The 54,596-nt window shown below is 65.3% G+C and carries 58 protein-coding genes (1 of these 58 running past the window's edge); 25 read left to right on the top strand and 33 right to left on the bottom strand.

Annotated elements, in window-relative coordinates:
* On the top strand, positions 1–77 hold the 3' end of the coding sequence (clpA, locus tag P0R31_RS28455) for an ATP-dependent Clp protease ATP-binding subunit ClpA (RefSeq protein ID WP_036015184.1). 2,332 nt of this gene lie to the left of the window's left edge; the window shows 77 of its 2,409 coding nt (coding positions 2,333–2,409); its start codon lies beyond the left edge, outside the window; it ends in the stop codon at positions 75–77.
* Positions 78–155: 78 nt separating this feature from the next.
* Here the strand turns inward: clpA and P0R31_RS28450 are convergent, their stop codons facing one another.
* The 3 genes from P0R31_RS28450 to P0R31_RS28440 form a co-directional block, all read right to left on the bottom strand.
* Positions 156–1,577: an MFS transporter gene (locus P0R31_RS28450; protein WP_275517712.1), complete on the bottom strand. Its 1,422-nt coding sequence runs from the start codon at positions 1,575–1,577 to the stop codon at positions 156–158.
* Between the two features lie 132 nt (positions 1,578–1,709).
* Positions 1,710–2,735: an aldo/keto reductase gene (locus P0R31_RS28445; RefSeq protein ID WP_275517711.1), complete on the bottom strand. Its 1,026-nt coding sequence runs from the start codon at positions 2,733–2,735 to the stop codon at positions 1,710–1,712.
* A gap of 121 nt (positions 2,736–2,856) precedes the next feature.
* Positions 2,857–3,762 carry a LysR substrate-binding domain-containing protein gene (locus P0R31_RS28440; RefSeq protein ID WP_275517710.1) on the bottom strand — a complete coding sequence of 302 codons (906 nt, stop codon included), beginning with the start codon at positions 3,760–3,762 and terminating at the stop codon, positions 2,857–2,859.
* Between the two features lie 228 nt (positions 3,763–3,990).
* Between P0R31_RS28440 and P0R31_RS28435 the strand changes: the two genes are divergently transcribed.
* Both P0R31_RS28435 and P0R31_RS28430 read left to right on the top strand, forming a co-directional pair.
* Entirely contained in the window at positions 3,991–5,313 is a 1,323-nt protein-coding gene (locus P0R31_RS28435) for an aspartate aminotransferase family protein (protein WP_275517709.1), read from the top strand.
* 20 nt (positions 5,314–5,333) lie between these two features.
* Positions 5,334–6,236: an amino acid ABC transporter substrate-binding protein gene (locus tag P0R31_RS28430; protein ID WP_275517708.1), complete on the top strand. Its 903-nt coding sequence runs from the start codon at positions 5,334–5,336 to the stop codon at positions 6,234–6,236.
* Positions 6,237–6,241: 5 nt separating this feature from the next.
* On the opposite strand, the gene P0R31_RS28425 is transcribed toward P0R31_RS28430, so the two are convergent.
* Positions 6,242–7,198: a helix-turn-helix domain-containing protein gene (locus tag P0R31_RS28425; protein ID WP_275517706.1), complete on the bottom strand. Its 957-nt coding sequence runs from the start codon at positions 7,196–7,198 to the stop codon at positions 6,242–6,244.
* Between the two features lie 190 nt (positions 7,199–7,388).
* Between P0R31_RS28425 and P0R31_RS28420 the strand changes: the two genes are divergently transcribed.
* Both P0R31_RS28420 and P0R31_RS28415 read left to right on the top strand, forming a co-directional pair.
* Entirely contained in the window at positions 7,389–8,405 is a 1,017-nt protein-coding gene (locus P0R31_RS28420; protein ID WP_275517705.1) for a carbon-nitrogen hydrolase family protein, read from the top strand.
* Between the two features lie 27 nt (positions 8,406–8,432).
* Complete coding sequence (locus P0R31_RS28415; RefSeq protein WP_275517704.1) at positions 8,433–9,473, top strand: phenylacetaldoxime dehydratase family protein; 1,041 nt, start codon at positions 8,433–8,435, stop codon at positions 9,471–9,473.
* Here the strand turns inward: P0R31_RS28415 and P0R31_RS28410 are convergent.
* Entirely contained in the window at positions 9,470–10,108 is a 639-nt protein-coding gene (locus P0R31_RS28410; RefSeq protein ID WP_275510160.1) for an HAD family hydrolase, read from the bottom strand. The two genes, P0R31_RS28415 and P0R31_RS28410, sit on opposite strands and share 4 nt — an antisense overlap.
* 87 nt (positions 10,109–10,195) lie before the next feature.
* On the opposite strand from P0R31_RS28410, the gene P0R31_RS28405 reads away from it, so the two are divergent.
* From P0R31_RS28405 to tsaA, 4 genes are all read left to right on the top strand, one after another.
* On the top strand, positions 10,196–11,149 hold the full coding sequence (locus P0R31_RS28405) for a lytic transglycosylase domain-containing protein (RefSeq protein ID WP_275517703.1): 954 nt from the start codon (positions 10,196–10,198) through the stop codon (positions 11,147–11,149).
* Positions 11,150–11,398: 249 nt separating this feature from the next.
* Positions 11,399–12,139 (top strand): AzlC family ABC transporter permease, encoded by a 741-nt coding sequence (locus P0R31_RS28400; protein WP_275517702.1) that lies wholly within the window; start codon positions 11,399–11,401, stop codon positions 12,137–12,139.
* Positions 12,136–12,486 (top strand): AzlD domain-containing protein, encoded by a 351-nt coding sequence (locus tag P0R31_RS28395; RefSeq protein ID WP_275517700.1) that lies wholly within the window; start codon positions 12,136–12,138, stop codon positions 12,484–12,486. Before P0R31_RS28400 ends, P0R31_RS28395 begins: the two co-directional genes overlap by 4 nt.
* 32 nt (positions 12,487–12,518) lie before the next feature.
* On the top strand, positions 12,519–13,010 hold the full coding sequence (gene tsaA / locus P0R31_RS28390) for a tRNA (N6-threonylcarbamoyladenosine(37)-N6)-methyltransferase TrmO (protein WP_275517698.1): 492 nt from the start codon (positions 12,519–12,521) through the stop codon (positions 13,008–13,010).
* Between the two features lie 120 nt (positions 13,011–13,130).
* Here the strand turns inward: tsaA and P0R31_RS28385 are convergent, their stop codons facing one another.
* The 4 genes from P0R31_RS28385 to P0R31_RS28370 form a co-directional block, all read right to left on the bottom strand.
* Positions 13,131–13,556: an HIT family protein gene (locus P0R31_RS28385; protein ID WP_275517696.1), complete on the bottom strand. Its 426-nt coding sequence runs from the start codon at positions 13,554–13,556 to the stop codon at positions 13,131–13,133.
* Between the two features lie 53 nt (positions 13,557–13,609).
* Positions 13,610–14,851: a GNAT family N-acetyltransferase gene (locus tag P0R31_RS28380; RefSeq protein WP_275517695.1), complete on the bottom strand. Its 1,242-nt coding sequence runs from the start codon at positions 14,849–14,851 to the stop codon at positions 13,610–13,612.
* Between the two features lie 164 nt (positions 14,852–15,015).
* Positions 15,016–15,762 (bottom strand): glycerophosphodiester phosphodiesterase, encoded by a 747-nt coding sequence (locus P0R31_RS28375; protein ID WP_275517693.1) that lies wholly within the window; start codon positions 15,760–15,762, stop codon positions 15,016–15,018.
* 6 nt (positions 15,763–15,768) lie between these two features.
* Positions 15,769–16,236: a RidA family protein gene (locus P0R31_RS28370; protein WP_036015166.1), complete on the bottom strand. Its 468-nt coding sequence runs from the start codon at positions 16,234–16,236 to the stop codon at positions 15,769–15,771.
* Positions 16,237–16,465: 229 nt separating this feature from the next.
* Here P0R31_RS28370 and P0R31_RS28365 point away from each other — a divergent pair, with 229 nt between their 5' ends.
* A complete protein-coding gene (locus tag P0R31_RS28365; protein WP_275517691.1) occupies positions 16,466–17,311 on the top strand; it encodes a cell envelope integrity EipB family protein in 846 nt (281 codons plus the stop codon).
* A 221-nt stretch (positions 17,312–17,532) separates the two neighbouring features.
* On the top strand, positions 17,533–17,934 hold the full coding sequence (locus P0R31_RS28360) for a RidA family protein (protein ID WP_018646938.1): 402 nt from the start codon (positions 17,533–17,535) through the stop codon (positions 17,932–17,934).
* Between the two features lie 38 nt (positions 17,935–17,972).
* Here P0R31_RS28360 and P0R31_RS28355 read toward each other — a convergent pair whose 3' ends face one another.
* Genes P0R31_RS28355 through P0R31_RS28345 form a run of 3 tightly spaced genes read right to left on the bottom strand, consistent with a single transcriptional unit; the run spans position 17,973 to position 19,971 of the window.
* A complete protein-coding gene (locus P0R31_RS28355) occupies positions 17,973–18,374 on the bottom strand; it encodes an ACT domain-containing protein (RefSeq protein WP_275517690.1) in 402 nt (133 codons plus the stop codon).
* On the bottom strand, positions 18,374–19,663 hold the full coding sequence (locus P0R31_RS28350) for a DNA polymerase IV (protein ID WP_275517687.1): 1,290 nt from the start codon (positions 19,661–19,663) through the stop codon (positions 18,374–18,376). Before P0R31_RS28350 ends, P0R31_RS28355 begins: the two co-directional genes overlap by 1 nt.
* On the bottom strand, positions 19,660–19,971 hold the full coding sequence (locus P0R31_RS28345; protein WP_172783374.1) for a DUF3572 domain-containing protein: 312 nt from the start codon (positions 19,969–19,971) through the stop codon (positions 19,660–19,662). Before P0R31_RS28345 ends, P0R31_RS28350 begins: the two co-directional genes overlap by 4 nt.
* Positions 19,972–20,213: 242 nt before the next feature.
* On the opposite strand from P0R31_RS28345, the gene P0R31_RS28340 reads away from it, so the two are divergent.
* A complete protein-coding gene (locus P0R31_RS28340; protein ID WP_008566616.1) occupies positions 20,214–20,579 on the top strand; it encodes a response regulator in 366 nt (121 codons plus the stop codon).
* Between the two features lie 14 nt (positions 20,580–20,593).
* Positions 20,594–21,967 carry a PleD family two-component system response regulator gene (locus P0R31_RS28335; protein WP_275517684.1) on the top strand — a complete coding sequence of 458 codons (1,374 nt, stop codon included), beginning with the start codon at positions 20,594–20,596 and terminating at the stop codon, positions 21,965–21,967.
* A gap of 295 nt (positions 21,968–22,262) precedes the next feature.
* Here P0R31_RS28335 and P0R31_RS28330 read toward each other — a convergent pair whose 3' ends face one another.
* Positions 22,263–22,859: a TetR/AcrR family transcriptional regulator gene (locus tag P0R31_RS28330; protein WP_343299342.1), complete on the bottom strand. Its 597-nt coding sequence runs from the start codon at positions 22,857–22,859 to the stop codon at positions 22,263–22,265.
* Positions 22,860–22,989: 130 nt separating this feature from the next.
* Here P0R31_RS28330 and P0R31_RS28325 point away from each other — a divergent pair, with 130 nt between their 5' ends.
* Positions 22,990–24,228, top strand: coding sequence for an MFS transporter (locus P0R31_RS28325; protein ID WP_275517681.1), 1,239 nt, complete (start codon positions 22,990–22,992; stop codon positions 24,226–24,228).
* A gap of 27 nt (positions 24,229–24,255) precedes the next feature.
* Here the strand turns inward: P0R31_RS28325 and P0R31_RS28320 are convergent, their stop codons facing one another.
* From P0R31_RS28320 to topA, 8 genes are all read right to left on the bottom strand, one after another.
* Positions 24,256–24,609: a DUF3551 domain-containing protein gene (locus tag P0R31_RS28320; protein WP_275517680.1), complete on the bottom strand. Its 354-nt coding sequence runs from the start codon at positions 24,607–24,609 to the stop codon at positions 24,256–24,258.
* On the bottom strand, positions 24,516–24,719 hold the full coding sequence (locus tag P0R31_RS28315; protein WP_275517788.1) for a DUF3551 domain-containing protein: 204 nt from the start codon (positions 24,717–24,719) through the stop codon (positions 24,516–24,518). The genes P0R31_RS28320 and P0R31_RS28315 overlap by 94 nt, the downstream gene beginning before the upstream one ends.
* 305 nt (positions 24,720–25,024) lie before the next feature.
* Positions 25,025–25,192 carry a 50S ribosomal protein L33 gene (gene rpmG, locus P0R31_RS28310; protein WP_007603295.1) on the bottom strand — a complete coding sequence of 56 codons (168 nt, stop codon included), beginning with the start codon at positions 25,190–25,192 and terminating at the stop codon, positions 25,025–25,027.
* A gap of 125 nt (positions 25,193–25,317) precedes the next feature.
* On the bottom strand, positions 25,318–26,643 hold the full coding sequence (locus P0R31_RS28305) for an LLM class flavin-dependent oxidoreductase (protein WP_275517678.1): 1,326 nt from the start codon (positions 26,641–26,643) through the stop codon (positions 25,318–25,320).
* A gap of 273 nt (positions 26,644–26,916) precedes the next feature.
* On the bottom strand, positions 26,917–27,669 hold the full coding sequence (locus tag P0R31_RS28300; protein ID WP_275517677.1) for an NUDIX hydrolase: 753 nt from the start codon (positions 27,667–27,669) through the stop codon (positions 26,917–26,919).
* Positions 27,670–27,698: 29 nt separating this feature from the next.
* Positions 27,699–28,139, bottom strand: a complete 441-nt coding sequence (locus P0R31_RS28295; RefSeq protein ID WP_275517676.1) for a DUF983 domain-containing protein — start codon at positions 28,137–28,139, stop codon at positions 27,699–27,701.
* Positions 28,133–30,481, bottom strand: a complete 2,349-nt coding sequence (rnr, locus tag P0R31_RS28290; protein ID WP_275517675.1) for a ribonuclease R — start codon at positions 30,479–30,481, stop codon at positions 28,133–28,135. Before rnr ends, P0R31_RS28295 begins: the two co-directional genes overlap by 7 nt.
* Positions 30,482–30,501: 20 nt before the next feature.
* Positions 30,502–33,246: a type I DNA topoisomerase gene (topA, locus tag P0R31_RS28285; RefSeq protein ID WP_275517673.1), complete on the bottom strand. Its 2,745-nt coding sequence runs from the start codon at positions 33,244–33,246 to the stop codon at positions 30,502–30,504.
* 324 nt (positions 33,247–33,570) lie between these two features.
* Between topA and P0R31_RS28280 the strand changes: the two genes are divergently transcribed.
* Positions 33,571–33,714, top strand: a complete 144-nt coding sequence (locus P0R31_RS28280) for a hypothetical protein (protein ID WP_225150133.1) — start codon at positions 33,571–33,573, stop codon at positions 33,712–33,714.
* Positions 33,715–33,871: 157 nt separating this feature from the next.
* Here the strand turns inward: P0R31_RS28280 and P0R31_RS28275 are convergent, their stop codons facing one another.
* Positions 33,872–34,339, bottom strand: a complete 468-nt coding sequence (locus tag P0R31_RS28275; RefSeq protein WP_225170975.1) for a winged helix-turn-helix transcriptional regulator — start codon at positions 34,337–34,339, stop codon at positions 33,872–33,874.
* A gap of 122 nt (positions 34,340–34,461) precedes the next feature.
* Here P0R31_RS28275 and P0R31_RS28270 point away from each other — a divergent pair, with 122 nt between their 5' ends.
* Positions 34,462–35,235, top strand: coding sequence for an SDR family oxidoreductase (locus P0R31_RS28270; protein ID WP_275517671.1), 774 nt, complete (start codon positions 34,462–34,464; stop codon positions 35,233–35,235).
* 67 nt (positions 35,236–35,302) lie between these two features.
* On the opposite strand, the gene P0R31_RS28265 is transcribed toward P0R31_RS28270, so the two are convergent.
* Positions 35,303–35,911: an FMN-dependent NADH-azoreductase gene (locus tag P0R31_RS28265; RefSeq protein ID WP_275517669.1), complete on the bottom strand. Its 609-nt coding sequence runs from the start codon at positions 35,909–35,911 to the stop codon at positions 35,303–35,305.
* 83 nt (positions 35,912–35,994) lie between these two features.
* On the opposite strand from P0R31_RS28265, the gene P0R31_RS28260 reads away from it, so the two are divergent.
* Entirely contained in the window at positions 35,995–36,435 is a 441-nt protein-coding gene (locus P0R31_RS28260) for a winged helix-turn-helix transcriptional regulator (RefSeq protein WP_275517668.1), read from the top strand.
* 138 nt (positions 36,436–36,573) lie between these two features.
* Here the strand turns inward: P0R31_RS28260 and dprA are convergent, their stop codons facing one another.
* Together dprA and P0R31_RS28250 are read right to left on the bottom strand one after the other, a co-directional pair.
* Positions 36,574–37,716 (bottom strand): DNA-processing protein DprA, encoded by a 1,143-nt coding sequence (gene dprA / locus P0R31_RS28255; protein WP_275517666.1) that lies wholly within the window; start codon positions 37,714–37,716, stop codon positions 36,574–36,576.
* A gap of 79 nt (positions 37,717–37,795) precedes the next feature.
* Positions 37,796–38,497 carry a hypothetical protein gene (locus tag P0R31_RS28250; RefSeq protein ID WP_275517665.1) on the bottom strand — a complete coding sequence of 234 codons (702 nt, stop codon included), beginning with the start codon at positions 38,495–38,497 and terminating at the stop codon, positions 37,796–37,798.
* Between the two features lie 289 nt (positions 38,498–38,786).
* On the opposite strand from P0R31_RS28250, the gene P0R31_RS28245 reads away from it, so the two are divergent.
* Both P0R31_RS28245 and P0R31_RS28240 read left to right on the top strand, forming a co-directional pair.
* The gene (locus tag P0R31_RS28245; protein WP_128265312.1) at positions 38,787–39,068 is read left to right on the top strand and encodes a DUF6959 family protein; all 282 of its coding nucleotides are present in this window, start codon (positions 38,787–38,789) and stop codon (positions 39,066–39,068) included.
* 8 nt (positions 39,069–39,076) lie between these two features.
* Positions 39,077–40,321, top strand: a complete 1,245-nt coding sequence (locus P0R31_RS28240) for an amidase (RefSeq protein ID WP_275517664.1) — start codon at positions 39,077–39,079, stop codon at positions 40,319–40,321.
* On the opposite strand, the gene P0R31_RS28235 is transcribed toward P0R31_RS28240, so the two are convergent.
* The 4 genes from P0R31_RS28235 to P0R31_RS28220 all read right to left on the bottom strand — a co-directional run bounded on the left by P0R31_RS28235 (position 40,313) and on the right by P0R31_RS28220 (position 44,721).
* Entirely contained in the window at positions 40,313–41,512 is a 1,200-nt protein-coding gene (locus P0R31_RS28235; protein ID WP_275517663.1) for a patatin-like phospholipase family protein, read from the bottom strand. The two genes, P0R31_RS28240 and P0R31_RS28235, sit on opposite strands and share 9 nt — an antisense overlap.
* A 309-nt stretch (positions 41,513–41,821) precedes the next feature.
* Complete coding sequence (plsY, locus tag P0R31_RS28230) at positions 41,822–42,418, bottom strand: glycerol-3-phosphate 1-O-acyltransferase PlsY (RefSeq protein WP_036015094.1); 597 nt, start codon at positions 42,416–42,418, stop codon at positions 41,822–41,824.
* Positions 42,419–42,466: 48 nt separating this feature from the next.
* Positions 42,467–43,768 (bottom strand): dihydroorotase, encoded by a 1,302-nt coding sequence (locus P0R31_RS28225; protein ID WP_275517787.1) that lies wholly within the window; start codon positions 43,766–43,768, stop codon positions 42,467–42,469.
* Between the two features lie 5 nt (positions 43,769–43,773).
* Positions 43,774–44,721: an aspartate carbamoyltransferase catalytic subunit gene (locus P0R31_RS28220; RefSeq protein WP_197952821.1), complete on the bottom strand. Its 948-nt coding sequence runs from the start codon at positions 44,719–44,721 to the stop codon at positions 43,774–43,776.
* A gap of 228 nt (positions 44,722–44,949) precedes the next feature.
* On the opposite strand from P0R31_RS28220, the gene P0R31_RS28215 reads away from it, so the two are divergent.
* Genes P0R31_RS28215 through P0R31_RS28200 form a run of 4 tightly spaced genes read left to right on the top strand, consistent with a single transcriptional unit; the run spans position 44,950 to position 49,500 of the window.
* Positions 44,950–46,287, top strand: a complete 1,338-nt coding sequence (locus P0R31_RS28215) for an NADase-type glycan-binding domain-containing protein (RefSeq protein ID WP_275517661.1) — start codon at positions 44,950–44,952, stop codon at positions 46,285–46,287.
* A gap of 41 nt (positions 46,288–46,328) precedes the next feature.
* Positions 46,329–47,048, top strand: a complete 720-nt coding sequence (locus P0R31_RS28210) for a M15 family metallopeptidase (RefSeq protein ID WP_430516872.1) — start codon at positions 46,329–46,331, stop codon at positions 47,046–47,048.
* A gap of 20 nt (positions 47,049–47,068) precedes the next feature.
* On the top strand, positions 47,069–48,712 hold the full coding sequence (locus P0R31_RS28205; RefSeq protein ID WP_275517659.1) for an acyl-CoA dehydrogenase family protein: 1,644 nt from the start codon (positions 47,069–47,071) through the stop codon (positions 48,710–48,712).
* Between the two features lie 23 nt (positions 48,713–48,735).
* A complete protein-coding gene (locus P0R31_RS28200; RefSeq protein ID WP_275517786.1) occupies positions 48,736–49,500 on the top strand; it encodes a CPBP family intramembrane glutamic endopeptidase in 765 nt (254 codons plus the stop codon).
* Between the two features lie 128 nt (positions 49,501–49,628).
* Here P0R31_RS28200 and P0R31_RS28195 read toward each other — a convergent pair whose 3' ends face one another.
* The gene (locus tag P0R31_RS28195) at positions 49,629–50,552 is read right to left on the bottom strand and encodes an AEC family transporter (protein WP_275517657.1); all 924 of its coding nucleotides are present in this window, start codon (positions 50,550–50,552) and stop codon (positions 49,629–49,631) included.
* A gap of 4 nt (positions 50,553–50,556) precedes the next feature.
* Entirely contained in the window at positions 50,557–51,042 is a 486-nt protein-coding gene (gene ruvX / locus P0R31_RS28190) for a Holliday junction resolvase RuvX (RefSeq protein ID WP_025036743.1), read from the bottom strand.
* Positions 51,043–51,088: 46 nt separating this feature from the next.
* On the opposite strand from ruvX, the gene P0R31_RS28185 reads away from it, so the two are divergent.
* Positions 51,089–51,304 carry a hypothetical protein gene (locus P0R31_RS28185; protein WP_225113861.1) on the top strand — a complete coding sequence of 72 codons (216 nt, stop codon included), beginning with the start codon at positions 51,089–51,091 and terminating at the stop codon, positions 51,302–51,304.
* A gap of 58 nt (positions 51,305–51,362) precedes the next feature.
* Here the strand turns inward: P0R31_RS28185 and P0R31_RS28180 are convergent, their stop codons facing one another.
* Together P0R31_RS28180 and P0R31_RS28175 are read right to left on the bottom strand one after the other, a co-directional pair.
* Positions 51,363–52,298, bottom strand: coding sequence for a cyclase family protein (locus tag P0R31_RS28180; protein WP_275517654.1), 936 nt, complete (start codon positions 52,296–52,298; stop codon positions 51,363–51,365).
* A gap of 146 nt (positions 52,299–52,444) precedes the next feature.
* Positions 52,445–53,380, bottom strand: coding sequence for a LysR family transcriptional regulator (locus tag P0R31_RS28175; RefSeq protein WP_275517652.1), 936 nt, complete (start codon positions 53,378–53,380; stop codon positions 52,445–52,447).
* Between the two features lie 43 nt (positions 53,381–53,423).
* Between P0R31_RS28175 and P0R31_RS28170 the strand changes: the two genes are divergently transcribed.
* Positions 53,424–54,506: an NAD(P)H-dependent flavin oxidoreductase gene (locus tag P0R31_RS28170; protein WP_343299344.1), complete on the top strand. Its 1,083-nt coding sequence runs from the start codon at positions 53,424–53,426 to the stop codon at positions 54,504–54,506.
* Positions 54,507–54,596 lie beyond the last annotated feature (90 nt).

Below are 54,596 nucleotides of genomic sequence, written 5' to 3'. Positions count from 1 at the left end.
CGCCCGGCAAGTCCAAGCCGGGTGGCCCCGGCGGCTCGAAGGGGCCGACCTCCAAGGGGCCGCTGGTCAAGGTTTGATCGGCACGTGATGAAATCGAAAGGGCCGGCTGCGAAGCCGGCCTTTTTGTTGTGCGCTATCCGTACAGTGAATCGGCTTCAGTCCCCGCGCAGGCGCTGATCGTCCTGCACGCGGACGTGCTCGGCACCGCGCGCGCCGGCTGGGGAAAGCCGCAGCATGCTCAGCATCGCGCCGCAGAGCGCAAATCCAACGCCGACAAGGAGCGCCAGCCTGGTCCCCTCAACGGGATACCGTCCGAGCAGCAGTGCTACCAGCGCGGCGCCGGTGGTCTGGCCGAGCAGGCGCGCCGTCCCAAGCATGCCGCTGGCGCCGCCGGCGCGCTCGCGCGGGGCGGCTGCGATCATAGTGCGGTTATTGGGGGTCTGGAACAGACCGAAGCCGGCGCCGGCGAGCGCCATCCGCCAGATCACGTCGAGCGGCGTCGGCGTCGCCGGCAGGAAGGCCAGCGCGGCAAGGCCGCAGGCGAATAGCGTGAGCCCAATACCGCCGAGCAGGCCGGCCGGATAACGCTCGACCAGCCGGCCGGCGAGGGGGGCCGCAAACGCCAATGCGATCGGCCATGGCGTGATCAACAGGCCCATATGCACGGCCGAATAGCCGAAGCGGCTCTGGAGATAGAAGGGGATCGCGACGAAGGCCAGCATCTGCCCGCAGAACGATGCGATCGAGGTCGCAATCGACAGCGCGAACACGGGGATGCGCAGCAGGTCGATCGGCAAGAGCGGCGAGGTCATGTGAGTCTCGCGATAGATCAGCAGCGCACCCGCGGCGATCGCGATGGCGAATTGCACGAGACAGGTGATCGCGGCCTGGCCATGACCGACGCTGTCGACCGCCGCGATGCCGACGCCGAACGTGATCGCCGACAGCCCCGCACTCTGCCAGTCGAAGGAGCGGCTCGCGGGCTTGGTGTGCGGCAGGCTGCGCAGGCCCAGCACCAGCGTCACCACGCCGAGCGGCACGTTGATCGCGAACAACCAGGGCCAGCTTCCCACCGCGAGGATGCCGGCGGCGAGCGTCGGGCCGATCGCGGCCGAAAAGGCGACGACGAGCGCGTTGAGCCCGATGCCGCGGCCGAGCAGGTTGCGCGGATAGGTGAAACGCACCAGCGCCGCGTTGACGCTCATGATGCCGGCCGCGCCAAAACCCTGGAGGATGCGCGCGATCGTCAGCATCGGCAGCGTGTGGGCCAGCGCACAGAAGGCCGAGGCCAGCGTGAACAGCGCCAACCCGACCAGATAGACGCGGCGATAGCCGACGATCTCGCCGAGCGAAGCCAGCGGCAGCAGCGAGATCGTGATCGCGAGCTGGTAGCCGCTGACGATCCAGATCGACAAGGCCGGGGTCGCATCGAGATCGGCCGCGATCGTCGGCAGCGCCACATTGACGATGGTGCTGTCGACCACCGCCATGACGATGCCGAGGGCGATCGTCAGCACCGCCTGGTTGCGTTGCGGCTGCGGCAGGCCGTCGGCATGCTCGATGGTGGCTGTCGACATCGTGAGCGGCGCATCGTGGGCGAATCGGACTCGGCCACATGCCGAGTATTGCGCCAACAGGGCAGGGCGGCGATAGTTCCGGAACCACGTTGCCAGCGCGCCGGCTACCCAAGCGCGCTTGATGCAGCTGTCCTACACCGCCGGTGGATTGCGGTCGCTGAAGGTCACGCGCTGGTGCCAGTAGGGATAGGGCAGCGTCACCGTGCTCGCGGCATCGAGCTTTGCGACCTGGTCCTTGGTCAAGGACCAGCCGACCGCGCCGAGATTTTCGCGCAGCTGGGTCTCGTTGCGTGCGCCGATGATCAGCGTCGAGACCGTCGGACGCTGCAGCAGCCAGTTCAGCGCGATCTGCGAGACGCTCTTGCCGGTCTCCTTCGCGATCTCGTCGATCGCATCGACGACACGGTAGACATGCTCGTCCGAGACGGGCGGGCCGAATTCGGCCGTCTTGGGCAGGCGGCTGACGTCCGGTTTCGGCTGACCGCGGCGGATCTTTCCGGTGAGGCGCCCCCAGCCGAGCGGCGACCAGACCACGGCGCCCAGCCCCTGGTCGAGGCCGAGCGGCATCAACTCCCATTCGTAGTCGCGCCCGACCAGTGAATAGTAGGTCTGGTTGGCGACGTAACGCGGGAAACCGTGCTTGTCGGCGACGTCGAGCGACTTCATCAGGTGCCAGCCCGAGAAATTCGAGACGCCGACATAGCGGATCTTGCCGGCCCGCACGAGCACGTCGAGAGTCGAGAGCACCTCTTCGGGCGGCGTGAAGGCGTCGAAGCCGTGGAGCTGGAACAGGTCGATATAATCGGTGCCGAGCCGGCCCAATGAACCGTCGATAGCTTTGAGCAGGTGCTGCCGCGACGAGCCAATGTCGTTGGGGCCGTCACCGAAGCGGAAGGTCGCCTTGGTCGAGATCAGGACCTTGTCGCGGCGACCCTTGATGGCTTCCCCGAGCACACGTTCGGATTCGCCGAGCGAATAGACATTCGCGGTGTCGAACATCGACACGCCCGCCTCGAGGCAGATGTCCAGAAGGCGCCGCGCCTCGGTCGCGTCCGTCGTGCCCCACGCCGCAAGACGGCCGACGCCGCCGAAGGTGCCGGTCCCCAGACTCAAGGCCGGCACCATGAGGCCTGACCGGCCCAAGCGTCGGTATTCCATCGATGTGCTCCCTGGCTGGCCGCTGATGATCGTGGCGGCCTTGGTGGTGAGTTTAGCGCAGGCGGGTGCCTTGTCCTATCACGCGCTCACATGGCGGCTCTGCTTTGCTAGTCCGCATTTGCTAGGCCACGCTCGTGGTCTGCAAGTTTGCAGCCGAGATCTTCGCGCGCAGCCAAGCCTCGAACGCACTGACATGGCTACGTCCTTTCGCCTCAGCCGAGCGCACCAGATAGTAGGAGACCGTCTCCACTTCGAATTTGGGTTGGCGGAACGGTACGACGAGCGTGCCCTTGTCCAGCTCCTCGGCGGCGAGGATCTCGCTCTCCAGCACGACGCCAAGACCCTCGACGGCTGCATCGATAGCCATGGTGGAGCGGTCGAACCACAATTCGTGACGCGCCTTGATGCTCGCGCCTGTGACCTTGCGCAGATAATCGGTCCAAGTCAGTGCGTTCGAGGAATGGATCAGCGTGGCACGGGCGAGATCGCCGGGCTCGCGCAGGTCGAGCTGCTCGATCAGCCGCGGGCTGCAGAGCGGGCGCAGGCGCTCGGCCAGGAGCGGCTCTATCTGCCTGTCGTTCACGACCGGTGGGCGCCCATAGGCGATCGCGAGGTCGAAGCGGATGGTTTCGAGATCGTGCAGATCGGCGATGGTAGACAGCCTGATACCGATCTCCGGATGCTGGCCGATGAAATTGCCGATCCGCGGTTGTAGCCATTTGGCGGCAAAGCTCGGTCCGCTGGCGATGAACAAATGATCGCGCTGCGATTGCGGCGCCACCAGCCGCGTCGCACCCATGATCGTGCCGAACGCGCGCTCGATCTCGCCGGCATAGAGGCGGCCGGCATTGGTGAGCACAGCACGGCCGGCGTGCCGCGAGAACACGCGCACGCCGAGAAAATCCTCGAGGTTCTGTATGTGATGGCTGACCGCGGAAGGCGTGACCCCGAGCTCATCGGCAGCGCGGCTGAAGCTGCCGTGGCGGGAAGCGGCTTCGAACGCCGACAGCGCCTTCAGCGGCGGCATGCGCGGTCGCCCCGTTGAGCTTGCTTCATCGGCTGCTGAGTTTTTTGAACTGGCGCCCATCATGTCTGCCCGGTTACGAATTTCTCCATTGCACGGGCAAGTTTCGTACCGCGAACGCCCCGACGCAACAGCTTCGTGCCCACAATCTGACCCGAGACCGGTGAGCGGGCTCCGCATCGCCGCGCCGTGCTCCGCGCGCGGCAGATACCGCTTGCTTAAGGAGACGCAATGACTTCAGCGCTGAAACAAGCTGCCGACGAATTTCTGGTGCGGTACGGCGGAGACGTGTTCCCGAACCTTTTCACGACCGCGAAAGGTACTATCGTCACCGACAGCGACGGGCGCGACTATCTCGATTTCACCTCGGGGCAGATGTGCGCGACGATCGGCCACAACCACTCTGCCATTGTCGCGGCGGTGGAGCGCGCCGGGAAGAAGGCGTTCCATCTCTTCAGCGGGATGATCCCCGAAGTGGTGGCCGAGCTCGCCCAGGTGCTGGCGACGGACTGGCTGCCCGGCGATCTCAAGCGCTCGATCTTCATCAACACCGGCTCGGAGGCGACCGAAGTCGCGCTCCGGATGGCCAAGATGTACACCGGCGGCTATGAGGTGCTTGTCCTCGGCGGCTCCTGGCACGGCATCACGGGCGGCGCCGCCTCGGTCTCGATGGCGAGCGACCGCAAGGGCTATGGTGTGCCGCCGCCCGGCGTGTTCGTCATCCCCGAGCCGAATGCCTATCGTCCCTACATCGACAAGGGGAGTGAGGAAGCATCCGCGCTGGCCAATCTCGAGCTGGCGCTGAAAATGTTCGACATGCAGTCGAGCGGGCGGGGCGCGGCGATCATCGCCGAGCCCGTGATCAGCGCCGGTGGCGTGCTGGTGCCGCCGAAGGCCTTCATGGAGGCGCTACGTAAGGCCGCCGACGACCGCGGAATGCTGCTGATCTTCGACGAGGCCCAGACGGCGTTTGGACGCATCGGTCGGAAGACGGGATCGGAACATTTCGGTGTCGTGCCTGACATCATGACGATGTCGAAAACGCTCGGCGGGGGGCTGCCGCTCGCGGCTGTGTCGACCACCGAGGCGATCGAGAGCAAGCTGCACGAGCATCACTTCACCTATTACACCAGCCACGTCTCCGATCCGCTGCTGGCCGAGGTCGGGCTCGCGGTGCTGCGTGTGATCGCGGAGGAGAAGCTGGTCGAGCGTGCCAATGTCATGGGCGCCTATCTGCGCGGCCGTTTCGAGGGTCTTCAGCAGAAATACGAGCAGATCGGCGACATCAGGGGCATGGGGCTTCTGCTCGGCGTCGAGCTGGTCACCGACCGCAACAGTCGGCGCGCGGCCCACCAGCTCGGCGGCCTGACGACGAAGAAGTGCTTTGAACATGGGCTGAGCATGAACATCCGCCGCCGGCCCGAGCGCGGATCGGTGTGGCGCATCGCGCCGCCGCTGACCGTCTCGACCGAGGAGATCGACCGCGCCGTCGAGATCCTGGATCGGTCCTTGACGGAAAGTCTCGAAGAGTTGTCGCGAAATCCCGCCGCTTGATCAACAGTCCGGAGGCCGACATGATCCGTAGACACGCGCCGACGCTTGCCATTGCCGCACTTTCGCTTGCGCTGTTGGACGTTCCAACAGCGCAAGCGGCCAGCCCGACCCTCGACAAGATCAGAGAGGTCGGCAAGATCACCCTCGGCTATCGGGAGGCTTCCATCCCGTTCGCCTATCTCGGATCGGACCAGAAGCCGATCGGGCTTTCGCTCGATCTCTGCTCCGCGGTGGCCGACAAGATCAGGATCGTGCTGCAGCGGCCGGAGCTGGGGATCGACTACGTCCCGGTGAATGCGTCCAATCGCATTCCGCTGCTCCAGAACGGCACCATCGACGTCGAGTGCGGCAGCACGACCAACACCGCGGAACGTCAGATGCAGGTTTCGTTCTCCGTTGCGACCTATGTGGCATCGCCGCGCTGGCTGGTGTCTACGGCGTCGGGGGTGATGGAGCCGAAAGGGCTCGACTTGCAGACGGTCGTCATCACGCAGGGCTCGTTGAACGTTGCGGTCGCAAAGCAGGTTCTCGACGAGCAGAAACTGAACGTGACGATCATCCAGGCCAAGGATCACGCCGAGTCGCTGCTGATGCTGGGGACGGGCCGCGCCGCGGCGTGGTTCGAGGACGACATCCTGATCGCCGGGCTCGTCGCTAACGCCTCCGATCCGAACGCCTTCCGGATGCTGGGCGCGACCTATGCGCCGTCCTATTACGGATTGATGACCCGTCGGGAAGATCCCGAGTTCAAGGCCTTGGTCGACACCGCGATCAAGGAGAACATGGCCTCCGGCGCGTTCGACAAGCTCTATGCCAAATGGTTCGAGGCGCCGATTCCGCCGAAGGGACAGAACCTCCGGCTTCCAATGAGTGCGGCGATGAAGGCCCGTGTCGCCTCTCCGAGCGATAGGCTCGCGCCGTAGGGGCGTCAATGCCGCAACTGGCTCTGCCGGAAGTCGCGCGGCGACATCCCGAAATGCTCGCGAAAGACCCTGCCGAAATGCGAGAGGTCGTTGAAGCCCCAGGCGAAGGCGATCTCGCTGATGTGGCGATGGGCGAGCAGTGGCGAGGCGAGATCTCTCCGGCATCGGGCGAGGCGTTCGGCAAGGACGTGGCGCTGGAAGGAGGTGTCCTCGTCTGCGAGAAGATCGTTGACATAGCGCGGCGAGATGCCGAGCGCGGCTGCGGTTTCAGCGAGCGAGAGATCGGGATCGGCGAGGTGCGCGCGGATGTGCGCCTTCACTCGGTAGAGCAGGGCCGAGCGGTGGGTCGAGGATGGCAGCGATGACTTGCCGAGCCGCTCGCTCAATGCCATCGCCAGCAGATCAACTGCCTGCTCCGACAGCGCGGTGGCCGTATCCTGACTCAAACTATCCGCATTCTGGCAGAGCCGGACAATGAAATCATAGACGAGCCGCTCGAGCGGTGCGTCGGCGCCGAATGACATTGCGGTCAGCGTCTCGGTGCCGGCGAGCCGCCGCTGCAGCATCTCGCGTGGTACCTTGAAAATGGTTTGCGTAAAGCTGTCGTTGAACTTCAGCTCGTATGGGCGCGTGGTGTCGTAGAGCGCGAACTCGCCTGGCCGGATCACGGTCTCGCGCCCGTCCTGCACCACGCCACCGTTGCCGCGATTGCCGAGTGCGACGAGAACAAAATCTTGGTTTGAACGCGCGATACGCGACGGCGTGCGGAATACGTGCTGGCGGTCGGAGCAGACTTCGGAGCAGACGGCTTTGCCGAGCGAAGCCTGGGTGACCGACCCGCGAAAGGCGCTACCGAGGTCCGACTTGCAGTCGAGCCCGACGAAGACGTCGCAGACGATGTCCTGCCAGAGAGCGAGCCGCCGATAGCCGGGACTGCCGTCCGTCGTGAACTGGATTGGCATCGGCAAGCCTCCCTTTCACACACCCTGCAAAATCGCCTGGGATCCAGCCTGACCGGAGGCAAATCCCGTACCGGTCGGTCGCGCGTCCGGTCGAGTTTTTGTGCCGTCGTGGTCGAGCGGCCGGCCGCCCGGCTTGGCCAAATAGACTGCATCGGACGTGGCTTCCGATCAACCGGCAATGGAGGCAGGAATGGGCATCGAGCATCCGAAATACAAGGTTGCGGTGGTTCAGGCGGCGCCGGCCTGGCTCGACCTCGACGCCTCGATCGACAAGTCGATCGCGCTGATCGGGGAGGCCGCGGAAAAGGGCGCCAAGCTGATCGCGTTTCCGGAAGCTTTCATCCCCGGTTACCCCTGGCACATCTGGCTGGACTCGCCTGCCTGGGCGATCGGGCGAGGCTTCGTGCAGCGCTATTTCGACAATTCGCTATCCTATGACAGCCCACAGGCTGAGCGCCTGCGTGAGGCCGTGCGCAAGGCAAAGCTCACCGCCGTGATCGGCCTGTCCGAGCGCGACGGCGGCAGCCTTTACCTCGCGCAATGGCTGATCGGCCCTGATGGCGAGACCATCGCAAAGCGCCGCAAGCTGCGGCCGACCCATGCCGAGCGCACGGTCTATGGCGAAGGCGACGGCAGCGACCTCGCCGTGCATGCCCGGCCCGACATCGGCCGGCTGGGCGCTCTGTGCTGCTGGGAGCATCTGCAGCCGCTGTCGAAATACGCGATGTACGCTCAGAACGAGCAGGTCCATGTCGCGGCCTGGCCGAGCTTCTCGCTCTACGATCCCTTCGCGCCGGCGTTAGGGGCCGAGGTCAACAACGCGGCTTCGCGCGTCTATGCGGTGGAAGGCTCCTGCTTCGTGCTCGCGCCTTGCGCCACCGTCTCGCAGGCCATGATCGACGAGCTCTGCGACCGCCCGGACAAGAATGCGCTGCTGCATGCGGGCGGCGGCTTTGCGGCCATCTACGGCCCCGACGGCAGTCAGATCGGGGAGAAGCTGGCGCCCGATCAGGAGGGCCTGCTGATCGCAGAGATCGATCTCGGCGCCATTGGCGTTGCGAAGAACGCCGCCGATCCCGCCGGACATTATTCGCGGCCGGACGTCACACGGCTGCTGCTCAACAAGAAGCGATACCAGCGCGTCGAGCAGTTCGCGCTGCCGGTCGACACCGTCGAGCCCATGGACATTGCGGCGGCGGCAAGCTGATCGCCGCGATCACGGGAGGACACGGCCATGGAATCCGCAATTCCTGCGCATCTCGAAACCCCACGCACGCGCCATAAGCGCGTGCCGGACGATTACCAGCCGCCATATCCCTCCTTCGTGGCGCGCTACAAGCCTTCGGTCAGCCGCGTCGTGATGACCTATTTCGGTGTCCAGTATGGTGGTGCTGCACCCGCGGCAGCAATGGACGCGTTGAAAGAACTCGCAGGACTGTTTGCAATGGATGGCGGTCCGTCGCATTGGGACCGGGCAAGCTATACAGATCAGTCCGGCTCCGAGAATGTTGTCACGGTCGCTTATTGGGACGATCTCGCGCGATTTGATGCCTGGTTCGCGCGGGCTCGCGAGATGTGGACCGGGCGGCAACGCGAAGGCATCGGTAGCTTCATCGAGGTGCTGCGTCCTAGCGTTGCCCGTCACGAGACGCTGTTCTCTTCGGCCGATCGGCCGGAAGGTATCGCCGTCGTTGCGGAGGGCATGAGCGGTGAGGTGCAGGAGCACGCCTATTGGGGCGGCATGCGCGATCGCATACCGCTGTCGCAGACCGATGCCATGGCGCCCGCGGGGACTCCAGAGCTGGTCCGCGACGGCGCGCGGCTGCGAGTCGTGGCGCACGATAATCTCTGCCTGATCCGCTCCGGGCAGGACTGGAGCGATACCGCAGCATCCGAGCGAAAGCTCTATCTCGACGACGTCGAACCGGTGCTACGCGAGGGCATGGATTTTCTGCGCGATGATGGCCTCGCGATTGGCTGCTATGCCAACCGCTATATGCGGGTGCTCGCGGCCGACGGAAGCGTCAGCGAGAGGTCCTACGGTCAGAGCTGGTGGAAGAGCCTCGCCGCGCTCGAACGCTGGGCCGAGTCGCATCCGACCCATGTCAGGATCTTCGGCGCGGCAATGAAATATCTGTCGACGCTTGGGCCGTCAGCCAAGCTGCGGCTCTATCACGAGGTGACGGTGGCGGCCGCCGACGAACAGTTCTTCGAATATCTGAACTGTCACCCGAAGACAGGCATGCTGGCGGCGGTCGAAACGGTCAGCACCTAAGCGACACAATGGCCGAGCAGCTCGGGATGTGCCGCGCAGATGTGATGCGCGCCGGCCTCCCGCAGCTCGGCCTCGCTGCCGTAGCCGTAGAGCACGCCGATGGCGGTCATCCCGTTGGTCCTGGCGCCGACCACGTCGTGGCTGCGGTCGCCGATCATGATCGCGCTGTTCGCATCGACGCTGGCCTCGTCGAGCGCGTAGCGGAGCAGGTCGCGCTTGTCGACACGCGTGCCGTCGAGCTCGGAGCCGAACACGCGTTCGAAATACGGCTTCAAGCCGAAATGATCGACGATGCGGCTGGCGTAGACGGCGGGCTTGCTGGTCGCCACGAACATGCGCTGACGTGTCGCTGCGAGCGAAGATAACGTGTCCGTAATTCCGCTGTAAGCCTCGTTCTCGAATAGGCCGATATCGCTGAAGCGCTCGCGATAGAGCAACAGTGCGCGGTCGGCGAGCTCATCGGCTCCGGTGAGCTTGCGAAGGCTAGCCAGCAGCGGAGGGCCTATGCACCAGGTCAGTTCGTCCTCGCTCGGCACGGGAACGCCGAGTCGTTCCAGCGCATATTGGATCGAGCGTGTGATCCCGGGCTTCGGGTTTGTCAGCGTGCCGTCGAGATCAAAAAAGATTGTCACCATCGGGCGGGACCGGTGTTGATACTGCCGTCTGTTGCTAGTTGGCTCTGGTTCCAAGTCAAGTCCGATTTGTCCGATAGCGTCAATGCCATGCGAATAGTTCGGGTCATTGCTGTCTTGTGCCAGATCCTGGTGCAGTCGCCGGCGCTCGCAGAGGAGACGCCGGCCCCCGCTGCGCCTCCCAACACAGAGGAACCTGCGAAGCCGGCGGAGCAACCAAAAGACGCCCGCGAGAGCGACACGCGTGAGTCGATCTGCCTGATCGTGGAGGCCGCCGCACGCGACAATAACCTGCCGCTGGAGTTCTTCGCGCGCGTGATCTGGCAGGAAAGCCGTTTCCAGGCCGATGCGGTCGGGCCCATGACGCGCAGCGGCCAACATGCGCAGGGGATCGCGCAGTTCATGCCGGGAACGGCTAGCGAGCGCGGGCTGCTCGATCCCTTCAATCCGGTGCAGGCCTTGCCGAAGTCGGCCGAATTCCTGAACGAGCTGCGCAACCAGTTCGGCAATCTCGGCCTTGCCGCAGCCGCCTACAACGCCGGCCCTCGGCGGGTGCAGGAATGGCTCGCCGGCAGCGGACCGATGCCGGAGCAGACCCGCAACTACGTCTATGCCATCACCGGCACCAGTGTCGATGCCTGGGCCAAGGCGGGGAGCACCGGCAAGGGACCGCCCAGCTCGCCGCCAACGAGCTGCCGTGATCTGATGACGCTGCTCAAGCGTGCTCCCAATCCGTTCGTCGCCGAGCTCGAGCAGCATGTCGAGCTTGCAGCCGCAAAGATCTGGGGCGTCCAGCTCGCGGCCGGTTTCGACCGCAACAGGGCGCTGACGATGTATTCCCGGGCCGTGACGAAACTGAGCACCGTGATCGGCGAGCGCGATCCGAGCCTGCTCTCCTCGGTGATGCGCAGCCGCGGCACGCGCGCGTTCTATCAGGTCCGCATCGGCACGGATACGCGCGCCGAGGCTGATGATCTGTGCAACCGTATCCGCAAGGCGGGCGGGGCGTGCTTCGTGCTGAGGAACAGGGGTGTGAGCGGGTAGAGCGCATTCGCCTTAGCGGTCATTCCGGGGCGATGCGAAGCATCGGACTTTGGTGCGCAATTGCGCACTCGAGATTCCATCGGGCCACAGAGACCATCGCGAGATGGATTCCGGGTTCGCGCCAAGTGGCGCGCCCCGGAATGACGGCGTTGGGTGTGTCACGCATGCCAGCCCCGCCGTGCCCTTCCTTGACGCGCGCCACCGTCTCGCCCGTTATGCGGGCACGATTCCTCACCAGCCAAAGCTCCCGTGGCGCTTCCTCCGCTCGATTCACCGCAATGGAATAGCCCCTGGCGTGCCTTTGCCTGGGGCCTGCGCTCGGTCACGCAGACGATCCTCACCATCGTCCTGTTCGCGACTTATCTCGGCATCGGTGCGCTGGCCCATGACACCCATTTCAGCCTGCTCTGGGCGCTGTGCTCGACGCTGTTCGTCTGGGCAGGTCCGGCGCAAATCATTCTGATCACCACGCTCGGTTCGGGCGCCACCATCATCCAGTCGGCAATCGCGGTCACCGTCAGTGCTATCAGGCTGTTTCCCATGGTGGTCTCGGTGCTGCCGCTGATGCGTACGCCGACGACCAGGCGGCGTGAGCTGTTCTTTGCGGCGCATCTCACGGCCGTGACGCTGTGGGTCGAATGCCATCGCTTCCTGCCACAGGTGCCGCGCGAGCGGCGGATCGCCTTCGTCAACGGGCTTGGCTTCGGTCTGGTCTCGGTGTGCCTCTGTGCCAACACCGTGGGCTTTTTCCTCGCCGCCAATCTGACGCAGACGCTGGGTGCCGCGATCCTGATGCTGACGCCGCTGTCGTTCCTGTTCTCGACCGCGCGCAACAGCCGCGAAGCCGCCGACGTCGTCGCGCTGGCACTCGGCGTTTTGCTCTATCCGCTGGCTGCGAAAATGAACTCCGGCCTCGACATCCTCGTCAGCGGCCTCGTGGCTGGCACGATTGCCTATGGCGTGCACTGGTGGCGGGAGGTACGCGCATGAGCTACGCGCAGCTCATCGGCGACTGGCAGGCACTCGTCGTGCTGTTCGTCGCCGGCGTCATTCCCAACCAGATGTGGCGCATGCTGGGCCTGTGGTTCGGCGGTGGTATCGACGAGGGCTCGGAGCTGCTGGTGTGGGTCCGGGCCGTTGCAACCGCGATCCTGGCCGGCGTCATCGCCCAGATCGTGGTCCAGCCGCCGGGCGCGCTGGCCAGCGTGCCGGATGCTCTGCGCTACGGCGCGGTCGCTGCCGGGCTGGTCGTTTTCCTGCTGACCCGCCGCTCGATCTTCGCGGGCGTGGTCACGGGTGAAGTCTTCATGCTGGCCGGCAAGTGGTGGTTGGGCTAAAACCGCCGGCGAACAGCTAGGGAACAGAACATATGGTTCGCGAACAGGAGCTCCGCGAGGGCGAACTCGCCATCGAGCTGCCGCCGACGCAAGATGCCGGTCTCGTCTTCATCGGTCGTATCCGCACCCCCTGGACGTCGCGACTGGAGACGCCGCGGCAAGGACGACAGGATGGCCCGGTATGCCGGCTCGAGATCTTCGAGCCGTTCGTCCCCGCGATCAAGGGCGTTGATTTCTACAGCAATCTCGAAGTGCTCTACTGGCTCGACAAGTCGCGCCGCGACATCATCCTGCAGAGCCCGAAGAACAACGAGAAGACCCGCGGCACGTTTTCGCTGCGCTCGCCGGTGCGGCCCAATCCGATCGGCACCTCGATCGTCAAGCTGGTCGGCATCGAGGGCAATGCCATCCTGGTGCGCGGCCTCGATTGCATCGACAATACGCCGCTGATCGACATCAAGCCCGACCGCTGCGAGTTCACGCCGCTGGCCGCGCCGCAAAAGGGTGATTTCGAGACGGAGTGAGGGGCCTCCGCTCTAACCCGTCATTGCGAGCGCAGCGAAGCAATCCAGAATCCCTCCACCGAGGCAGTCTGGATTGCTTCGTCGCAAGAGCTCCTCGCAATGACGAGGATGCAGCGCCGGCTATCCCTTCAACGCCGCCATCAGCTTCGCCGCGTGCTCTTGCAGCACCTTGTCGTCTTCCTTGCGGCTCGCCGGCGGCAGCATGGCGACGCCGTCGTGGCGGGGCATCACGTGCATGTGCAGGTGAAACACCACCTGTCCGCCGGCAGGCTCGTTGAACTGCTGCACGGTGATGCCGTCGGCGTCGAACGCCTTCATCGCGGCGGCCGCGATCTTGTGCGCGCCGCGGGCGACATGGGCGTAATCGTCGGGCTTGATGTCGAGGATGTTGCGGGCAGGGGCCTTCGGGATCACCAGCGTGTGACCGGGCACGCGCGGCATGATGTCGAGGAAGGCGACGACGTGCTCGTCCTCGTACACCTTGTAGCAAGGCAGCTCGCCGCGCAGGATCTTTGCGAAGATGTTGTTGCTGTCATAGGCGGTCATGGCGGCGGCTCCTCGGACGATTTGCGCTTACTGTCACCAGCAATTGCGAGGCGTCAAGGCGCCTCGTCGGCCCCTTTGCGGAACGGGCCGAGCTCGGCAAGCTCTCGTCCGGCTTCCGCGACATAGGCGCGCTCGCGCTTGAGGTAATCGTCGATGGCGCGACGCAGGCCGGGATCGGCGATGAAGTGGGCGGAATGCGTGGTGCGCGGCAGGTAGCCGCGCGCGATCTTGTGCTCGCCCTGCGCGCCGGCCTCGACGTGTTTGAGGCCGCGCTTGATCGCGAAATCGATCGCCTGGTAGTAGCAGACCTCGAAATGCAGGAACGGGTGATGCTCGACCGCGCCCCAGTTGCGGCCGAACAGCGTGTCCGAGCCGATGAAGTTGATCGCGCCCGCAATCCAGCGATTGTTGCGGCGGGCCATCACCAGCAGCACGTCCTCGTTCATGGTCTCGCCGATCAGCGAGAAGAACTCGCGCGTCAGATACGGCCGGCCCCATTTGCGCGAGCCGGTCTCCATGTAGAATGCGAAGAAGGCATCCCAGGCATCCTCGGTGATGTCCTTGCCGGTGAGCCAGTGGATCGTGATGCCGGCCGCGAGCGCATCGCGCCGCTCGCGCTTGATCGATTTGCGATGGCGCGAGTTCAGCGTCGCCAGGAAGTCGTCGAAGCTCGCAAAGCCCTCATTGTGCCAGTGGAACTGCTGGTCGGTGCGCTGGAGGAAGCCGTGCTCGGCGAGCAGCTTCCATTCTGACTCCTGCGCGAAGGTGACGTGGACGGAGGAGGCCTTGCTGACGCCGCACAGCGCTATGAGCCCACTCGCCAGCGCCTCGGTGATGCGCTCGCGATCGACGCCATCACGCACCAGCAGCCGCGGCCCCGTGGCCGGCGTGAAGGGAACCGAGACCTGGAGCTTCGGGTAGTAGCGTCCGCCGGCACGCTCATAGGCATCCGCCCAGCCACGATCGAAGACGTATTCGCCCTGGCTGTGCGATTTCAGATAGCAGGGGACGATTCCGGCGACGCGTCCGCCGAGCTTGGCGACCAGATGCCGGGCTCCCCAGCCAGTCCGGATCGTGGCTGAACCCGATTTCTCGGCCGCAGAGAGAAAGGCGTGGGAGACGAACGGGTTATAGGCGGGTCTTGAGAGGTCGAGGGAATCGCTTGGAAGGGCGGATGAGGTTCCGGCGCCAGCCCCATTGCACCGTCCGCCGGGATTGGCGCAGGCGTCCCAATCCTCCGGCGATACCTCGCCAATGGATGGTACGGCCTCGAGCGTAATTTCGGATGATGCCATTGCATGCAAGATCGTGCATTGCAGCAGCAACTTCAAGGGGGTGATCCAATGGCCCCCACGGCCGTCATTGCGAGCGCAGCGAAGCAATTCAGACTGTCACCGCGGCGGCATTCTGGATTGCTTTGTCGCAAGAGCTCCTCGCAATGACGCGGAGAGAGCAGCCCCTACGGCACGAACCCCTCGAAGATCATCTGGTCCGCATACCGCCCGACCCGGCTCCGCTGCTCCGGGGTGCGGACGGTCCAGCCGAGCAGGGCGCAGCCGAACAGGTTGCGGGCGATCCAGGGGGCGGGGGCCGGCAGGTGGTCGACCTTGAAGGCGACGAAATGCGGCCGGGTCTGCAAGCCGTGGCGCAGGTACAGCATGCTGTCGCGCTGTTCCTGGGTGAGGTTGGCCCAGTACTCGTCCTCATAGCTCCGCTGCGCGACGATGCCGCGCGGACGGTTGGGCAACAGGTCACGCAGCGCCAGCACCTGGTCGGGATCGAAGGACATGCCGACGGCGGGGCCGTCATACGAGGCCAACACCTCGGCCATCCGCTGCACCAGCTTGCGATCGCCACCGAAATGGCTCTTCACCTCGATTAGCAGGGGCACACGTCCGGCGACCATGGCGCAGAGGTCGGCGAGCGACATCATCCGCTCGTCGGTGTCCTTGAACCTGACGGCCTTCAGCTCGGTCGCGGTCATTGCGATCACCTCGCCGGTGGCCCCGGTGAGTCGGCCCAGGGCATGGTCGTGATGGACCATGGCCTCGCCGTCGGCCGAGAGCTGGATATCGACCTCGATCGCAAAATTACCGGCAATCGCAGCCTGCACCGCGCCCGGCATGTTCTCGACGATGCCGCGCGAAATGTCATGCAGGCCGCGATGGGCGACCGGCCGCGCTGTCAGCCAATCCGGAGCGCGCATTTGGCGTCAGGCGACCTCGAACACGCCCTCGACCTCGACCGCCGCATCCGCGGGCAGCGAGGCGACGCCGACGGTGGTGCGGGCGTGGCGGCCCTTGTCGCCGAAGGCGGCGACCATCAGGTCGGAGGCGCCGTTGAGCACCTTCGGCCCGTCCAGGAAATCCGGGGCCGAGTTGATGAAGCCGCCGAGGCGCACCACGCGTACGACCTTGTCGAGATCGCCAAGCGCCGCCTTGACCTGGGCCAGCAGGTTGACGGCGCAGCCGCGCGCGGCTGCGGCGCCGTCCTCGATCGAGACGCCGGCGCCCAGCTTGCCCTTGGCAATCAGCTTGCCGGCGGGGTCGAAGCAGACCTGGCCGGAGACGAACAGGAGGTTGCCCGTGCGCACAAAGGGTACGTAGTTGGCGACGGGGGAGGGGGCCTCGTGCAGCTTGATGCCTTGCTCCGCCAGTTTCTGCTCGACCGTGCCCGCCATGTCCGACCTCGTTGTCCAAAAATCCTTCGCTCCGGCGCGTCCCCTGGATGGCCGGGCGCGCCCTGTTTCGCCCATCGTGCGGCCACATGCAAGCAACCGGAGGGGCTGCATTTTGTTGAGGCTTGGGCAGGTTCAACGTGGAGGGGCAATTTTACGTGTACGGCCTCAGTTGCGGCGCAATGGAACGGTCATTAAAATGTCGAATCTGCGCTTTCCTCAGGGAACAGACATGGTGCATCTTTTCCGGACTTCGCTCGGTGTGATGGCGCTTGCCGCGGCCAGTGTCGGCCTTGGCGACGTAGCCCAGGCCGCCAACGGCCCGTTTCTCGCGCACCAGGCGCTGTATGATCTCCGCCTCGTCAAATCGCGCACCAATTCGGTCAATAGCGCCCGCGGCCGGATCCTTTACAATTTCACGGGGAACGCCTGCGAGGGCTATACCTCGGAATTCCGCCAGGTCTCCGAGCTCGACAGCGGCGAGGGCAAGGTCACGCTCAGCGACCTCCGCTCCAACTCCTGGGAGGACGCCGCCGGCAAGAGCTACCGTTTCAAGATCGAGACGCGCATGAACGAGGCGGATGCCGGCCGCGTCGACGGCTCGGCCGAGCGCGACGGCGACCACATCAACGTCAAGCTGAAGCTTCCGGCGCCGAAGACGTTCACGCTCGACGGCAAGATCGTGTTCCCGACCGAGCAGATCCAGCGCATCATCGCAGCGGCGAGGGAAGGCAAATCGCTGCTCGAACTCTCCGTCTATGACGGCTCCGATGACGGCCAGAAAGTCTACAACACGCTGACCGTGATCGGTCAGCCGATCCCCGCCGACCGTGCCACCTCGTCCGATCCGTCGACTGCGGACGAGCACATGAAGTCGCTCAAGCGCTGGCCAGTCACCGTCAGCTATTTCGACCGCGACGCCCAGCAGAAGGAGGGCGAGCAGACGCCGGTCTATGCGATGGCGTTCGAGCTCTACGAGAACGGTGTCTCGCGCCAGCTCATGCTCGACTACAACGATTTCGTCATCTCCGGCGCCATGGGCAAATTCGACGTGAAGGACAGCAAGCCCTGTAATTGAGGGCTATGTCTCTCGTCGCGAGCAGCGCCGTAGGGTGGGCAAAGCGGAGCGTGCCCACGCTTCTCTCGATAATCGTTGATAGATGGTGGGCACGGCGCAAGTGCGCCTTTGCCCACCTACGAGATCTCTCCTCGCCGCGTTGCTCCTCGCCATGACGGGCTAGCTCTCGTCACACTCTCCCGCTACGCTCCCTCCCAACCACAAACTCGGGGAGCCAGCCCATGCCGAAGCTCGACCATCTCCGCCCCAGCGGCCTGCATCACAATCCAGCCTATTCCCACGTCGTCACCGCGACGGGCGCGCGCACGATCTACATCTCCGGCCAGGTCTCGACCGACGAGGAGGGGCGGATCGTCGGCGAGGGCGATATCGCCGCGCAGACGACGCAGGTGATGCAGAATCTCGGCCTCGCGCTGAAGGCCGCGGGGGCGAGCTATTCCAACATCGTCAAGATCACGACCTTCGTGGTGAACTACAAGCCGGAGCTGCGGCCCATCATCGGCAAGGCCCGCTCGGCCTTCTTCGAAGGCATGGAGCCGCCGGCCTCCACACTCGTCGGCGTTTCCGCGCTCGCTGCGCCGGAATGGCTGATCGAGATCGAGGCGGTCGCAGTCGCCGATTGACGTGACCGTAGGATGGGTTTCGCTGCGCTCTACCCATCCTACGTTGCTGCGGACATCTCGCGCAGAACGGCTATCGCCTCATCCGCACGGTCAACGGGTACGAAGAGATGGTCGTGGTGGAACGCCGACACGGCATTCACGCTGATGCCGGCGTCGGCGAGGCGCGCCGTGATTGCCGCCAGGAAGCCGACCGCATCGAGCGCGGAGTGAACCGTGAGCGTGATCAGGCGCGAGGCGAATTCGTAGCGCAGCCCCGCGCGTTCGGCATCCTCCAGCGGTGCTACGACCGTTGTGCCCTCCCGCTCTCGGAAGATCAGGAGCGGATCGACTGCTGCGGGAATGGTCTCGTCTGCCGGGATCGTGCAAAATACGAAGGTGCCCGGCCGCAGCTCCGGGTTCATCTGTCTCAGCAGCCCATTGAGATCGCGTTCACACGTCATCACTCCTGCGCCTTCTCCGGGCCCTCGTAGGCGATGCCGCGGATCACCGCGGCGCTGCCGAACTTCTTGCGCAGGCTGTCGACCGCGCGTTCGGCGTGGGCGGCGCGGCGGTCGAGCATGTCGGTGTCATCGATCGCCGAGCCCTCGCGCAGCGCGCTGACGCCGGCGCCCATCAGGCGGAAGGCGGTGCCGTCGATTTCCTTGGCCAGCATCTCGCGGCAGATCGAGAAGATCTTCGCGGCCAGCTGCGTTGGGGCGGCGATCGATTGCGAGCGCGTGCGCTGGCGGAAATCGGCGGTCTTCAGCTTCAGCGTCACGGTGGAGCCGGCGAGCTCGCTGCTCTTCAGGCGCGACGACGTCTTCTCGCAGAGCCGCCACAGGATCTTCTCCAGCGTCGCGAAATCGCGGATATCGGTCTCGAACGTCGTCTCGCTGGAGATCGTCTTGGCGCCGCGGTCAGGCTCGACGCGGCGGTCGTCGATGCCGCGGGCGAGCCGCCACAGCCTGCGGCCGTCGCTCGGAAACTGCCGCATCATCTCGATCTCGTCGGCCTTCTGCAGGTCGGCGATGATGCGGAAGCCGCGCTGCACCAGGCGTTCCTGCGTCGCGGGACCGACGCCGAAGATGAAGCCGACCGGCTTTTCCGCCAGCATCAACCGCGCTTCCTCCTGGTCGAGCGCGGCAAAGCCTCTGGGCTTGTCGAGGTCGGAGGCGATCTTGGCCAGGAACTTGTTGCAGGACAGGCCGACCGAGACGGTAATGCCGACGTCGCGCTCGACGTTGCGGGCAAAGCGCGCCAGCACCTTGGCGGGGATCATGCCGTGCACCCGCTCGGTGCCGGAGAGATCGAGAAAGGCCTCGTCGATCGAGAGCGGCTCGACCAGCGGCGTCAGCGCCTGCATGGCCTGACGGACCTCGCGGCCCACCCGGACGTACTTTGCCATGTCCGGGCGGATCACGATCGCATGTGGGCAGGCTTCCAGAGCCTTGAACATCGGCATCGCCGAGCGAACGCCATAGGTGCGCGCGATGTAGCAGGCGGCCGAAACCACGCCGCGCTTGCCCCCGCCGATGATGACGGGCTTGTCGGCGATGTCAGGGTTGTCGCGCTTCTCGACCGTCGCGTAGAAGGCGTCGCAGTCGATATGGGCAATGGTCAGGCCGGCGAGCGAGCGGTGGCGGACGAGGCGGGGGGAACCGCAGGCCGTGCAGCGCCGCACGCCCATGTCGAGGTCGGCCAGACAATCCCGGCAGAAGCAGCGGGGCCCGGCCGGCTCTGGGACGCTCACGGCACGTCGCGCTCCCAGGAGGGGTCGCCGAGCGCGTCGCCGAGGACCTGCCGCGCCGCGGCAACGTTGGTCGGGTGCAGTTCCGCGGCCTCGGCAAAAGCCTTCACCGTGGCATCGTCCCGCATCACGAAATCGAGCACGCTGAGGAGGAAATTCGGGTCCGCGGCGGCGTTGCGCAGGGTCTCCGGACCGACCCCCGTCTCGGCCAGGAACAGGCCCAGCCGCTCCGGCTCGCCCGCGACGAAGGACAGGGCCTGAATCGCAACGATTTCAGCGACTTCGCGAGGGTTGTGAACAGGCTTTTTCACGGGGACGGTTTGCCTTTCCGTTAACTTTCGGTCTCTAATTTGGAATCATCATGCCCGAGTCTCGTGCTCAAGTCTTCCGGCCCCGGACAAGCAACTGGAAACCACATCGCAGAAAGTGGACCCTCGGGTTTAACGAAACTCAAGCGAATCTGAGGCTAGTTTGAATCCAGTTTTCGAAACGCCGGCAAGCGGCGTCTGAGGCGTCACATGTACCGGTCCTTCGGACCAATCAGGAGGGCGGGATGGCTAAGACCGTCCTGATCGTGGAAGACAACGAGCTCAACATGAAGCTCTTCCGCGACCTGTTGGAGGCGCACGGGTACCAGACCTCCGGCACCAGCAACGGTTACGAGGCGCTCGACCTCGTGCGCAAGATGCGGCCCGACCTCGTGCTGATGGACATCCAGCTGCCGCAGGTCTCCGGCCTCGAGGTGACGCGCTGGATCAAGGACGATCCGGAGCTGCGTGCCATTCCCGTCGTCGCGGTCACGGCGTTCGCGATGAAGGGCGACGAAGAGCGCATCCGCGAGGGCGGCTGCGAAGCCTATTTGTCCAAGCCGATCTCGGTCGGCAAATTCATTGAGACGGTCCGGCGTTTTATCGGATAGGAAGTGAGTTCACAGTGTCCGCGCGTATCCTGGTCGTCGATGACGTTCCCGCCAACGTCAAGCTGTTAGAGGCCCGCCTTTCCGCCGAATATTTCGACGTGATGACCGCCGCGAACGGCACCGAGGCGCTCGCGATCTCAAGGCGTGCCGAATGCGACATCATCCTGCTCGACGTGATGATGCCCGACATGGACGGCTTCGAGGTCTGCCGCCGCCTCAAGACCGATCCGGCGACGCACCACATCCCGGTGGTGATGGTCACCGCGCTCGACAGCCCCGCAGACCGCAACCGCGGGCTCGAGGCCGGTGCCGACGACTTCCTGACCAAACCCGTCTCCGACGTCGTGCTGATCGCGCGCGTGCGCTCGCTGACGCGGCTGAAGATGATGACGGATGAGCTGCGCATGCGCGCCATCACCTCGCTCGAGATCGGCATGCAGGCGCCCGAGCGCAGTGCGATCGCCGACTCCGGCAAGGGCGGCCGCATCCTGCTGGTCGACGACCGCCAGTCCTCCTATGAGCGGCTGGCGACGATCCTCGCCGCCGAGCACACCATCGATGTCGAGCCGAACCCGACGGAAGCGCTGTTCCACGCCGCCGAGGGCAATTACGACCTCCTGATCGTCTCGCTCGACCTCAACAATTTCGACGGCCTGCGCCTGTGCAGCCAGGCGCGCTCGCTGGAGCGCACGCGCCACGTGCCGATCCTGGCCATCGCCGACCCCGAGAACTCGACGCGGCTGCTGCGCGGCCTCGAGATCGGCGTCAACGACTACCTGCTGCGCCCGATCGACAAGACCGAGCTCCTGGCGCGCGCCCGCACCCAGATCCGCCGCCGCCGCTACACCGACCATCTGCGCGACAACGTGCAGAACTCGATCGAGATGGCGATCACCGACGCGCTGACCGGCCTGCACAATCGCCGCTACATGGAGAGTCATCTGGCGACGCTCGCCGAGCAGGCCGCGACGAGGGGCAAGCCGCTGGCGCTGATGATCCTGGACATCGACTATTTCAAGTCGATCAACGACAATTACGGCCACGATGCCGGCGACGACGTGCTGCGCGAGTTCGCGGTGCGCGTGCGCAAATCGATCCGCGGCATTGATCTCGCCTGCCGCTACGGCGGCGAGGAATTCGTCATCGTGATGCCGGAGACGGATCTCCACGTCGCCGGCATGGTCGCCGAGCGCCTGCGCCGCTCGATCGCGGGCGAGCCGTTCGCGATCCACAAGGGTGCCAAGCGCATCGAGGTCACGATCTCGATCGGGCTGACCACGCTGGAGCGAAAGGGCGAGGCGGTGGCCGACGTCCTCAAGCGCGCCGACACCGCGCTGTACCGCGCCAAGCACGACGGCCGCAACCGCGTAGTGTCGCACGCGGCGTGAGGGCCGTCCGCATAAAGTTGCGAAAACAACCCCATGCACAGTAGCCGGCGTTCATTGGATCAATGGGTTGCGCGGGCAGATCGGTGGCTTGCGTCGGCGGCAGCGTTATTTGACCCGTCGGGCAAAACAGGAGCATATTGGTAGGCTGGCGCCGGTCCCACATCCGCCGCTGTCATTTCCCGCGTAGGCGGAGAATCCAGTACGCCGCGGCCTCTCGGTTCAATCACAATTGCCTCTGGAATACTGGATCACCCGCCTTCGCGGGTGATGACACCTGACGATACTGGGACAGCGGCTACTTTGCCCGATTGCGTTCTTTCTCCGCATCACCACCCACATCCACCCCGGCATTCCGCAACAACACCTTCGCCGCTTCCTTCGCGGCTCTTGCCATCGCGGGATCGTCACGCACCAAGTCCTGCGCGATCGAGCCGTCGACCAGCAGCACGAGCTGCGTCGCTAGCGCGTCCGCATCGGCAACGCCGAGCTCGGTCAGGCGGTCGCGAAACCAGAGGCGGCGGCTTTCCTTGAAGGCGATCGCGATCTTCTTCACCGCGCGGTCTTGAGGTCCAAGCTCGGCGACCGCATTGACGAACGGGCAGCCGCGAAAGTCTTTCGCCGCGAAGCGCCGCTCCAGCGAATCGAACGTTGCGAGGATCTGCTCGCCGGGCGGCTTGTCGGAGGGGCGTGCGCTGACGAAGCGGCGCTCGAGATAGGCCGCGATCAGCGCGTCCTTGGACGGGAAGTGGTTGTAGAGCGTGCGCTTACTGATGCCGACCTCGGCCGCGATGGTGTCGACGCCGATGGCGCGAATGCCTTGCAGATAGAACAGCTTGTCGGCGGTCTGAAGGATCCGCTCTTTCATCGTCTGTGGGGCAGGCGGGGGAGCCATGCAGCGGAATGCGTCCTGTTCGCTTGACAGCCACTTCCATCTATAGCCTAAGTACACAGGTCTGTGTACCCAAAAACATCGGCAAAAGCAGACGACGGCACGCGTGCCGCGCCCAAAAGGGAGAAGAAAAATGCCCCTGCTGCAGGTCCTGCGTCCGACGTTGCCGATCCTGATTGGCGCCTCGATCATGCTGACGCTGAGCATGGGGCTGCGGCAGTCGCTCGGTATCTTCATGCAGCCGCTGACGCACGACATCCACATTTCGATCTCGGATTTCACGCTGGCACTGGCCGTGCAGAACCTCGCCTGGGGCTTCCTCCAGCCGCCCGCCGGCGCACTCACGGTGCGCTACGGCTTCCGGCCGATCATGATCGTGGGCGCGCTGATGTACATCGCCGGGCTCGCGCTGATGGCGACGGCGAATGGGATGATCAGCATCATGATCGGCGCCGGCGTGCTGATCGGGACCTCGCTCGCCTGCACCGCGGCGGCGATCGCGATGTCGGTGGCGGCGCGCGCGGTGCCTGAAACGGTGCGCTCGACCGTGCTCGGCATCGTCTCCGGCGCGGGCTCGCTCGGCGCGCTGCTGTCGGCGCCAATCGGACAGATGCTCAACGAGGGCTTTGGCTGGCGCGTCGGGCTCGCGGGCTTCGTCATCATGTCGGTGCTGATGGTTCCTGCGGCCTGGTATGCAGGCCGCGTCGACAAGATTCCGTTGCCGAAGCCGGCGGCCGACGAGATCGATGATGCCACGGCTGCAGCCGCGGCGAGGACCGCGTTCGGCAATGCCTCCTTCGTGGTGATGACCTGCGCCTATCTCGTCTGCGGCATGCAGCTCGTGTTCCTCACCACGCACCTGCCGTCATATCTCGCGATCTGCGGCCTCGATCCGATGCTGAGCGCGCAGACGCTCGGCATGATCGGCGGCTTCAACGTGCTGGGCTCGCTGTTCTTCGGCTGGGCCGGCCAACGCTGGAACAAGCTGGCCCTCTTGGGCGGGATCTACATCCTGCGCTCGCTCGCACTCGCCTGGTACTTCATGCTGCCGGCAAGCCCGTTCTCGACGCTGCTGTTCGGCGCGATCATGGGCTTTTTGTGGATGGGCGTCGGCCCGCTGGTCGCGGGCGCGGTCGCCGAGATGTTCGGCCTGCGCTGGCAGGCGATGATCCAGGGCCTCGCCTTCATGAGCCACCAGATCGGCAGCTTCCTCGGCGCCTATGGAGGCGGGCTGCTCTACGACGCGCTCGGCTCCTACACCATGGCCTGGCGCATCGGCGTGGCGCTCGGCCTTGCCGGCGGCATCGTGCAGGTCGCGTTCGCGCTGATCAAGCCGTCGCAGCCGCCGGCGCCGGTGCTGCGGACGGCGTAGGCGGACGGCGGCGCTAGCTACATTGCCCTATCGAGGACGCGCGCTGCGCCCCGGGTTGGGCGCGCGTTGCACATAAGGATTGTCCAGGCACATCGCCGAACGGCCCGCAGCGCTGGCTCTGCATTCGTCAAATGAACGATACTGGCACGAAATGTAGGTGCCGCCGCCCCATTCCCACTCCTGCAGACAGACCGGAAAGTTGCCGCCGAACCGCTGCGCTGCGGCCGGACCGGGCGCGGACATGGTGATCAGGACGAAGAGCAGACAGGCAAGCGCGCGCACCATGATCAGCGCGGCCGCGGCGGAGCCGGCTGCTTGAACCTCACGCGCGGGTTTATATCGCAATACGTGTTCGATCGCCCGGATGCCGAGGCGAGGCACTGTTCTCGCGTCGAATACATGCAGTCTCCGGAAGCGCCGAGCCCTCCGCCAAAAACGCACCAGGGATAGTCATACTGAGCGTTTGCTGCGGAAGAAAATCCGATGACCATGACGACAATGAGTAAGGCGGTGCGCATGCGATTCTCCCATCATGTCAGCCGAGCGGTAACACCAGAGGCTCGCTCTCGAAAGATAGCCGCTTGACGACCCTGGCTCAACAACGACGATTCAAGCCAGTTCCTCTCCTCACGTCCGAGTGTCGCACGTGTGATCCCGCAGAGACGGTCCAGATTTGCTTCGCTGCGCTAAGCAGCGCAGCGCTCGGCAGCAGGGCACGCGCGCAGGGACACGTGAGCCGAAATGACAACGGGGCCCGCAAGGGCCCCGCGGAAATCCTTAGCGCTACGCCGCGATCTTACTTGATCTTGGCTTCGCGGAATTCGACGTGCTTGCGCGCGACCGGGTCGTACTTCTTCTTGACCAGCTTGTCGGTCATGGTGCGCGAATTCTTCTTGGCGACGTAGTAGAAGCCGGTGTCGGCCGAGGACACGAGCTTGACCTTGATGGTGACCGCTTTGGCCATGTTCTGAACCTCAGAATATCAGGGGAATCTGGAGCCGGCCAAACGGCCCGCGTTGGCCGGCAACCTAGTCAGAAACGGCCGGAAGTCAAGGTTTTAGGGGGCCGAAACCGCTCAAATGGGGCCCATTAGGCCTCGAAGAACCGGTTTTTCGGCCGCGGCAGGCCCAGATTCTCCCTCAAAGTGGGCCCTTCATACTCTTTGCGGAAAATCCTGCGCTTCTGCAGCTCCGGGACCACCTTGTCGACGAAATCGTCGAGGCCGGCGGGCAGGAACGGGAACATGATGTTGAAGCCGTCCGAGCCGCGCCCGACCAGCCATTCCTCCATCTGGTCGGCGATGGTCTTGGCGGTGCCGACGAAGGACAGCCCACCATAGCCGCCGACGCGCTGGGCGAGCTGGCGCACGGTGAGCTTCTCGCGGGCGGCGAGATCGACCAGGCGCTGCCGGCCGCTCTTGCTGGCATTGGTCTCGGGGATTTCGGGAAGCGGCCCATCGGGATCGAAGCCGGAGGCATCGGTGCCGAGGATGACGGAGAGCGAGGCAATGGCGCTGTCGTAGTGCACGCGGCTGTCGAGCAAAGCGCGCTTCTCCTTGGCCTCGTCCACGCTGTCGCCCACGACGACGAAGGCGCCGGGGAGGATCTTCAGGTGCTCGGGGTCGCGGCCGATCCTCTCCATGCGGCCCTTGATGTCGGCATAGAGCTTTTGGCCGTCGGCGAGGCTGCCGCCGCCGGTGAACACCGCTTCCGCGGTCTCGGCGGCGAGCTGCTTGCCGTCTTCGGAGGCGCCGGCCTGCACGATTAGGGGCCAGCCTTGCACGGGGCGGGCGATGTTGAGGGGGCCGCGCACTTTGAAGTATTTGCCCTTGTGGTCGAGGGTGTGCATCCTGGCGGGATCGAAGAACAGGCCGCTCTCGACGTCGCGCATGAAGGCATCGTCGGCGAAGGAGTCCCAGAGGCCGGTGACGACGTCGTAGAACTCGCGGGCGCGCTTGTAGCGCTCGGCGTGCTCCATGTGATCGTCGAGGCCGAAATTCAGCGCCGCGTCCGGGTTCGAGGTGGTGACGATGTTCCAGCCGGCGCGGCCGCCGCTGAGATGGTCGAGCGAGGCGAAGCGGCGCGCGACGTGATAGGGCTCGTCAAAGGTGGTCGAGCCGGTCGCGATCAGGCCGATGCGCTCGGTCACGGCTGACAAAGCCGACAGCAGGGTGAACGGCTCGAAGGATGTCACCGTGTGGCTGCGCTTGAGCGCGTTGATCGGCATGTTCAGCACGGCGAGGTGATCGGCCATGAAGAAGGCGTCGAACTTGCCGGCCTCGAGCTTTCGGATCAGCGTCTTGATGTGCGAGAAGTTGAAATTGGCGTCGGGCCAGGCCCCGGGATAGCGCCAGGCGCCGGTGTGGATGCTGATCGGGCGCATGAACGCGCCAAGCTTGAGTTGCCGTTGTGCCATCGCCCGGTATCCTTCTTGGTGACGCTCGGAAAGACATAGGGACGCGGCGGAACTCCGCCATCGGGTGAGGCGGGAAGAATATTTTGTTTTTCGCAGATCTCTCAGCACGTCATTCCGGGGCGCCGCGGAGCGGCGAGCCCGGAATCCATTGGGCTGCAAAGACTACCGAGCGATGGATTCTCAGATGCGCAATTGCGCATCGTAGTTCGCGCTGCGCGCGCCCCGGAATGACGGAGAGAGCTTTGGGCGTCCACAACGACGCCGAATAGCCACCTAGCTCAAAACATCCTTCTGCATCCTGCCGCCGTAGAAGTGGAAGAACGGCACCGGCGCGTCGTGGCGGAGCGGGCCGGTGGCAAGGCGGGTGTCGAGTTCGTTGAGCACGTTGCGCGTCATCGGATGCAGGTCGGCGAGCGGTTTTGAGCCGAGCTCGACCCAGACCAGCTCGACCAGCTCCGCATCGGCATGGATCACGCCTTCGACGCGGTGGGTGATCGCGGAGGCATCGGCGGTGAAGAAACGCGTGTCGAAGCGCTTGACGCGGCCGGGCGGGGTGATCGCGCGCGCGATCAGGAACAGGCTGGAGGGATCAGGCAGCAGGCCCGCATCCGCGAACGGCTGCCAGGGGCCTTCGAGCCTCGGCACTTTGCCTTCGGCCTTGCGGCCGAGGCAGAGGCCGGTCTCCTCGCAGGCTTCGCGGATGGCGGCAATGGCGAGCGATTTCGCGCGCGAGGCCGGCGTCTTCGGGCTGCCCTTGGCGAGATTGGCTTCCAGCTCGGCGGTGATGGGCGCAGCGCAGGGCACGCGATAATCGGCCTTGTCGACGCGCCCGCCTGGGAAGACGAATTTTCCCGGCATGAACACCACCTTGTCGTGGCGCTTGCCGACCAGCACTTTCGGAATGGCGCCGCTGCGGTCGACCAGGATCAGCGTCGCCGCATCCTTCGGGCGGAAGTAAGGATGATGATCGGCTTCCTTCTCCTCGTGAACCCTGGTCTTCTCCTCGGCCTGCGAAATATCGGTCATGTCCTCACCCGAACTGTTCTTTTACGTGCTTACACAGGCGGAATACCATCGGGAGGGTTGTCGTCAAACCCGTGCATGCGCAGAGCCCATTGCAAGCCGACCACAGCTCCCTTCACGGGCTGCAGCAGCGCGAGCGAGGCGACGAAGGTGAAGGGCAGATAGGCCGCGAAGCTGAGCCAGACCGGGGTCGAGTAATTGGTCTCGATCCAGAGGATGGCCGGCACCACGATGTGGCCGACGATGACGATGACGAGATAGGCCGGCAGATCGTCGGCGCGATGCGGCGTGAAGTCGAGGCCGCATCTGGCGCAATGATCGGCGGTCTTCAGGAAGGCGCGGAACAGCTTGCCGTCGCCGCAGCGCGGGCAGCGGCCGCGGAATCCGCGCTTCATTGCCGACCAGACGTCGCGCTTCTCGACGAGGCCGCTCTCGCGCGTCCAGACCTTCGGGGCCGTCCTCATCGTCACCACGCCTTGCCCTTCTTGCCCTTACCCTTGTTCTTTCCTTTCGCCTTCTTCCCCTTGCCGGACTTTTGCTTCTCCGGCTTGCGTTTTCGCTCCGGGCTGCGTCCGGGATGCGGCTTGGACGATTTGCGCTGCGGACGGAGCGGCCTGCGCTGGCGCGGGCCGCTGTCGCTCTCCGACGACAGCAGCTCGAAGCGCAGCGCACCCGCGATCGGAGCGGCCTCGATCAGGCGGACGTCGACGACGTCGCCGAGCTGGTACATGGTGCCGCTGCGTGTGCCGACGAGTGCATGGCGGCCCTCGTCATAGTTGAAATATTCCGTGCCGAGGGATCGGATCGGGATCAAGCCGTCAGCGCCGGTCTCGGAGAGCTTCACGAACAGGCCGGCGCGGGTGACGCCGGAAACGCGGCCCTGGAAGCTGGCGCCGATGCGATCGGCGAGGTGATGGGCGATCAGGCGATCGACGGTCTCGCGCTCCGCCTTCATGGCGCGCCGCTCGGTCAGCGAGATATGCGCGGCGACTTCGCTCAAGCTTTCCGGCGTCTCGCTATCGGGCAGGGCGCCTTCGCCAAGGCCAAGCGCACGGACCAGCGCGCGGTGCACGACGAGGTCGGCATAGCGGCGGATCGGCGAGGTGAAATGCGCATAGCGCCGCAGGTTCAGGCCGAAGTGACCGTAATTCTCCGAGGAATATTCGGCCTGCGCCTGCGCGCGCAGCACCACCTCGCTCACCAGCGGGTAATAGTCGTGGCCTTCAAGCTGAGCCAGCACGCGGTTGAACGTGGTCGGACGGAGCGCGCCGGACTTGGCGAAGGGAACGTCCAGCGTCTCCAGGAATTCCGCGAGCGCGTGAACCTTCTCCAAGGTCGGCTCGTCGTGCACGCGGTAGATCAGCGGCAGCGATTTCTTCTCCAATGTCTCCGCTGCGGCGACGTTGGCGAGGATCATGAACTCCTCGATCAGCTTGTGCGCATCGAGACGCTCGGGGACCACGACGCGGTCCACGGTGCCGTCGCTCTTCAGGAGGATCTTGCGCTCGGGCAGATCGAGATTGAGCGGATCGCGCTCGTCACGCGCGCGCTTGGCGCAGGCATAGGCGGCATAGAGCGGCCTCAGGATCGGATCGAGCAGGGGGCCGGTGGTGTCGTCAGGCCGGCCGTCGATCGCGGCCTGCGCCTGCGCGTAAGCGAGCTTGGCGGCCGAACGCATCAGGATGCGATGAAAACTGTGCGAGCGCTTGCGGCCGTCGGATCCGAGCACCATGCGCACCGCCAGCGCGCCGCGCGGCTCGCCGGGAACCAGCGAGCAGAGATTGTTGGAGATGCGCTCGGGCAGCATCGGCACGACGCGGTCGGGGAAATAGACCGAGTTGCCGCGATCGAGCGCGTCGCGGTCGAGCGCCGTGCCCGGCCGCACGTAGAAGCTGACATCGGCGATGGCGACGTTGACGATGAAGCCGCCCTTGTTGTTGGGATCCGGATCGGGCTCGGCATGCACGGCGTCGTCGTGATCCTTGGCATCGGGCGGATCGATGGTGATGAGCGGGACGTCGCGCCAATCCTCGCGGCCCTTCAGATTGGCCGGCTCCGCCGCTTCCGCCTCGCGCTCCGCGGCGGAGGAGAATTGCAGCGGGATGTCGTGGGCGTAGATCGCGATCAGGCTGATCGCCTTTTCCGACTTGACCGAGCCGAGCTTCTCTTTCACCCGGCCGGAGGCGAGGCCAAAGCCGCGGGTGCGGACGATGTCGACGCTGACGAGGTCGCCATCCTCAGCGCCGCCGGCGTCGGCCTTGGCGATGTTCAATTCGCGGTCGGCGAACTTCTTGTCGACGGGAACGAGCCGGCCGCCGCCCTCGGGCAGGCTGCGGAAGACGCCGAGGATGCGGCTCTTGGCCTTGTCGATGACCTTGATGATGCGGCCGCGATAGGCGGGACCTTGGTCGTCATCGCTGCGCTCGACGCGCAGCAGCGCGCGGTCGCCGATGCCGGCGGCGGTGCCGGGCCTCGGCCGGCGCGGCATCTCGATGAGGATCTTTGGCGGCTCGCCGTTTTCGACCTCGTCCCATTCGGCGGGGCAGGCGATCAATTCGCCATCGGAGTCGCGGCCGGTGATGTCGGCCAGCAGCGTCGGCGGCAGCGCGTCCGGCTCGGAGACCTTGTGGCGCTTCTTCTTGATGATGCCGTCGTCGGCGAGCTCGCGCAGCATGCGCCTGAGCTCGGCGCGATCGGCGTTCTTCAGGCCGAACTCGCGCGCGATGTCGCGAGTCCCGATCTTTCCTGGATTGGCCTTGATGAAGGCGACGATGGCTTGCCTGTCGGGAAAGCCACGGTCTGTCTTTGGTTTCACTTAACCTCTAATTCTTGATCTCAGGTCTTGCCGGCACTCTTCTTGGCCGGAGCCTTGGTGGCGGCTGCCTTGGTCGGCGACGTCTTTGCGGTCGACGGCACGGCGGCGCGCGCCTTGCTGGTGGATTCGGATTTGGATTTGGCCGCGGCTTTCTTCGCAGCCGGCTTCTTCGGCTTCGGTGCGGCGTCCTCGCCGTCCGCAGCCTTCTCTGACGCTTTCTTGGCCTTGGCCGGCTTCGCCGCCTTCTTGGGCTTGCCGCCGCCCTTGGCGGCGCGCTCGTCGATCAGCGCGATCGCCTGCGGCAGCGTGATGGTGTCCTTCTCGAACTCGGCCGGGATGGTCGCGTTGACGCCGCCGGCGGTGACATAGGCGCCGTAACGGCCGCTCTTCACGGTGACGGTGCCGAGTGTCGGATGATCGCCAAGCGCCTTGCCGGGATCGGCGCCGAAGCGACGGCTCGGGCCCTTGGCAACCTTCTCCGCGATCAGCGTCACCGCACGATTGAGGCCGATGTCGAACACCTCGTCGCCGGCCTCTAAGCTCGCATAGGTCTTCTCGTGCTTCACGAACGGTCCGAAGCGGCCGAGGCCCGCGGTGATCGGCTGGCCGGTCTCCGGATGCTTGCCGATCTCGCGCGGCAGCGACAGCAGCTTCAGCGCAAGCTCGAGATCGACGTCGCCGGGCGAGGTGCCCTTCGGAATGCCGGCGCGCTTGGGCTTCTCGCCTTCCTCATAATCCTTCTGCTCGCCGAGCTGGATGTAGGGGCCGAAGCGGCCGGCCTTGACCCAGACATCGCGACCCGTGTCGGGATCCTGGCCGAGCGAACGGTCAGCAGTCGCCTCGCCATCGGCGGCGAGCTGACGGGTGTAGCGGCATTCCGGATAGTTCGAGCAGCCGACGAAGGCGCCGAACTTGCCGGCCTTGAGGTTCAGCCGGCCGGTGCCGCAGTTCGGGCACTGCCTGATATCGCCGCCATCGGCGCGGGGCGGATAGATGTGCTGGCCCAGCATGTCGTCGAGCACGTCGAGCACCTGGGCGACCCGCAGCTCCTTGATGTCGTCGACGGCGCCGATGAAGCCGGTCCAAAAGTCCTTCAGAACCTGCTGCCAGGAGATCTCGTTGTTGGAGATGCGGTCGAGTTGCTCTTCGAGGCTCGCCGTAAAGTCGTACTCGACATAGCGGGCAAAGAAGCTTTCGAGGAAGGCGACCACGACGCGGCCCTTGTCCTCGCCGTGCAGACGCTTCTTCTCCAGCTTGACGTAGCCGCGGTCCTTCAGAACCTGGAGGATCGAGGCATAGGTCGAGGGCCGGCCGATGCCGAGCTCTTCCATGCGCTTGACGAGAGATGCTTCCGAGAAACGCGGCGGCGGCTCGGTGAAATGCTGGGTGACGGACAGGCTCTGCCGTTTCACGGCCTCGCCCTGGCTCATCGCGGGCAGGCGGCGGGAATCCTCGTCCTCCTCGTCGTCGCGGCCTTCCTGGTAGAGCGCGAGGAAGCCGTCGAACTTGACGACCTGGCCGGTGGCGCGCAGCTCCAGCGTACGGGAGCCTGCCTTCGCCGTGATGTCGACGGTGGTCCGCTCGAGCTCGGCGGATTCCATCTGGCTCGCGATGGTGCGCTTCCAGATCAGCTCATACAGCTTGGCCTGATCGGCATCGAGCTTGCGGCTCATGCTGTCGGGGCGGCGCGAGAGGTCGGTCGGGCGGATCGCTTCGTGCGCTTCCTGGGCGTTCTTGGCCTTGGCCTGGTATTGGCGCGGGCTATCCGGCACGTAGGCGTTGCCGTAATCCTCGCCGATCACCTTGCGCGCCTGGGTGATCGCCTCGGGGGCGATCTGCACGCCGTCGGTACGCATATAAGTAATGAGTCCGGTGGTCTCGCCACCGATGTCGATGCCCTCATAAAGACGCTGGGCGATGCGCATCGTATGCGCCGGCGCAAAGCCGTATTTGCGGCTGGCTTCCTGCTGCAGCGTCGAGGTGGTGAAGGGCGCCTGCGGATTGCGACGGGCCGGCTTGGCGTCGACCGCGGTGACCGCGTAAGTCGCCAGTTCCAGCGCCTTCTTGAAGTCTTCGGCTTCCGCGCCGGTGCCGATGTCGAGGCGTTGGATCTTCTTGCCGTCGGCGCCGACGAGGCGCGCCTCGAAGGCATCGCCCCGCGGGGTGAGCAGGGTCGCGATCAGCGACCAGTATTCGCGGGCTACGAACTTCTCGATCTCGAGCTCGCGGTCGCAGACGAGGCGCAGCGCCACCGACTGCACGCGGCCGGCCGAGCGGGCGCCCGGCAGCTTGCGCCACAGCACGGGGGAGAGGGTGAAGCCGACCAGATAGTCGAGCGCACGGCGCGCCATGTAGGCGTCGACCAGGGCGCCGTCGATCTCGCGCGGATGCTTCATCGCCTCCGAGACGGCCTGCTTGGTGATGGCGTTGAACACCACGCGCTCGATCTTCTGATCCTTCAGCGCGCGCTTCTCCTTCATCACCTCCAACACGTGCCAGGAGATGGCTTCGCCCTCGCGATCGGGGTCGGTGGCGAGAATCAGGCGGTCGGCGCCCTTCAGCGACTTCGCGATATCGTTGAGCCGGCCGGCCGCCTTGGGGTCGACCTCCCAGATCATCTTGAAATTGGCGTCGGGATCGACGGAACCGTTCTTCGCCGGGAGATCGCGGACATGGCCGAACGAGGCCAGAACCTCATAGGACGAGCCCAGATATTTGTTGATCGTCTTGGCTTTCGCCGGCGACTCCACGATGACGATATTCATTTAGTTCCAGTGGCTTACGGGAAAATCTTGGGCCGAAAGCGAAAGGATTCGGGTCGGCCGTTTCGACCCGAACATGGGTGGTGAGCGGGCCCCTGTCAAATCGTGGGGTGTTGAAAGTCGCCGCAATGGGAAAAGTTTCATATCGAAAAAGTTGCAGAATACCACCTTGGAGTTGCGGTTGATGTGGGCGTAATGTCCTGTCGGGGCATGGATTCGGGTGGGGTACTGGTGACCAGGCCAGGAAAAAAACGGGCGCGCGCCGGATCCGGCGCGCCGGGGGGCACGCGTCACGAGGAACCGGGGGAGGGCGGTGCGGATGAGGCCGTGGCCTTCATCGCCGAGCAAACCGGCGCTCTGCGCAAGCTGGCCGAGCGCCACAAGCTGGACGTGCTGCATTATCTCTTAGGCATGACCAAGCTCGAGGCCGACGAGCACCTGCGGCTACGGACCAAGCGCAAGCTGTCGTGAGAGCGGGCTCCCCGGTGATCGTGAGAGACTTGAGCGCCGCTCTCTCCCCGTCATTGCGAGTGTAGCGAAGCAATCCAGAGTCTTGCCGCGGTGGGATTCTGGATTGCTTCGTCGCAAGCGCTCCTCGCAATGACGTCGTGGGGGCAGTGCGCCACAATCACGCCGACCGACGTCGCGACGACGGTCGTGGCTTCAGCGTGGTCTCCGCCGGCGTGAGCAGGCGGCCATCCTCGGCGCGCATTTCCAGCTTCTTCACCGGACGGCCCTTCTCGCGATCGACCAGCATCGTCGCAATCTCCTCGGGGCGGTCGTCGAACTCCTCGCTCCATTGCCGCAAGGCGACCAGGATCGGGAAGGTGCCGCGGCCTTTCGGCGTCAGCACATATTCCTGATAGGCGCTCCCGTCGGAGGCGGGGGCGGTTTCCAGAATGCCGTGGTCGACCAGCGATCGCAGCCGCGCCGCCAGGATGTTCTTGGCCATGCCCAGCTTGTTCTGAAACTCGCCGAAGCGGCGGACGCCGAACAGCGCCTCGCGGATGATCAGGAGCGACCACCAGTCGCCGAGCGCCTCCAGCGACCGCGCGATCGGGCAGGCATCGCCCTCGAAGCTCGTCCGTTTCACCATTCTCGTTCGTCCTGTCGCATTCGCACGGCGCGAGCGCCGATCACACGCTTGTGTGGTTGCATCATAAAACCAAATGGCCTAGATGGCAATCTAGTTTCATCATGCAACTAATGGAGGCGAGCGTGAGACTTCGAGGAAAGACAGCCCTGATCACCGGCGGCAATAGCGGCATCGGGCTGGCAACGGCAAAACTGTTCGTGGCCGAGGGCGCCAAGGTGGTGATCACGGGGCGCAACAAGGAGACGCTGGCAGCGGCTGCGAAAGAGCTCGGGCCCAGCGCGCTCGCGCTGCCAGCGGACGCGACGGACATCGCGGCGACGGAAGCTGCGATCAAACAGGGCGCGGAAAAGTTCGGCAAGTTCGATATCGTGTTCGCCAATGCCGGCATCGCCGGCGGCACACCGCTGGGATCGGCGACGCCAGAGGTGTTCGAGAAGGTGATCAGCACCAATTTGACCGGCGTGTTCTTCACCGTTCAATCCGCGCTGCCCCATCTCAACGACAACGCCTCGATCATCCTCAACGGCTCGGTGATTTCGGTGCTCGGCATTCCCGGCTACTCGGCCTATGGCGCAGCAAAGGCCGGCGTGCGGGCGATGGCGCGGATCATGGCGTCGGAGTTGTCGCCGCGCGGCATCCGCGTCAACGTCGTGGCGCCGGGTGCGACCCGCACCCCGATCTGGGGGCCTGCAACGGCGACGCCGGAAGCCGAGAAGGAGTTCGAAAGGCGGATTGCGCTTTCGACGCCGCTCGGCCGCCTCGGTGAAACCGATCACGTGGCGAAGACGGTGCTGTTCCTCGCCTCCGATGATTCCGCGCATGTGCAGGGGCAGGAGATCTTCGTCGACGGCGGCGCGGTGGCCTCGCCGAGCGGCGCGCCGATCTATCGCGGCTGATCAGATCAAGCGAACCAGCTCGGGCGCAACATTCGCGTTGCGCCCGACGCGTTCGCCGCGGCGAGGGTTAGGCCGCGCGCAGGCTTGTTGCCGATTGGAGCGCGCCGGCGATCGCCTTCTCGCGGTGCTCCGGCCCGAGTTGGATGCCGTCGGCCGGGATGAATTCGAGGTTGGTGATTCCCATGAAGCCGAACACCCAGCGCAGATAAGTTTCGAGATGCTCGCCGGCCGCGTAGGGCGTCTCTGCGCCGTAGTGGCCGCCGCGCGAGATGGCCACGATCACGCGCTTGCCGCCGGCGAGTCCCTCGGGCCCGGCCGCGCCATATTTGAAGGTTTTCCCCGCCACCAGGATGCGATCAATCCAGGCCTTGAGCTGGCTCGGAATGGTGAAATTGTACATGGGCGCACCGATCACGACGATGTCGGCGGCCAGGAACTCCTCCAGTGCCGCCGCGCTTGCGGCAAGGTCTGGTCCGAGCTCCGCCGGCGCGGCGGCGCCTTGCGCGGCGGCGAGGTGCGAGCCGGAGAGATGGGCTAGCGGCGTCTCGGTCAGATCGCGGTAGGCGACTTGAAGTGAGGGCGTCGCCTGCCGGAGCCGATCGACGATGGCGGCGGAAACCTGCCGGCTGACGGAGTGGGGGCCGAGCACGCTGGAGTCGATGTGGAGGAGTTTCATGTGAGGTCACCCTGGTATAAGTTTGTTACCAGCGCTACATGTGTGACTATCGAAATCCCCGCAAGAACGCACTTTTTTGAGCCATGGGCACATCATTGAAACCTGCGCACACCGAATTGCCCGCTCCGCCGCGGCCAAGTCCGAGGCCGGATCCAAGGCCGATGCCGGACCCCAACCATGCAGACTGCCGCGGGGTCGCCTCCGTGCTGTCCCGCGTCGGCGACAAATGGAGCGTGTTCGTCATCATGATGCTGAGCGACGGGCCAAAGCGCTTCAACGAGCTCAAGCGCATGATCAACGGCATCTCGCAGCGGATGCTCACCTTGACGCTGCGCGGCCTCGAGCGCGACGGCCTCGTCACGCGCACGATCTTTCCGACCATCCCGCCGCGGGTGGACTATGAGCTGACCGAGCTCGGTCGCGGACTGCAACAGCCGGTGAAAGCGCTGGGAGAATGGGCCATCGCGCATCTGGAGCAGATCGAGGCGGCACGAACGCGGTTCGACCAGCGCAAGGAAGGTTAGCGTACGGCCTCCATTTCGTCATTCCGGGGCCCGAGCGGAGCGAGGGAGCCCGGAATCCATTTGGCGGCAGAGCGAGCGGATGGATGGATTCCGGGCTCGCGACTTCGCCGCGCCCCGGAATGACAACTGGGGACGACGCTAAACCAGCGACACCAATCCGCCGCCGTGACGTTCGAGCTTGCCGGCGAGCTCGAGCTCCAGCAGCACGGTGCGCACGATCGCGGGCGAGGCGCCGGACATCCGCACGAGGTCGTCGATTGAGATCGGCGCCGGGCCGAGCAGGGCGGTGATCTGGTCGCGATCATGGCTTTGCGGATCGCTCTCGAACGGCTCGCTGTCGGGCTCGCCCGCCGGGTGCATCAGCGGCCGCTCCATGATCGGCTGAACCGCATTGATGATGTCGGCGGCTTCGGTGACGAGCGTCGCGCCCTGCTTGATCAGGTCGTTGGTGCCGGCGGCGCGCGGATCGAGCGGCGAGCCCGGGACGGCGAACACCTCGCGGCCCTGTTCGGCCGCCATGCGTGCCGTGATCAGCGAGCCCGAGCGGTGCGCCGCCTCGACCACGACGACCCCGAGCGAGGCGCCCGAAATCAGCCGGTTGCGACGGGGAAAGTCGCGGGCGCGCGGCTCGTGGCCGAGCGGCATTTCGGAGATCGCCGCACCCGCGTGGTCGAGGATCGCGGCGAGCAGGTCGCCATGCTCGGGCGGATAGATGCAGTCGTGGCCGCCGGCGAGCACGGCGATCGTGCCGCTCTCGACGCTGGTGCGATGCGCGGCCTGGTCGACGCCGCGGGCGAGCCCGGAGATGACCACGAAGCCGGCTTCGCCGAGCTCGCGCGCGAGCTGGCCGGCGAATTTAAGTCCGGCGCCGGAGGCGTTGCGCGAGCCGACGATCGCGATCATCGGCCGCATCAGGGATTTGGTGTCGCCGCGCACCGCGAGCAGCGGCGGCGCATCGTCGATCATCGCCAGCCGCGCCGGATAGCCGTCCTCGCCGGGCGCGCGCCAGGCGATGCCGAACTTGCGGCTCGCGGCGAGCTCGGCCTTTGCTTCATCCGCACTGCAGATGCGCCCCGATCGCGCCGCGCCGCCGCGGCGGGCGAGATCGGGCAGCCGCTCCAGCGCGGCGCGCGGGCTGCCGAAATGATCGACCAGCGAGCGGAAGGTGCGCGGCCCGACATTGTCGGAACGGATCAGCCGCAGGCTGTCGATCCGCTCCAGCTCGGTCAGGTCCACGCTCGGATTGATGGCGTCCACGGCGTCTCCTTGTAGCCGCACCATGGAACAACCTGAGGGAGTGGGCAACCTGCCTGTGCGCATATTCAGCGTTGGAATTGGAGCGGTTGGCGCTGGAAAAGGTCTAGGACCGCGGCGGCCAGAGCTTCTCTACGGCGGCCTTGCTCGTCATAAAATCCGTCCACGCGTTGGTTCGCGCATTTGGTATCTCTCCAACAATCAGGGGATGAGTGACGTGAATGAATACGGCGGGCACTGTCGTTTGAATTGAGTAACTGTCAGTGATGGCGTGATTTTGCCAAAAGATCGGCGGCACTAACTCGTATAGGTCTGATCTCGGCTTTCTCGCCCATATCGGTAATGCGCCATCAAAGGCGTACTGCCTTATCTCTTTTACGGTCTTATAGAATCGATCCGCCTCAGGGCTCGGCTGTACGACTTGGCGCCATCCATTCCAATCACCGGAGTAAGCTCGCCATAGAGCATCTGCGAGCGATAGGTCGCGCGCCCATGATGGGTCTATTTGCGGAGGAGCTTCGTCGGTCAACGGCTTTGGAGCGTGGCCGCTCTGACCGAACAGCTCGGCTTTCGCATGAGCCTTGGCAAATGAATAGATTAGCCAAGTGAGCGCTATGGCGGCGACAACAGGGAAGCCTACTGACCCGAATTTCTCCAGCATTTCGGCCACGGTGTGGCCCATGATGCGCTCAAGCTGATGCTTGATCCAGTCTTCGAAAAGGATGCTCCAAATAGCATGGAATAGCAGCGTGAGACCGAGACTGCCCCCCACCAGTAACAACGGTAAATTGTCGGATTTCCGCGCCACCCCAATCTCCCCAGATACAGCAGCCTCGATATGCCAGCTTCTGAATGTGCGGAGTTTTTTGATTCTAGAGCCACCATCACACCCTTGTGTTGCCTGCGGCAGCCGATCAGCCGCAGGCGGTCGATCCGCTCAGCCTCGGTCGGCTCCACGCTTCTGTTGATGGCGTCCACGGCGTCTCGTTGCAGCGACAGCATGGAACAATCTGAGGGCGCAGGGAAGGGGGTGGACCCGGTAGCGACGCGCTAATAAATGGATAGTGACCAAGCGGATTGATGTTTGAGGCATTGGAATGCGTGTCGTACCGGTCGAGATTTTCGCCGACACCACGAACGCGGCGGTGATGCGTCACCCGGAACGGCATTTTCCCGGCATGCTGATCCAGGGCGATACCCTCCACTCGCTCTGTTGCATGGCAGACGATGCCTGTTCGGCCCTCGACCGGTCGTCGGAAGCGTACCAGAATGCCAACGAGCTCAGAAACCGGCTTTGGTCATACCTCAATCACTACAAGGCCGTGCTGGATGAGCACGGCCTGCCTCTGCCCTTCAGCGACCGCGGCACCTTTACTTAGGAATACCCATGATCTCACTCGCCGACCTCCAGCGCCGCATCGAAGCGGGGGAGCTTTCGCCCGAGACTGCAATCGCGCAATCGCATGCGGCGATCGAGGCCAGGGAGAAGGACGTTCAGGCTTTCGTCCGGCACGACAAATCCGCGAGGGCGCAAGCCTCGGGCCCGCTGCGCGGCATTGCCGTCGGCATCAAGGACATCATCGACACCGCTGACATGCCGACCGAGATGGGCTCGGAGATCTATCGCGGCTGGCAGCCGCGCGCTGACGCACCCGTCGTGATGATGCTGAAGCGGGCGGGGGCCACCATCATCGGCAAGACCACGACCACAGCATTCGCTTCGCGCGATCCCACACCGACGCGCAATCCGCACAATACAGGTCATTCGCCCGGCGGCTCGTCCTCGGGATCGGCGGCGGCCGTCGGCGCCGGCATGATCCCGCTGGCGCTGGGTACTCAGACCGGCGGCTCGGTGATCCGGCCGGCGGCCTATTGCGGAACGGCGGCGATCAAGCCGTCGTTCCGGATGCTGCCGACGGTTGGCGTCAAGTGCTATTCATGGGCGCTCGACACGGTCGGCCTGTTCGGCGCCCGGGCGGAGGATCTTGCGCGCGGTCTCCTGGCGATGACCGGGCGAACGGAGTTCTCCGGCATCACCCCGGCGAAGTCGCCGCGCATCGGCGTGGTCAGGCAGGAATTCGCAGGCGCCGTCGAGCCGGCCGCCGAAGAGGGGCTGCAGGCTGCGATCAAGGCGGCGATGCGCGCCGGTGCCAAGGTGCAGACCATCGATCTGCCCGAGGCGGTGCAGGAGGCCTGGCGCATCCACCCGATCATCCAGGATTATGAAGCGCATCGCGCGCTCGCCTGGGAGTTTTCGGAACGTCACGACGAGATCGCGCCGATGCTGCGCGCCAGTCTCGATGCGACGGTCGGGCTGACGCCGAAAGACTATGACGAGGCACGCCGTATCAGCCGTCGCGGCCGCCGCGAGCTCGGCGAACTCTTCGAAGGCGTCGACGTGCTGCTGACCTATTCAGCGCCCGGCACCGCGCCGGCCAAGGAGCTCGCGACCACCGGCGATCCCCGCTACAACCGGCTGTGGACGCTGATGGGCAATCCTTGCGTCAACGTGCCGGTGCTCAAGGTCGGTGGCCTGCCTGTCGGCGTGCAGGTGATCGCACGCTTCGGCAACGATCCGCTGGCGCTCGCGGCGGCTTGGTTCCTGGAGGACGCGCTGGCGAAATCAGGCTAACGCGTGCTCGGTAGGAGCAGGGGCCTGAGCGGGCGCTGAGGGCGCTGCGCCGGCTCCCGCGCCTTGCCCGAGCCATTGCTCGGCGGCTGCGCGGCCGCTCCGGTGCAGCAGGCGAATGAAGCCGCGGCCGAGATCGGTGGATGAGCGCTGCGCCAGGCCGTCAACGGAGTCTTCCGCCACGATCCTGGTGAGCCGCAGCGGAGATGCCATGTGCGACTGCGCCCATTCGATCGCGGCGATCTCGGCCTTGAGCGCAGCGTTGGCCGCGATCTGGTCGAGCCGGCGGTCGATCGCGGCGAGCGTGATCGGCACGTAGCTGTCGCGCGCCGGCGTGACCTGGACCAGCAGCAGATCCGTTGCCGCCCTGTCCTGCACCAGGCGCAGCAGCGGCGGATTGCCGCCGAAGCCGCCGTCCCAATAGGCCTCGCCGTCGATCTCGACCGCACAATGGACCAGCGGAGGGCAGGTCGAGGCCAGCGCGACGTCGGCGGTGATGGCCTCGTTGCCAAAAATCTGCTGCTGCCCGTCGCGGATCCGCGTCGCCGCGATCAGCAGTTTTGGGCACCGCGCACGGCGCAGGACGGAAAAATTGATGTCGCGGGAGACCGCCTGCCGCAGCGGATCGAGGTCGAACGGATCGAACTGCCCGGAGCGCAGGGTCGGGCCGAACGCGACCGAGCTTCCCGCCGGCGAAAAGCCGCCGATCAGCATCAGTAAGCGGAACGAGGCCTCGTGCATCAGCCGGACCCAGAACCGGTTCAGCCTGGAACGGGCGCCTTCGCGGCCCCCTTCGGCCAGGCCGCAAGCGAGCAGCAGCGCATTGATGGCGCCGGCGCTGGCGCCGCTGACGGTGTCAATCTCGATGGACGTCTCTTCGAGCAGGCGCTCCAGCACGCCCCAGGTGAAGGCCGCAAAACTGCCGCCGCCCTGCAGCGCCAGCGAAAGCTTTCGCGGCGGCCATTGGTCGGAACGCGCCCGCGCGGGCGCGGCCGGTGCAGCCTTGGCAACGGCGACATCGAGCGGAGCGTCAGGCTTGACTGCGGGCTCCGGCTGCGGCGCTGGCCGTGCAGCAGGCGCGGGCAGCGGCGCATCGGACCAGATATTGGTCGCCGAGAGCAGCCGGCTTGCTGCAGTGCCGGAAGCACCGAGCGAGCCGATCCCGTCATTCACGCCGACAATCTTCTCGCTCATTCTGAGCAACCGCCTAACGCCGTTTCCCGTGTCAGGATGACAGGCATGGAACCCGTTCGCTACAGCCTGCGATGACTCGTACGGCAATTGCGAACAGGATTTGGCATATAATGCGGCAGGGGTGCGACGGTATCCGTACTTCTTCCCCTTTCAGATTCTTGTTGACGCGTCTTCTTGACGCGAACCGGCATCCATTTCGCCCCAAAGCGCTCTAAAGCGCGATGCGATTAGGAATCGTCATCGCGCTTTAGGTTATTGTTTGAGCATGATCTTTTCGGAAAACCGCTACGCACTTTTCCGGATCATGCTCTAGGCTTTCTCGCCGATCCGGCTTTCCTTGCCCGCTTGCAGGCGCTTGATGTTCTCGCGATGCGCGTAGAACAACAGCAGGGTCAGCACGGCGGCAAGTGCCGACAATGCGAGATGACCGAACCACCACAGGAACATCGGCGTGATGAATGCCGCCACCAGCGCCGAGAGCGAGGAATAGCGCGTGGTGAAGGCGGTCGCCAGCCAGAGCAGGCAGAACACGACGGCGCCCGGCCAGAACAGCCCCAGCAGGATGCCGATATAGACCGCGACGCCCTTGCCGCCTTTGAACTTCAGCCAGACCGGGAAGAGGTGGCCGAGGAAAGCGCCGAGCCCGGCTACCATTGCGGCATAGGGGCCTGCGATGTAGCCGGCGATCACCACCGCCACGGTGCCCTTGAGCGCGTCGAACAGCAGAGTGCCCGCGGCGAGGCTCTTGCGTCCGGTGCGCAGCACGTTGGTGGCGCCGATGCTGCCGGAGCCGATCGAGCGGATATCCTGGGTGCCCGCGAGCCTGGTCAGGATCAGCCCGAACGGAATCGAGCCGAGGAGATAGCCGATGACGAAAGCCACCGGCAGAAACGGTTCAAGCGCCATGGCGGCATCTCCAAAAGGCCCATTCTCCACGTCGAACGAAGCCGCACGTCAGACATGCTCATATACCGTTCGTCCACCGACAATGGTGCGCACCACCCGGCCTGTAAAGCGGGCCTCGTCGAACGGGGTGTTCTTGCAGGGCGACTTGAGGTCGGCGGGATCGACCACCCAGGGCACGTCGGGGTCGATCACGATGACATCCGCGGGGCTGCCGGCGCGCAGGGTTCCGCCCGACAGGCCGAGCAGCTCGGCCGGGCGGGTCGACATCGCGCGGATCAGCGTCTTCAGCTCGATCTCGCCATTGTGCACCAGCCGCAGGCCGGCCGGCAGCATGGTCTCGAGCCCGACGGCGCCGGGCGCGGCTTCCGCGAACGGCAGGCGCTTGCCCTCGACGTCCTGCGGATTGTGGTCGGACATGATGACATCGAGCAGACCGGAGCCGATTGCCGCCACCAGGGCGCGGCGGTCGTCCTCGGTGCGCAGCGGCGGCGACAGCTTCAGGAACGAACGGTAAGGACCGATGTCGTTCTCGTTCAGCGCCAGATGATTGATCGAGACCGAGGCGCTGACGGCGAGCCCGGCATCGCGCGCGCGGTGAAGGATGTCGAGAGAATCGATGCAGGTCAGCGACGCCGCGTGGTAGCGGCCGCCGGTGAGGGCGACGAGGCGCAGATCGCGCTCCAGCATCACGGCCTCGGCGGCATTCGGGATGCCCATCAGGCCGAGCCGCGAGGCGAACTCGCCCTCGTTCATCACGCCTTCGCCGACGAGATCGGGGTCTTCGGTGTAATGCACGATCAGCGCGTCGAAATCGCGCGCATAGGTCAGCGCGCGGCGCATCACCTGCGCATTGGTCACGCTTCTGGCGCCATCGCTGAAGGCGACGGCGCCCGCGGCTTTGAGCAGGCCGAACTCAGTCATCTCCTGGCCGTGCATGCCCTTGGTGAGGGCGGCCATCGGCTGGATGTTGACGATCGCGGTGTCGCGGGCGCGGCGCATCACGAAGTCGACCGTTGCCGAATTGTCGATCACCGGCAAGGTGTCGGGCTGGCAGATGATGGTGGTGATGCCGCCGGTCGCGGCCGCCTGGCTCGCGGTGGCAAAGGTCTCGCGGTGGCTGAAGCCGGGTTCGCCGACGAAGGCGCGCATGTCGATCAGGCCGGGTGCGACGATCTTGCCGGAGCAATTGACGATGTCGGTGCCCTCGGGGACGCCGGCCGCGCCAATGCCGCGGCGGGTCTCGCGGATGCTGCCGTCGGCGATCAGGACGTCTCCTACCCCGTCGAAATCCCTGGAGGGATCGACGACGCGGGCATTGGCCAGCAGGATGGGGCGGCGATCGGTCAACATCGGCATCACGCGTTCGGCAGGTTACGGGCGAGCGCTTCCAGCACCGCCATGCGCACGGCGACGCCCATCTCCACCTGCTCGCGGATCAGGGATTGCGCACCGTCGGCGACCGCGGTGTCGATTTCGACGCCGCGGTTCATGGGACCGGGATGCATCACCAGCGCGTCCGGCTTGGCGTAAGCGAGCTTCTTCTGGTCGAGCCCGAAATAGTGGAAGTATTCGCTCGACGAGGGCACGAAGGAGCCGTTCATGCGCTCGCGCTGCAGCCGCAGCATCATGACGATGTCGGCGCCGTTCAGACCCTCGCGCATGTCGCGCGCGACCTCGACGCCCATCCGCTCGATGCCCGGCGGCAGCAGCGTGGAGGGCCCGACGACGCGGACGCGGGCGCCCATGGTGTTGAGCAGGATGATGTTGGAGCGGGCGACGCGCGAATGCAGCACGTCGCCGCAAATCGCGACCACGAGCCCCTCGATCCGACCCTTGTTGCGGCGGATGGTGAGCGCGTCGAGCAGCGCCTGGGTCGGATGCTCGTGCGCGCCGTCGCCGGCATTGATCACGGAACCGTCGACCTTGCGGGCCAGCAGTTCCACCGCGCCGGAGGCGTGATGGCGCATCACCAGGATGTCCGGGTGCATCGCATTGAGCGTCATCGCGGTGTCGATCAATGTCTCGCCCTTCTTGATGGACGAGGAGGCGACCGACATGTTCATGACGTCGGCGCCCAGCCGCTTTCCCGCGAGCTCGAACGAGGATTGGGTCCGGGTGGAGGCCTCGAAGAACAGGTTCACCTGCGTCCGTCCGCGCAGGACGGTGCGCTTCTTGTCAACCTGGCGGTTGAGCTCGACATATTCTTCGGACAGGTCGAGGAGGCCGCTGATGTCGGCCGCGGAAAGGCCCTCGATGCCCAGCAAATGCCGGTGGCCGAGGACGAAGGTCGATTTCGATGTCATTAAAAGCAGAGCTATAGGGGCGGACGGCGGGGGGAGCAAGCTTCAAATCCCGCCGCCGGACTTATCCACGGCCCCTTGCGGCGGAGGCGGGCGCCCGCCCTCCCGGTGTTCGGGGCGGCCGCTTTGCGCTAGACTCGCAACATTGGTTGCGTCACGGGCTGGATCATGACGGGCACGCGGTATTTTAATCGACTGGCGCGCAATGTTGCTGCGCTCGCGACCGCGTGCATGGCTGGCCTTGCGACACCGGCTTGGGCCGAAAAACGCGTCGCACTCGTGATCGGCAACGATCTCTATCCGAACCTGCCGGCCGACCGGCAATTGAAGAAGGCCGCCAATGACGCAACGACCGTGGCCGACGCGCTGAGGTCACTCGGGTTCGACATCGTGCTCGGGACCAATCTTGGCCGCCAGGGCATGATCGACCGGCTTGCGGATTTCACGTCGCGGCTCGAGCCGGGCGATACCGCCGCCGTGTTCTATGCCGGGCACGGCGTTGCGATCGCAGGCGTGAACTACCTCGTGCCGAGCGACGTTCCCACCGTGAACGAGGGCGCCGAGGCGCGGGTGCGCGGGGCCTCGATCGCCGAGCCCGACGTGATTGCGGAGCTTCAGGCCAAGGCAGTGCGGGTCGCCTTCGTCGTCATCGATGCCTGCCGTGACAATCCGTTTCCGCGCGCCGCCGGCCGTTCGATCGGGAACACGCGGGGGCTTGCTGACGCCCGGCCCGCGCGCGGGATCTTCACGCTCTATTCCGCGGGGATCGGCCAGACCGCGCTCGACCAGCTCGGCAGCAACGATACGGCGCACAATTCGGTGTTCACGCGGATATTCGTCGAGCAGCTCAAGCGGCCCGAGCTGCATCTCGGCGACCTCGCGGTCGAGGTGCGCGAGCGCGTGGCGGCGCTGGCGCTGACGGCGAGCGACGGCGGCCAACCCGTGCCGCACGAGCAGACGCCGGCCTATTACGACCAGACGCTCGGCGGGCGCATCTATCTCGCGGCGCCGCTGTCGTCGGAGCGGCCGATGGCGGGCATGCTGGTAAAGCCGCCGGCCAGGCCTGCGGTCGCGGAACGCGCGACCATGCGTCCGCCGCGTCCCTCCGCGGCGGGCGAGAGCTGCGCGCGCAGCGGATTCGAGACCTATTGCGTCAGCTCGATGCTCAAGCCGCAATTCGGCAATTCATACGGCGCGGTGAATCTGTTCGATGCCTCGACAGGCACAGCCTGGGTCGAGGGCGCCTCAGGCAACGGCATCGGCGAATGGATCACGATCGAGTTCGAAACCCTGCGGCGGGTCAAGTCGATCCATGTGCAGAACGGTTACCAGAAAAGCCCCGACATCTTTGCCAAGAACAACAGGGTTCGGCAGCTCCGTGTGCTGTTCTCCGGAGGAGAGTCGCGGACCTTCATCCTCAACGACGAGCTGTCGGCGCAGCTCCTGACGTTGCGGCCGCCGGTTGCGACCTATTGGCTGCAATTCATCATCGACGACGTCTGGGCCGGCAACAAATATACGGACACCGCGATCACCAAGCTTCTGGTCAACTCGGATCCGGTGCAATGACCGCAAAGGGCGGGATCGCAGCGCTGGTCGCGCTGCTTGCAATGTCGTTCCTCGCTCCGGTTCGGGCGCAGGGCTTGCCCGGCGACTTCGTCTACCTGCGCGACATCGATCCCAGCATCATCCAGGACCTCCGTTACGCCACGTCGAACAATTTCGTCGGCCGTCCGCTCGCCGGCTACAATGCCGGCGAATGCGTGGTGAAGCGCGAGGTGGGGTTGCGGCTGAAGGCGGTGCAGCAGGAGCTGGCGGCGCAAAATCTCTCGCTCAAGATGTTCGACTGCTACCGGCCGGCGCGGGCCTCGCTCGACATGGTCAAGTGGTCGCAGAACGGCCGCGAGACCGCGTCGGAGCGGCGCTACAATCCGAAGATCCCGAAGACCGAGTTGTTCCGCCTCGGCTACATTGCGAGCCGCTCGCAACATTCGACCGGCGCGGCGCTCGATCTCACGTTGGTCGATCTCAAGGCGGACAATTCCGCTAAATATGATCCAGCCAAGACCTACGCGGATTGCACGGCGCCGGTCGAGGCGCGGGCGCCGGAGGGCAGCGTCGACATGGGCACAGGCTACGACTGCACCGACCCGAAGGGGCATACCGCCGCAACCTCGATCAATGCGGAGCAGCGTGCCTGGCGCAAGCGGCTGGTGGCTGCGATGGCCAGGCAAGGCTTTGTGAACTATTCGAAGGAGTGGTGGCATTTTTCCCTGCCGGGGGCGGGCGGGGCGGCCTATGATTTCCCGATCCAGCCGCGGCGGAACTGATTCCGCGCCGAGGACGCAAGATGACCCAGCCCACATTTGCGACCCACGAGGTCTTCAACCAGTCGCCGCCATTCGAGGATGTCGATCTTTTCGCCGTGGACCGGCCGCTGGTCGAGGCGGTCAGGGCCAATGGCGGCGCAGCGGCGGAGCGTGAGCTCTCGGAGTTCGGCAGGCACTGGGGCTCGGCGGCAATGGCCGATCGCGGGCGCCTTGCGAACGAGAACACGCCGAAGCTGCGCAGCTTCGATGCCAAAGGCAATCGCCGCGACCAGGTCGAGTTTCATCCCGCCTATCACGAGCTGATGGCGCACAGTGCGCGTGCGGGCGTGCACAATTCCACGTGGACGGTGGACGGAAAACCTGCGGGCGATGGCGCCGAGGTCATTCGCGCTGCAAAGTTCTACATGGCTGCACAAGTCGAGACCGGCCATCTCTGCCCGATCACGATGACACGCGCCTCCGTCGGTGCCCTGGCGATGCAGCCCGATCTGCTCGCGCGGGTGATACCGGTGCTGTCGACCAAGACCTACGACCCGAGCTTTGCGCCGTGGTGGGGCAAGCGCGGCATGACGCTCGGTATGGGCATGACCGAAAAGCAGGGCGGCACCGACGTGCGCGCCAACATGACGCGTGCGGTACGCGACGGGGACGGCTATCGCATCACCGGCCACAAATGGTTCATGTCGGCGCCGATGTGCGACGCATTCCTCGTGCTGGCACAGGCCGAAGGCGGGCTGACCTGTTTCTTCATGCCGCGCTTCGCGCCGGATGGATCGGTCAACGCCATCCAGTTCCAGCGACTGAAGGACAAGCTCGGCAACCGTTCCAATGCCTCGTCCGAGGTCGAATTCGTCGGCGCTTACGCCGAAAGGGTCGGCGAGGAAGGCAAGGGCATCCGCACCATCATCCAGATGGTGCAGCTGACGCGACAGGATTGCGCGATCGCCTCCGTCGGGCTGATGCGCTCGGGGCTTGCGCATGCGCTGCACCACGCCCGTCACCGCAGCGTGTTCCAGAAGCATCTGGCCGATCAGCCATTGATGCAGGCCGTGCTGTCGGACATGGCGCTGCATGTGGAGGCGAGCACGGCGCTGGTGATGCGGCTCTGCCGTGCCTTCGACCGCACGCCGCACGACGCGGCGGAGGCGGCTTATATGCGACTGCTCACGCCCGCGATCAAATACTGGACCTGCAAGAGCGCGCCGCCGTTCCTGTTTGAGGCGATGGAGTGCCTCGGCGGCAACGGTTATGTCGAGGACGGCATTTTGGCGCGCCACTATCGCGAGTCGCCGGTCAATGCGATCTGGGAAGGCTCGGGCAACGTGATGTGCCTCGACGTGCTCCGCGCGCTCTCGCGTGAGCCGGACGCGGCAACGGCGGTGCTGCAAGCGCTGGCGGCCGAAACCAAGGGGCTGCCTGGGGCGGGCGAGGCGGTCAGCTTCATCGGCGAGACGTTTCGGCGCGCCGACGGCGAGCGCGTCGCGCGGCTTGCGGTCGAGAAGCTGGCATTGCTGGCCGCGACGTCCGCGCTCAATGGCGTGTCGCCGCGCCAGGCCGAATTGTTCGCGGCGACGCGCCTCGCGACGAACCATGCCAGCATGTACGGCGCGGTCGAACTCGACAGCGCCGAGGTGCGCGTGCTGCTGGATCGGGCGCTGCCGTGAGTGTCCAAAACGAAAGCCTCCTGATGGACTCCCTCAATCCCGATCATTCGCCGCTGACCGAGACGCCGGCGACGCCGCGCGTCTGGAAGTTCTGGGGCACGGCGCTGTGGGGTCTCTTTATCTTCGTCGCGATGTTCGTCGGGCAGATCGGGGCCGTCGTTGTGCTGGGCGCGCTGCGTGGTCTTCCCATGGACCTTGCCTCGCTCCAGCTCGTCGGCCGTGAGCCCCAGACGCTCGCGCTCTCGGTCATCGCTGGGCTGCCCGCGACGCTGCTTGCGGTCTGGCTCGCCATTCGCATCAAGAAGGCCTCCTTCGTCGACTATCTCGCGCTGCATTGGCCGTCCTGGAAGCAGCTGCTGTTCGGCGCCGTCGGTCTCATCCTGATCGTGCTGCTCTGGGAGACGATGTCGCGCGCGCTTGGCCGCGAGGCGACGCCGGGCTTCATGACCGATCTGTTGAAATCGGGCCGCGACAAGGGCGCGGCGCTGCTGCTGCTCGCCGCATTCGCGGTGGCGGCGCCGATGTCGGAAGAGGTGTTGGCGCGAGGCTTCCTCTTCCGCGGCTGGTCGGCAAGCTTCCTGCGCGCGCCCGGCGCGATCCTGCTGTCGTCGCTGGTCTGGACAATCGTCCATCTGCAGTACGACATGTACTTCCTCGCCGAAGTCTTCGCCATCGGCCTGTGGTTCGGCTACATGCGCTACCGCTCCGGCTCGCTGTGGCTCACCATCGTGCTGCACGCGCTGAATAATCTCACCGCGGTGGTGCTGACGATGTGGCTGGGGAGCTAGCTCCACCCTCCGTCATTGCGAGCGCAGCGAGGCAATCCAGAATCCCTCCGCGGGGAAGTTCTGGATTGCTTCGTCGCAAGAGCTCCTCGCAATGACGGTCGAGAGAGGTGCGCTCGCCGTGACGAGTCCTAGGCCGCCAGCGCGATCGCGATCGGCATCGTAATGGCTGCAAAGATCGTCTGCAGCGTGATGATCTGCGCCAGCAGCGGCGCATCACCGCCCATCTGGCGGGCGAGGACATAGGCGCTGGACGAGGTTGGCACCGCCGAGCAGATCGCGACGATCGAAAGGCTGTTGCCGGAAAGCCCGAACCAGAGACCGAGCCCCATCGCGAGCGCGGGCATCAGCAAGAGCTTGAAAACGACGCCGACCGCTGCGCCGAGGCTCGGACGGAAGAGCCCTTCGAGATGCAGCCCCGCGCCTGTGACGAGCAGGCCGATGGCGAGGGAAGAACTGCCGAGCGCGTCTGCAACCTCATGCCAGAGCCTTGGCAGCGGCAGGTGGGTGACATTGACAGCAAGGCCGATGATGCAGGCCCAGATCAAGGGATTGCGCACCAATGTCATGACGATGGCGCGGCCGGACTGCTTTTCCGGCGATGCGTAACGAGCGAGCACCGAGACGCTGAACACGTTGACCAGCGGGATGATCGCCACCATCGCCACGGAGGCGAGCGCCAGCCCGACATCGCCGAACAGATTGGCGGCGATCGACAGCGCAACGAAGGTCTGCCAGCGCGTCGCGCCCTGGAAGATCGAGGTGAAGGCCGGGCCGTCGATGCCGAGCCGCGATAGCGCAGGGCGCAGCGCAAGGCACAAGAGCGACATCGCGAGCGCCGACAGCAGCAGCGCACCGCCGACGCCGGCGACCGGAACCTTCGTGAGGTCCGCCTTCACCAGCGTCTGGATCAGCAGCATCGGAAACAGCACGAAATAGGTCAGCCGCTCCAGCCCGTGCCATTGCGTGTCGAGCCGCATCAGGCTGCGCTTCAGCACGATGCCGAGCACGATCAGGATGAAGACCGGCAGCAGCGCCGCGATGACGACGGCCATGGGATCAGCCAGGCCCCTTGCGCAGGTTTGCCAGGCGATCGAGCGCGCCTTGCAGGATGAAGATCGCGGCATGCTCGTCGATCACCTCGGCGCGCTTGGCGCGGCTGACGTCCATGCCGATCAGCTCGCGCTCGACCGCCGCGGTCGAGAGGCGCTCGTCCCAGAGACCGATCGGCAGCGCGGTCAAACCGGCCAGATTGCGCGCGAAGGCGCGGGTGGATTGCGCGCGCGGACCTTCGCTGCCGTCCATGTTGATAGGCAGGCCGAGCACGAAGCCGACCACCTTGCGCTCGGTGGCGATGGCCAGCAGCCTGGCGGCATCCTGCTTGAACTGCTTGCGCTGGATCGTCTCGACGCCGGTCGCCAGCCGCCGGTCCGGATCGGATACGGCAACGCCGATGGTCTTGGTGCCCAAGTCGAGCCCGACCAGCGCGCCGCGCGCGGGCCAGTGGGTTGCAGCATCGATGAGAGGCAGGATAGGAGCCGGCATGGCTTAGCGCATATCATGCGTCGCGCTGCGGGGTGAACTGGTAACCATGGATGCACTGACACTATTCGGCCTGTTTGCCGTGACGGCGATGCTGGTCTGCTATGCCCTGGAGGATCGCAGCCACTGGTTCGTGCTGCTGTTCGCGGCGTCCTGCGCGCTCGGTTCCGCCTATGGCTTCCTGCAAGGCGCCTGGCCGTTCGGCCTGGTCGAGGCGATCTGGGCCGTCGTGGCATTGCGGCGGTGGCATCTGAGGCCGCGGTGACGGAGGGGTGGGCGAGGGGCCTGCCGCGCGGCAAGCGGCTCCTCGCCCGGTTTTCAGCTCAGCGGATCGCGATCGGGTTGATCATGGCCTGCACGGCGCCGGTCCAGCGCGGCTGGCCCAGCACGAACAGGAATTCGTAGCCCTTGTCCCGGGCGAGCGCGGCGGTGTCCATGTTCTCGAGGATGTAGGTCCCGTTCATCGCGAGCAGGATCTGATGCACCTCGAACACGGTCTTGCCTTCGAACGGCAACACCTCGAGCCCCCAGGTGTCGGCGCCGACCGCAACGACGCCCTTGCCGGCGAGGTACTTCGCGCCTTCGACGCCGAGGCCGGGCTCGCCGGCCGAGTAGCGTTTGTCGTCCTTGCCGATCAGGCTGAGCCAACCGGTGTGGAAGATGACGACATCGCCCTGGCGGATCTCGACGTTCTGCTGCTTGGCGACTTCTTCGATCTCCTTGACGTTGAAGGCGGTGCCTTCCTTCACCACGTCGGTCTTGAAATAGGCGGCCATGTCGAGCAGCACGCCACGGGTGACCATCGGCGGCACCTTCTCGATGCCGAGCTTCTTCAAGCCATTGGGATCGGCGAAATCGGCCAGCTTGTTGCCGTTGTAGTAGACGTGCTCGACGCCGAGATGGCCGAGCCCGTCGAGCTGACTGCCGATGCCGACCCAGCTGTCGAGGATGTCATCGTTGTAAGTGGCCTTGTTCGGACCGAGACCCGGGGTGCCGGCCTGTCCGGGCTGCACGATGGTGAGCTTGAAGGTGCGCGGCGGGTAAGCGGGCGTCTGCGGCGTGACGGGGATGCCGAGGGCGTAAGTCTTGCCGGTCTTCACCAGCGATGCCGCCTTCACCACGAGCTCGGGCGTCATGTAGTTGGCGGCGCCGATCTCGTCGTTCGGCCCCCATTTCGATTTGGTCCAGTCCTGTGCGCTTGCAGTTCCTGAAATCGCCGACAACGCAGCGACGCAGCACAACACGAGCGTATTGCGCATCAATAGTCCTCCCGATGTTTCTGCCGGTGTTTGGCTTCGTTTATGGTTTCGCGCTGGCCAGTCACTCATCCTAACGTAGAAGAAGCGCGGGCTTCAAAGCTTTTCGAAGTGCTGCGCTGCGATGGCAGCACGCAGCGCGGATCGATTCAAACGCGATGGATTTGTGACGAATTTCGTGGCGTGGAACGTTGGCGCTCCGTCATGACGTCCTCGTCCTTCTTCAGACAGTCGGCAAAACCGCTCAGCGCGCTGTATTGATGTCCGGCGCGGCGCTGGATGAAGAGTGTCTCGACACGTGCATGTGACGGGCCCAGCGTGTGGACGGCGACGGCGCCGTTCATCGCGCTGCGTTCCACGACGGCGCGCGTCAGCAGCGTCACACCCATGTCGGCGGCGACGCAGCCGATCATGCCGTCGAGCGTGCCGAGCTCGAAGCGCGCCGCCGACGGCCAGCCGAATTCGACGAAGATCTGTTCGAGCCGCTGGCGATAGGTGCAGCCGGTGCGGAACACCAGCGCCGTCGGACCCGACTCCGGCGTGCCGGCGCGCAGCTCGGCGAGCGATCCCCAGCGGCGCGCGCTGACCAGCACCAGCTCTTCGCGGAACGCGCTCGTCGCAGTGAGGTCGTCATGCGTGATGGGTCCGGCGACGAAGGCACCGTCGAGCGTGCCGTCGAGCACGAGGGCGACGAGGTCGGCGGTCGGCGCGGTACGCAAGGACAGGCGCACGGCAGGGAAGCGGCGGTGGAAATCGGCGAGCAGCGGCGGCAATCGCACGGCTGCCGTGGTCTCCATCGAGCCGATCGCGAGCGGTCCTTTCGGCTCGCCATCGTCGCGCGCGGCGAGCAAGGCTTCGCGCGACAGCGCCGCCATCTTTTGCGCGTAAGGGAGGAGGCGCTTGCCGGCGCCGGTCAGCGTCATGCCGCGCGAGTGCCGCTCGAACAGCGGCGTGCCGATCTCCGCCTCCAGCGCCTTCACGCGCTGGGTGACGTTCGACTGCACGGTGTTGAGCTCCTCGGCGGCGCGGGTGATGCCGCCGGTGCGGGCGACCGCGGCGAAGGTCTTGAAATCGCTGAGTTCCATGGCTTCGTTTCGTTTTTGAGATGGCAGCATTCGCAACAATTCAATTTTCGAGAATGCTAGTCCCGCCTACTCTCGCTGTCCAGATCGGGGAGGAGCCATGCCGATGACGACGTCGCTGACCACGCTGCTGAGGATCGAGCATCCGATCCTGCTGGCGCCGATGGATGTCATTGCCGGCAGCCGTCTGGTCGCGGCGGTGAGCCGCGCCGGCGGCTTCGGCATTCTTGGCGGCGGCTATGGCGAGCGGGTCTGGCTGGAGCAGGAGACGGCGAAGCTCGCCGACGTCGGTGCACCGTTCGGGATCGGCTTCATCACCTGGAGCCTCGCCAAGCGGTGCGAGCTTCTCGATATCGCGCTCGCTGCAAGACCAGATGCGATCATGTTGTCGTTCGGCGATCCCGCGCCGTTCGCGCCCAAGATCAAATCCACAGGCACGCGTCTGATCTGCCAGGTTCAGGACGAAGCGATGGCGCGGCAGGCGCTCGATGCCGGTGCCGACATCCTGATCGCGCAAGGCACGGAGGCGGGCGGTCATGGCGCTTCGCGCAGCACCGTCGATCTCGTGCCCGCCATCGTCGATCTCGCCGCGGGGCGCGTTCCCGTGGTGGCGGCCGGCGGCATCGCGGATGGGCGCGGGCTCGCGGCCATGATGATGCTGGGCGCGAGCGGCGTGCTGCTCGGCACGCGCTTCTATGCCAGCCAGGAGGCCGACGGTGCGGAAGAGGCCAAGCGCCGCATCTGCGCGGCGAACTCCGGTTCGACCGTGCGCGGCATCATCTTCGATCTCTCCCGCAACAACGTCTGGCCGGCGCCGTTTACCGGGCGGTGCCTGGTCAACGATCATGCCAAGCGCTGGATCGGCCGCGAGATCGAGCTGATGCAGAATGTTGCCGCAGTCGCGGCCGAGTATGCCGCAGCAAGGGCGGCGGGAAACTTCGACGTCGCCGCGGTGATTGCAGGCGAGGCGGTCGGGTTGATTCATGATATTCCACCGGCGGCGGAGATCGTCGAGCGGATTGCGGCGGAGGCGGAGCAGTTGCTTGCCGGTAGACGCAATTCGGTGACTGGTGCCGTTCCTTCTCCCCTTGTGGGCCTGTTGCGTAATTCGCCATTTGTGATTCCCTAGGGCAAAGCCTTGGAGGGTAGCGATGGCAGTGAAGCAGACGGGGCAGCCGAGTTTTATTGAGGGGTGGCTGCCGAAGGGAGCCGGGGCCAA

It is taken from the genome of Bradyrhizobium yuanmingense (genome assembly GCF_029167105.1).
GTDB lineage: Bacteria > Pseudomonadota > Alphaproteobacteria > Rhizobiales > Xanthobacteraceae > Bradyrhizobium > Bradyrhizobium yuanmingense_A.
This window is presented reverse-complemented; position numbering and strand designations above follow the sequence as displayed.

Excerpts from the sequence above, each read along its gene's own strand:
- P0R31_RS28450 (WP_275517712.1), bottom strand. The coding sequence starts at position 1,577 with ATGTCGACAGCCACCATCGAGCATGCCGACGGCCTGCCGCAGCCGCAA.
- P0R31_RS28445 (WP_275517711.1), bottom strand. The coding sequence starts at position 2,735 with ATGGAATACCGACGCTTGGGCCGGTCAGGCCTCATGGTGCCGGCCTTG.
- P0R31_RS28440 (WP_275517710.1), bottom strand. The coding sequence starts at position 3,762 with ATGCCGCCGCTGAAGGCGCTGTCGGCGTTCGAAGCCGCTTCCCGCCAC.
- P0R31_RS28435 (WP_275517709.1), top strand. The coding sequence starts at position 3,991 with ATGACTTCAGCGCTGAAACAAGCTGCCGACGAATTTCTGGTGCGGTAC.
- P0R31_RS28430 (WP_275517708.1), top strand. The coding sequence starts at position 5,334 with ATGATCCGTAGACACGCGCCGACGCTTGCCATTGCCGCACTTTCGCTT.
- P0R31_RS28425 (WP_275517706.1), bottom strand. The coding sequence starts at position 7,198 with ATGCCAATCCAGTTCACGACGGACGGCAGTCCCGGCTATCGGCGGCTC.
- P0R31_RS28420 (WP_275517705.1), top strand. The coding sequence starts at position 7,389 with ATGGGCATCGAGCATCCGAAATACAAGGTTGCGGTGGTTCAGGCGGCG.
- P0R31_RS28415 (WP_275517704.1), top strand. The coding sequence starts at position 8,433 with ATGGAATCCGCAATTCCTGCGCATCTCGAAACCCCACGCACGCGCCAT.
- P0R31_RS28410 (WP_275510160.1), bottom strand. The coding sequence starts at position 10,108 with ATGGTGACAATCTTTTTTGATCTCGACGGCACGCTGACAAACCCGAAG.
- P0R31_RS28405 (WP_275517703.1), top strand. The coding sequence starts at position 10,196 with ATGCGAATAGTTCGGGTCATTGCTGTCTTGTGCCAGATCCTGGTGCAG.
- P0R31_RS28395 (WP_275517700.1), top strand. The coding sequence starts at position 12,136 with ATGAGCTACGCGCAGCTCATCGGCGACTGGCAGGCACTCGTCGTGCTG.
- tsaA (WP_275517698.1), top strand. The coding sequence starts at position 12,519 with ATGGTTCGCGAACAGGAGCTCCGCGAGGGCGAACTCGCCATCGAGCTG.
- P0R31_RS28385 (WP_275517696.1), bottom strand. The coding sequence starts at position 13,556 with ATGACCGCCTATGACAGCAACAACATCTTCGCAAAGATCCTGCGCGGC.
- P0R31_RS28380 (WP_275517695.1), bottom strand. The coding sequence starts at position 14,851 with ATGGCATCATCCGAAATTACGCTCGAGGCCGTACCATCCATTGGCGAG.
- P0R31_RS28375 (WP_275517693.1), bottom strand. The coding sequence starts at position 15,762 with ATGCGCGCTCCGGATTGGCTGACAGCGCGGCCGGTCGCCCATCGCGGC.
- P0R31_RS28370 (WP_036015166.1), bottom strand. The coding sequence starts at position 16,236 with ATGGCGGGCACGGTCGAGCAGAAACTGGCGGAGCAAGGCATCAAGCTG.
- P0R31_RS28365 (WP_275517691.1), top strand. The coding sequence starts at position 16,466 with ATGGTGCATCTTTTCCGGACTTCGCTCGGTGTGATGGCGCTTGCCGCG.
- P0R31_RS28360 (WP_018646938.1), top strand. The coding sequence starts at position 17,533 with ATGCCGAAGCTCGACCATCTCCGCCCCAGCGGCCTGCATCACAATCCA.
- P0R31_RS28355 (WP_275517690.1), bottom strand. The coding sequence starts at position 18,374 with ATGACGTGTGAACGCGATCTCAATGGGCTGCTGAGACAGATGAACCCG.
- P0R31_RS28340 (WP_008566616.1), top strand. The coding sequence starts at position 20,214 with ATGGCTAAGACCGTCCTGATCGTGGAAGACAACGAGCTCAACATGAAG.
- P0R31_RS28330 (WP_343299342.1), bottom strand. The coding sequence starts at position 22,859 with ATGGCTCCCCCGCCTGCCCCACAGACGATGAAAGAGCGGATCCTTCAG.
- P0R31_RS28325 (WP_275517681.1), top strand. The coding sequence starts at position 22,990 with ATGCCCCTGCTGCAGGTCCTGCGTCCGACGTTGCCGATCCTGATTGGC.
- P0R31_RS28315 (WP_275517788.1), bottom strand. The coding sequence starts at position 24,719 with ATGGTCATCGGATTTTCTTCCGCAGCAAACGCTCAGTATGACTATCCC.
- rpmG (WP_007603295.1), bottom strand. The coding sequence starts at position 25,192 with ATGGCCAAAGCGGTCACCATCAAGGTCAAGCTCGTGTCCTCGGCCGAC.
- P0R31_RS28305 (WP_275517678.1), bottom strand. The coding sequence starts at position 26,643 with ATGGCACAACGGCAACTCAAGCTTGGCGCGTTCATGCGCCCGATCAGC.
- P0R31_RS28300 (WP_275517677.1), bottom strand. The coding sequence starts at position 27,669 with ATGACCGATATTTCGCAGGCCGAGGAGAAGACCAGGGTTCACGAGGAG.
- topA (WP_275517673.1), bottom strand. The coding sequence starts at position 33,246 with ATGAATATCGTCATCGTGGAGTCGCCGGCGAAAGCCAAGACGATCAAC.
- P0R31_RS28275 (WP_225170975.1), bottom strand. The coding sequence starts at position 34,339 with ATGGTGAAACGGACGAGCTTCGAGGGCGATGCCTGCCCGATCGCGCGG.
- P0R31_RS28265 (WP_275517669.1), bottom strand. The coding sequence starts at position 35,911 with ATGAAACTCCTCCACATCGACTCCAGCGTGCTCGGCCCCCACTCCGTC.
- P0R31_RS28260 (WP_275517668.1), top strand. The coding sequence starts at position 35,995 with ATGGGCACATCATTGAAACCTGCGCACACCGAATTGCCCGCTCCGCCG.
- dprA (WP_275517666.1), bottom strand. The coding sequence starts at position 37,716 with ATGGTGCGGCTACAAGGAGACGCCGTGGACGCCATCAATCCGAGCGTG.
- P0R31_RS28245 (WP_128265312.1), top strand. The coding sequence starts at position 38,787 with ATGCGTGTCGTACCGGTCGAGATTTTCGCCGACACCACGAACGCGGCG.
- P0R31_RS28240 (WP_275517664.1), top strand. The coding sequence starts at position 39,077 with ATGATCTCACTCGCCGACCTCCAGCGCCGCATCGAAGCGGGGGAGCTT.
- P0R31_RS28235 (WP_275517663.1), bottom strand. The coding sequence starts at position 41,512 with ATGAGCGAGAAGATTGTCGGCGTGAATGACGGGATCGGCTCGCTCGGT.
- plsY (WP_036015094.1), bottom strand. The coding sequence starts at position 42,418 with ATGGCGCTTGAACCGTTTCTGCCGGTGGCTTTCGTCATCGGCTATCTC.
- P0R31_RS28225 (WP_275517787.1), bottom strand. The coding sequence starts at position 43,768 with ATGTTGACCGATCGCCGCCCCATCCTGCTGGCCAATGCCCGCGTCGTC.
- P0R31_RS28220 (WP_197952821.1), bottom strand. The coding sequence starts at position 44,721 with ATGACATCGAAATCGACCTTCGTCCTCGGCCACCGGCATTTGCTGGGC.
- P0R31_RS28215 (WP_275517661.1), top strand. The coding sequence starts at position 44,950 with ATGGCTGGCCTTGCGACACCGGCTTGGGCCGAAAAACGCGTCGCACTC.
- P0R31_RS28210 (WP_430516872.1), top strand. The coding sequence starts at position 46,329 with ATGTCGTTCCTCGCTCCGGTTCGGGCGCAGGGCTTGCCCGGCGACTTC.
- P0R31_RS28205 (WP_275517659.1), top strand. The coding sequence starts at position 47,069 with ATGACCCAGCCCACATTTGCGACCCACGAGGTCTTCAACCAGTCGCCG.
- P0R31_RS28200 (WP_275517786.1), top strand. The coding sequence starts at position 48,736 with ATGGACTCCCTCAATCCCGATCATTCGCCGCTGACCGAGACGCCGGCG.
- P0R31_RS28195 (WP_275517657.1), bottom strand. The coding sequence starts at position 50,552 with ATGGCCGTCGTCATCGCGGCGCTGCTGCCGGTCTTCATCCTGATCGTG.
- ruvX (WP_025036743.1), bottom strand. The coding sequence starts at position 51,042 with ATGCCGGCTCCTATCCTGCCTCTCATCGATGCTGCAACCCACTGGCCC.
- P0R31_RS28185 (WP_225113861.1), top strand. The coding sequence starts at position 51,089 with ATGGATGCACTGACACTATTCGGCCTGTTTGCCGTGACGGCGATGCTG.
- P0R31_RS28180 (WP_275517654.1), bottom strand. The coding sequence starts at position 52,298 with ATGCGCAATACGCTCGTGTTGTGCTGCGTCGCTGCGTTGTCGGCGATT.
- P0R31_RS28175 (WP_275517652.1), bottom strand. The coding sequence starts at position 53,380 with ATGGAACTCAGCGATTTCAAGACCTTCGCCGCGGTCGCCCGCACCGGC.